We start from the raw sequence: 57,671 nt of genomic DNA, 5'->3' as shown, positions 1-57,671 counted from the left end.
TGCAAATATTAAATGATTAAAGAAAATAACTTGAAAAAGAATCAAATATTAGTATGTTTGCGCTATTCCACACGCGGAGTCTGGGTGTTTGCAAATGATCTGTGAGAAACTTCTAGCAAGCATCCGCCGGTAGCAGGTCTTCCTGCTTTTTCCGCGGAGGTTGAACCGGAAAGGATAAGATTTATGGCACTACCCGATTTTACTATGCACCAGCTTTTAGAAGCCGGTGTGCATTTTGGTCACCAGACTCATCGCTGGAATCCCAAAATGACTCCCTATATTTATGGTCAGCGTAATAATATCCATATTATTGACCTTGCTCAGACTGTTCCACTTTTACACCAAGCACTTAAACTTGTTTCAGATACTGTAGCGCGTGGTGGTCGTATTCTCTTTGTTGGTACGAAACGACAAGCATCTGACATTATCGCAGATGCGGCGAATCGTTCCGCTCAGTATTACGTTAATGCACGTTGGCTTGGCGGCATGCTCACAAACTGGAAAACGATTTCCAATTCGATCCATCGTTTGCGGAAGCTTGATAAAATTCTTGCTGCTGAAGCGCAAGGCTTTACTAAAAAGGAACGTTTAAATCTTGAACGTGATCGTGAAAAGCTTAATCGTGCGCTTGGTGGTATTAAAGATATGGGTTCTGTTCCAGATCTTATCTTTGTTATCGATACGAATAAAGAAAATATTGCACTCCAAGAAGCAAAGCGTTTAGGTATTCCAGTGATTGCTATTATTGATACCAATTGTGATCCCGATGACGTAACACATCCAATACCAGGTAATGACGATGCTTCACGTGCAATTTCTCTTTATTGCGATCTTTTTGCCCGTGCTGCTCTTGATGGTATTGCACGCCAGCAAGGAGCAATGGGTATCGATTTAGGAGCTCAAGTTGATGCACCTGTGGAGCCTATTTTGGAAGAAAATGCAGTTTCAGAAGTTTCTGAATAATATAAAATGCCTAATTAAGGTACTTTTATTGTCTAAAGAAGAAGTTATAGGCGTGCAGAGGGATTTTGCACGCTTTCACTGTTATAAAATAAAGAGGCAAATATGAGCATTACTGCTGCACAAGTAAAAGAACTTCGAGAACTATCTGGCGCTGGTATGATGGACTGTAAAGCCGCCCTAGCAGAGACCAATGGTGATATGGAAGCTGCTGTTGATTGGCTTCGTAAAAAAGGAATAGCTAAAGCAGATAAAAAGGCTGGTCGTACAGCAGCTGAGGGATTAATCGGAGTCGTATCAAAAGATTCACATGCAGTTTTGGTTGAGATTAATTCTGAAACAGATTTTGTTGCGCGCAATGATGGATTCCAAGACATCGTGCGTAAAGTAGCAACTGCTGCCTTAGATACGCCAGGGGATGTTGAATCTGTTTCTGTTTCTCTTTATCCAGGTTCTGAGAAGACTGTAGAGCTTACGATTAAAGATGCAATTGGTACAATTGGCGAAAATATGACATTTCGTCGTTCCGCTAAATTGTCTGTTGAGAATGGTGTTGTTGCGACTTATATACACAATAGTGTGGCTGATGGGCTTGGAAAACTTGGTGTTTTGGTTGCAATTGAAACAACAGGAAATAAGGAAGCTGCTCTTGCTTTTGGTCGGCAGGTCGCGATGCATATTGCGGCAACCAATCCATTAGCACTTACAGCACAAGATGTTGATGCTGCTGCTGTTGAGCGAGAAAAAGCAATTTTTTCAGATCAAGCGCGTCAGTCTGGAAAACCTGAAAATATCATTGAAAAAATGGTAGAAGGACGTATGCGTAAGTTTTTTGAAGAGGTTGTTTTGCTTTCTCAAGCTTTTGTTATGAATCCTGATATAACTGTTGAGGCCGCTCTAAAGGATGCTGAGAAATCAATTGGTGCCCCAGCAAAAATTACAGGCTTTATTCGTTTTGCATTAGGTGAAGGTGTGGAAAAAGAGGAGTCTGATTTTGCTGCAGAGGTTGCTGCTGCTGTAAAAGGCTAGTTATTGCAAACTCTTGATCAGAGATTTAAAGTCATATCATTGGTTGTAGAATCTCTGAGGGGAACAATGTAATTGTTGAGAGGGCGTCACGTGAAAAAAGTGGTGCCCTTCGTGATGTCAAAAGCAAAAAGTAAATGGGCTTTTGGGGAGATTATTAATGGCATTAGCACTTCCGTATAAACGTATTCTTTTAAAGGCTTCTGGTGAAGCTCTTATGGGAGGGCAGAATTTTGGCATTGATGTTTCTGTTGTAGACCGTATTGCCGCTGATATTGCAGAAGTGCGCACAATGGGGATAGAAGTTGCGGTTGTTATCGGTGGGGGAAATATTTTTCGTGGCGTTGCTGTTGCTTCGCATGGTGGGGACCGAGTGACAGGTGATCATATGGGAATGCTTGCAACTGCTATTAACTCTTTAGCATTGCGAACATCTTTGACAAAATTAGGGGTTGAAACTGTTGTACTCTCTGCGATTGCTATGCCACAAATTTGTGAAAGCTTCTCGCAACGTAAAGCAATAGCTTATATGAATCAGGGAAAAGTTGTTATTTTTGCAGGTGGTACAGGAAATCCATTTTTTACCACTGATTCTGCTGCTACTTTACGTGCAGCAGAAATTGGTGCGGATGTCCTTCTTAAAGGAACACAAGTTGATGGTATTTATTCAGCAGATCCAAAAATAGACCCTACGGCTAAGCGTTTTGACCAATTAACACATGTTGAAGTTTTGCAATGGGGATTATCTGTTATGGATTCAACGGCGGTCACTTTAGCACGTGAGAACAATGTACCGATTATTGTGTATTCCATTCATGAAAAAGGCGGTTTGGCTAAGGTCTTGAATGGAACAGGACGCTTTACAATAGTATCGGAATAAGGGTAAGCTTCAAAGGACAATTGAAGGAGACAGAAATATGAATGTTACATCAATTATGGATGATCTGAAACGTCGCATGGATGGTGCCATTACGGCTTTTAAACATGAATTAGGTGGTTTGCGGACTGGACGTGCATCGGCCAGTTTATTAGAGCCGTTGACCGTTGAATCTTATGGTTCTGTTGTGCATATCAATCAGGTTGCTAATATTTCTGTTCCCGAACCTCGGATGCTTTCTGTTTCTGTATGGGATAAAACGATGGTCGGAGCTGTAGAGCGCGCTATTCGCGATTCTGGTCTTGGTTTAAATCCCATAACTGATGGTACGAATCTACGTATTCCTTTGCCTGAGTTGAATGAAGAGCGCCGTAAAGAACTTGTAAAAATTGCGCATCACTATGCAGAGCAAGCGCGTGTTGCTACACGTCATGTTCGTCGGGATGGTCTGGACAATTTGAAAAAGTTAGAAAAAGATGGTGAAATTGGACAAGATGAAGCCCATAGTTTGTCTGAAAAAGTTCAAAAACTCACGGATGAAACTATTGCTGATATTGATAAAATTTTAGCCGTAAAAGAATCTGAAATTATGCACGTTTAAGACGATTTTGTCACTAGAAAAAGGATATTTACTCCCAGCCTGTAAATTGTTTCTAGGGATAATTGTGGGGAGTGGTGTGCTCTGTGGTAGCAAGGTGTGATGCAGGAAGGTGTTCTATCATTTTGATATGGGAGAGACTGATTTGAAAGGGCAGATGTTTTTATTTTTTAGTCTGCGTGATAAATCATGCCCTTTGCTGGGAGACACTATTTAACAGCATGGTGCGGGTTTTTAGTTGAGCACGTCTTTGTTAAAATGCATAATGAAAGCATTATTAGAAATTATTCAAATATTCTAAGATGAAGGTTGAGGAAAGAATATAATGCAAAAAAACAAGTCTAACCTTTCTCTTATTTCTCATTATAAAACATGTGAGTATAATTGATCAAGCAGATGTTATGTGGCGTAATTCATTTTTTAATGACGAATAGTTGATAGAAAAGTGTTTTTATACGAAACCTATATTAGTTAATTTGTATGGGGCAGAGGTAACTGCTTTTTCATTTTATATTTGAGAAAATATTAAAAAAATATTTATAATTTTGACGGAGATTTTTGAAGCTGTTTTCATTGATTATTAGTTTCATAAGCGCTATCTTAGTAGACTGAATTATTTATGATAAATTATAAGAGAAATTATACAGGTATGAGATAAAAATACTGCGTAGGGGAGTTTTTCTTGCGTTAATTTTAGAGCTTGTATTTTCTATTTTTATTGTTTGGATGTTGTTTTGTCTAATTTGGTTTATCGTATTCTGACAGCTTTTGTTTTTGGCATTATTGCGTTGTATCTAACATGGTTGGGAGGAAACTTCTTTTTTTTATTTGTATGGTGTATTGGCGGTTTTGTTCTTTATGAGTGGATGAGTATTACTAAAGAGAAATGGTGTATTTTACAAAAAATATTAGCAAGTATCTTTTATTTAATCTTTGGCTTTTTTTTAGTATTGAGTGTATCTGCTTCATTGATTTTTTGTGTTTTAATCGTTTTAGCTACAGTGTTAGCTATTATATCTATAAAAAAGAGTGGTTGGGTTTTTTGTGGTTTTTTATATGCATCTTTTCCTGTTGTTGCTTTATGCTTTCTACGGGATCATGAAATGTTGGGGTTCCAAGTTGTTATTTTCTTATTTACGATAGTGTGGGGAACAGATATCGGTGGTTATTTTATCGGACGTGCATTAGGGGGCCCTAAATTAGCACCACAATTTTCTCCTAATAAAACATGGTCAGGAGCACTTGGTGGTACATTTGTCGGAGTTTTCGGTGGTATATGGGTTGCTTTTGGATTTTTTGATATAAATTTAGCCAGTTTTTTTGTGCCACTCCTTACACTTGTTTTGTCAATTGTTTCACAATTGAGTGATTTAGGGCAATCATGGCTCAAAAGACGGTTTTCTGTTAAAGATTCTAGTTCTTTATTGCCTGGACATGGTGGTTTTATGGATCGTATAGATGGATTGGTAGGGGCAGCTTTTCTTCTTTATTTAATTGGTTCATTTATGTCTGATATGGATGCGCCTTTTAATCTTTTTAGTATGATCTAATTGGGAGAAGATAGTTTGGAACTTTTAAATCATATCGTCACTATGGGTGATTTTCTTTTAAGAAGTTTGAGTATTCTTTTCATCATTATGATTATCATTTTTGTGCACGAATTTGGGCACTATCTCATTGGTCGGTGGTGTGGTATTAAGGCGTTAATTTTTTCGCTTGGATTTGGACCAGAAATAGCGAGTTATACAGATAAGCATGGCACGAAGTGGCGTTTAGCACTTATCCCCTTAGGAGGTTATGTAAAATTTGTTGGGGATGAGGAAAAAATCGATACGGAATCATCCCAATCATCTCTGATTGTTGATGGTTCATTTGCTAGTGCGCATGCTTGGAAAAAAGCAGCAACTGTTTTTGCCGGTCCTTTCTTCAATGCCCTTTTTACTGTTGTTATTCTAACATTTTTTTTCTTTATCTATGGTCGTGTAGCCATTGAGCCCGTTGTTGGTTCTTTGGTAAAAGATAGCCCTGCTCTTCAATCTGGTTTGGAATTAGGTGATCGTTTTGTTGAAATGGATGGACGACGGGTTGAAAGCTTTGAAGATTTGATGAATTATGTAGCTTTTCACGGAAGAGAACCCATAGAGTTTAAAATAGAACGCATGGGGCGAGTCTTTACAACGATGATTACCCCGAAAGTCGTTGAGCGAGATGATGGATTTGGTAATCGAACACGAAGTGCTATGATAGGTGTAGGTGTTCCTGTTGATTTAAATAATCCTGCACGTTTAGATCCAACTTATATAAAACATATTCGCTATGGTTTTGTAACAGCTGTAAGAAAAGCGTCAGACCGTACTGTGTTTATCGCCACTCAAACCGTTCTTTTTATGAGTCGTTTAATAGGAGGCAAAGAGGATCGTTGTCGGCTAAGTGGACCTTCTAAAACCGTTAAAATTGCTTGGAAAGTGAGCGAGACAGGTTTTATCTCTTTGTTGAATTTGGCAGCTTTTCTTTCAATAAGTGTTGGGCTTATTAACCTTTTTCCGATTCTACCGCTTGACGGTGGGCATCTTTTATTGCATGTCATTGAGGTCATTACTGGGAGGAAAATATCTGCTAAAATTCAGGGAATCGTTTTTCGTTTAGGTTTTTCCATTCTTCTCCTTTTTATGATCTTTGTCTTTTTTAATGATTATTTTTGTTGGTTTAGCTAATTAAATTATGGAAAACGCTTTATAAATTAAGTAATAATAGCAAAAACAAATTGAAGGTTGTTTACCATGTCTACAAAATGTTGTGGCGTTGTACATTATAATGAGTAATTAAGGAATGAAAAGTCTCGCTGTAAAAAGGTTGTTATGGCAGTTAGCTTTTAAGGCATCATGTCCAAGGAACGAGAGTAAGGTAAAAAAGCCAATGACTACGAATTCAAAGTTTTTAAATGCAGCATCTGTATTGGTGTTAAAGATGGGGATGATTGCCCCAACAACGGTTTTTATGTCAATTGCTGCGGTCGGAGAAATACAAGCGTCTGTAGTCCGCTCTATTGAGGTTCGTGGGAATAAGTTTGTAAGTTCTCAGGCGATTCGAGACAATATGGGGATTAAGGTTGGGCAAGGTGTTTCCAGTGGTGATGTTGATAGTGCTGTGAAGAACCTTTTCGAATTGGGTTTATTTTATGATGTTAAAATAAATCCGGTGGGTGATAAATTGGTTGTATTCGTAAAAGAATATGAGGTTGTCAATCAAATATTGTTTCAAGGAAATAAATCTTTTAAAGACCCAGATCTTAAGCGGTTTATTTCTTTAAAACCGAATGAGCCTTTTAATTCTGCTAAGCTTTCTGCTGATATAAATACAATTCGTGAGGCTTATAAAACTCTTGGTCGTAATAATATCACTGTTAACGTTCAAACGATTAACCTTGGAAAAGGGCGGGTTAATGTGGTATTTAATGTCGTTGAAGGGAAAAAAACAAAGATTGGTGATATCACTTTTAAGGGAAATAATGTCTTTGGAAGTCGCCGTTTGCGTGATGTGATTTCAACAAAAACTTCAGGAATTTTTTCGAAGTTGTTGGGAGGTGATGTTTACAGTGAAGAGCGCCTCGCTGTTGATGAAGAAGCTTTACGTCGCTTTTATTATAACCGTGGTTATGCAGATTTTCGTGTAGTCTCTTCTAAAGCAACTTTTGATGCAGCAAGCAATACGTATAAAATTTCTTTCGTTCTTGATGAGGGTGCGCTCTATAAAATTAGCGATATTCAGGTTGAAAGTGATGTTGATGGAATTGACGTTCAATCTGTGAAAAGGATACTTAAAACCCAGCCAGGTAATGTTTATAGTGCAGAAGATATTGAACAGTCTGTTGCAACTATTAATAACAAAGTTGCTGATTCTGGCTATGCTTTTGCTAAAGTTGAACCGCGGGGAAATCGTAATTTAGCAAATCATACAATTTCAATTTTATATAATATTGAACAGGGAACACGTGCTTATATTCAACGTATTGATATACGTGGCAATGAGAAAACGCGTGATTACGTCATTCGCCGTGAGATTGATTTAAACGAAGGAGATGCTTACAATCAAACTTTATTACAGCGGGCAAAACGTCGTCTAGAAAGTTTAGGTTTCTTCAAAGCCGTTAATATTTCAATGGTTCCTACAGATCAATCTGACCAAGTTGTTTTGGTAATAGATGTCGTTGAAGCTTCAACAGGAGATCTCTCTCTTTCTGGAGGGTATACAACAGGGGGAACAAGTCCTGGTATGTCACTTGAAGTTTCTGTTACTGAACGTAATCTTGGGGGACGTGGTCAATATGTTCGTTTAGGATTAGGTGCGGGGCAAGAAAAATCTCGTAATTATAATTTATCATTTGTTGATCCTTATTTCTTAGGGTATCGTTTATCTGCTGGTGTTGATGTTTTTCGTAGTACTTATCGTGCTGATAAAGCCTATGATGTACGGCAGACAGGTGGATCGCTGCGGTTTTCGTTACCTATTAATAATCAATTATCTGCTAATGTAGCTTATTCTTATGTGCAGGAAGAATATGATTTTGGCGGAGAGTATGATTTTGACAAAGAGAGTGACATAATAGAATTATATGGGAAATATTCTGGTGCGATTGTTCAAGCTGCAAAACACAGCCCTTGGAAACGTTCATCAATTAGTTATGGTTTCACCTATAATACGATTGATGATATGAGATCCCCCCATGATGGGTGGTACGTGCATCTGCTTCAGGAATATGCAGGGCTTGGTGGGAGTGCAAAGTTCTTGAAGACCACGGGTAAGGCGATGATGTACAAGACTCTTTCTGACCAGAAGGATATCGTTGGTTTGCTTTCCTTTGGGGGTGGTTATATCCACGGAATGGGCCGAGATGGTGTTCGTATTTTCGATATGTTTAAAGTAAATTCTGATATGATTCGAGGGTTCAAATATAATGGAATAGGTCCGCGTCAGGTTTCCAGTAAGGGTGAGGTTTATTTCTTGGGGGGAACGACATATATGAATGCGACTGCTGAAGTACAGTTCCCTATCCCTGTCGTGCCTGAAGGATTTGGGTTGCGCGGTGCTTTATTTGCGGATATTGCCACGCTTTATGGCAATAATTATAAAGCCGTTTTTAAGGGTGAACCGTCTGTTACCAATACCAAAAGTGCTTGGCGTTCATCTGCAGGTGTGAGTTTGATGTGGGATTCTCCGTTTGGTCCTTTGCGTTTTGATTATGCTTGGCCAATAACGAAGCAGGAAGGTGATCGTTTGCAAAAATTGAACTTTGGTATTTCTACGAAGTTCTGATTTGAGCGATTTTAAGAAGGAAAAACTTGAAGAGAATAGCTTAAGCTGGGAGAGAAAGTGTTTTGATGGCGGATACATTTTTTTTTACGCCGTCCCGACGATTGACAGTTGCAAATGCTGCTGAGTTGACGGGTGCAAAGCTTCTTAATCCAGAGTTTTCTCATAAAGTTATCAATACTCTTTCTTCACTTGAGAGTGCTGTGGAAGGTTCGCTTGTTTTTGTAGAGCATCGGAAGTTTTCTGATGCTTTACTGGACAGTTCTGCTGTTGCTGTTTTGTGTACGAATGAGATTGTTTTTAAAGTTCCCGAAACTATGGCAATTTTGGTGACATCCACACCACAGCGTGACTTTGCTCAGATTGGTCGTATTTTGTTTCCAGATTCTGTCAAGCCAATGCCTTGGTTGGGGCAGAAGGGGATTTCATCGCATGCGCATATTCATCCAACGGCTAAGTTGGCAGATGATGTGTGTATTGAAGCGGGAGCTGTTATTGGTAAAAATGTTGAGATTGGTGCAGGAACTCTCATTTCATCCACAGCTGTTATCGGTGAAAATTGCCGTATTGGATGTGACTGCTATATTGCTCCTAAGGTAACAGTTCAGTGTTCTATAATAGGTGATAAGGTTCAGCTTTATTCTGGTGTTTGCATTGGGCAAGATGGTTTTGGTTATGTTGGGGGCGTTTCTGGAATCGAGAAAATTCCACAGCTTGGTCGCGTTATTATTGAGGATGGTGTAGAAGTTGGTGCGAACACGACAATTGATCGTGGAACATTTCAAGATACTGTTATTGGTGAAGGAAGCAAGATTGATAATCTTGTACAAATTGCCCACAATGTAAAAATTGGCCGCTATTGTCTTATTGCCGCTCAATGTGGCATTGCGGGAAGTACATCTATAGGGGATATGTCTCAGCTTGGCGGAAGTGTGGGAGTAGCTGATCACATCATAATAGGTAAATCTGTTCAGATTGCTGCTCGTAGTGGTGTTATGAATGACATTCCGGATGGCGAAAAATGGGGAGGTAGTCCAGCGCGACCATTTAAACAATGGTTTCGTGAAGTAGCGGCGTTGCGCAGTATGGGAAAAGTTAAAAAGGAGAAACGCTGATATGATCAGCAATGAAAAAACTAAAAACTTAGAGGCTGTCGATATTGAAAAGCTATTATCAATATTACCGCACCGTTATCCATTTTTATTAATTGATCGTATCGTTGATATTGATGGTGAACAAGAAGCGATTGGTATTAAAAATATAACGATTAACGAGCCACATTTTACGGGACATTTTCCCTCAAAGCCTGTTATGCCTGGAGTTTTGATTTTAGAAGCTATGGCACAAACGGCAGGAGCAATAGCACTTTTAAATTTAGGCAATAAGCAAACAAATTTAGTTTACCTTATGACGGTTGATAATGCGAAATTTCGTAAGCCGGTTATGCCTGGTGATCAGCTCAAGATTCATGTTCAGCTTTTGAAAAAAAGATCTGGTATGAGACGTTTTTCATGTGTTGCAAAAGTAGAAGATGTCCGCGTCGCTGAAGCAGAAATTGCAGCAATGATTGTCGAAGAAGAATAAACGATATTTGATGGGAATTTAAAAATGTCCGGTACAAAAATCCATCCAACTGCTCTTGTGGAGAAGGGAGCGCAGCTTGGTGAGAATGTACGCGTTGGACCATTTTGCCATATTAGTTCAGAGGCTGTTATTGGTGATGAATGTAGTTTGACAAGTCATGTTGTAATAATGGGAAAGACAACGTTAGGAGCCAAGAGTAAAGTATTTTCTCATGCCGTTTTGGGGGCAGATCCGCAAAATAATAAACATAAAGGAGGGGCTACAACTCTTTTTATTGGTAAGAATTGTACGATTCGTGAAGGTGTAACAATGCATAGGGGGTCCGATTCGAGTGTAGGAATGACAGTTGTTGGTGATAATTGCCAATTTTTTTGTTATGCGCATATCGCTCACGATTGTTATGTAGGCAATCATGTAACATTTGCCAATAACGCAATGATTGCTGGTCATGTTACTATTGGTGATTATGTGATTATTGGTGGTGGTGCTGCTGTTCATCAATTTGTTCGTGTTGGACATCATGCATTTATCGGCGGCGTATCTGCACTGGTTGGTGATCTGATACCTTATGGAACAGCTGTTGGTGTGCAGGCAAAACTTGCTGGACTCAATATTATTGGCATGAAGCGTGCAGGACTTGAGCGTCAAGATATTCATGCACTCCGTCATGCGGTTGCTATGCTTTTTGATCATAGCAAACCATTTAAAGAGCGTGTCAGTGATGTTGCTTCTTTCTATTCTTCTTCTCAGTCTGTTTCTGAAGTTGTTAATTTTATTAAAGAAGAAGGAAAGCGTTTTTATTGTACACCAAAATTTGAAGGTGTTAGAATAAAAGAACATAAGGATTAAAAATGCCTATTTGGGGAGCCAGAAGTTTTCTTTCCGGCCGTACTGCTATTATAGCAGGAAATGGTGTTCTACCGATTACTGTTGCGCAGACTCTTGAGAAGAATGGAGAAAATCCTTTTCTTGTGCTTTTGCATGGTGAGGCAGATTCTGTTCTTTATCGCTATGAGCATTGCGAGCTATCAATTGTAGAGTTAGCACGACTCGTTAAAATTTTAAAAGAGGCTGGTGTATATAATGTTGTTTTGGCAGGTGGTGTAAAAAAGCGTCCACTTCTTAAACAATTGCGACTGGACTGGACAACATTTTTAGCTCTTCCTAAGTTAATCGGAGCTTTGAAGAGGGGAGACGATGCGTTATTAAAAGCTTTTATACGAGTTATTGAAGCACATGGTTTTTGTGTTATCGGTGCTCACGAAATAGTCCCAGATCTTTTAGCTCCCATAGAATTTAATTTAACAGTACGGCGCGCTACTCCAAAAGAGAAAAAAGATATTTTTTTAGCAGTAGAAGCAGCAAAGCTTTTAGGTCAATTAGATATCGGGCAAGCCGTTGTCGTTGTCCAAGGAAGGGTGGTTGCTCTAGAGGGCGCTGAGGGAACTGATAATATGTTGTGGCGTGTTTGTGAAATGCGAGAAAGAGGGCAAATTCCCCTTAAAGGTGGCATTCTTGTAAAATGCGCAAAACCACAACAGGATAATCGCGTTGATTTGCCATCAATTGGGCCCGCGACAATAATGAATATTGCAAAGAGTGGTTTATCTGGTGTTGCGGTGGAGGCAAATAGAAGTCTAATATTATCAGTGAAAACAACAATAGAAAAAGCCAACAAATATTCTTTATTTATAGAGACATTTGAAAAGTTTGGTCATGAATAATTGTTTCTTAAAGATTGCAGTGGTTTCAGGTGAGGAATCTGGTGATTTACTTGGGGCCGATCTAATTTCTTGTTTATCACAACAGATAGGATGCAATATTCATTTGATTGGTGTTGGGGGGAGCCATTTAAAGGCATTAGGCTTAAAAAGCTTTTTTGATTCCCATGATATTGCTTTAATAGGTTTAAAGGAGGTGTTGAAAAAACTACCATTGTTGTTGCTACATATTCGCAATTTATCCAAATTTATTGCACAAGAACAACCTGATTGTTTAATTATTATTGATAGTCCTGATTTCACGCATCGTATTGCAAAAAAGGTACGTGCTTTAGCGCCTTCTATTCCTATCATTAAATATATTGCACCGACCGTTTGGGCATGGAGGCCAGAGCGTGCGAAAGCTATGTGTGGATTTGTTGATCATGTTTTAGCGGTTTTTCCTTTTGAAGAAAAGATTATGCAAGATTTGGGAGGCCCTGCCACGACTTATGTTGGACATCGTCTTTTGACATATCCTCCCCTTTTGAGAGTTCAGTCAGAAAAAAAAAGCCAATTAGAACACAGAAATTTGATCGATACACAAACATTATCGCCTACATTAGTTATTTTGCCAGGATCACGCAATTCAGAAATTCGTTCCTTAATGCCTATTTTTCGAGAAACAGTAGAGATTCTTGTACAACGTATTCCTCATTTACGTATTATTTTACCAACCTTACCTCATTTGGTAGATAGAATCTGGGACTTTGTGCAGGGCTGGAAAAGCAAGATAGAAATTGTAGTTGGTGAAGATGAAAAATGGCGTGCTTTTGCACAAGCAGATGTTGCTCTTGCTGCACATGGAACTGTTTCACTTGAATTAGCCTTAGCAAAAGTTCCTATGGTTCTTTGCTATAAACTTGATTTCTTTTCTAAAATATTTATTTTTCCTAAAATGATGTTATGGAGTGCTGCTCTTCCAAATATTATTTCTGATAAGCCTATTGTTTCGGAATATTTGAATGAATTAATCCGTCCTGGCATGTTAGCAAGACAGGTAGAACAACTTTTGGCTAATCCTTTATTGCGACAGGCACAACTTGATTCCTTTGAGATGGTAGAACAGAAAATGAAAACTGAAGTACCATCGGGGGTTGTTGGCGCACAAACAATTATCACTCTTTTAAAAAGCAGGAATAAAATTGTATAAATAAAGCAATATTTTAATGATTAATATTTAATTTTAGCAAGAAAATTACAAGCACGTTGGCTTTTAGGATTGGTAAAAAATTCTTCAGAGGCTGTATCTTCAACAATTTTTCCATTTTCTAGAAAGAGTATTCTTTCTGAGACTTTACGTGCGAAGCCCATTTCATGGGTAACACAAAGCATTGTGATCCCTGTATCGGCCAATCGAGCCATCACTTCCAAAACTTCTCCCACACTTTCTGGATCAAGAGCAGAGGTTGGTTCATCAAAAAGCATGACTTCGGGTTCCATACAAAGTGCACGGGCAATCGCAACACGTTGTTGTTGCCCACCAGAAAGTTGTAAAGGATATTTTTCACAGTGTTTTTCAATACCAACATGCGTTAAGTAACGAATTGCCCGTTCTTTTGCTTGTTGTTTGGAAAGGCCCTGAACTGTCATAGGTGCTAAAATACAATTTTGTATAACGCTCATGTGGGGAAATAAATTAAAGTTCTGAAAGACCATTCCTATCTTACGAAGAACATTTTTTTGCTGTTGTATAGGTGCAGTATGGATATCAACGTTATGGATACAGATTGAACCTTTTTGTGCTTGTTCTAATTGATTAATACAACGAATTAACGTTGATTTTCCTGATCCGGATGGTCCACAAATAACGATATGTTCACCAGCTTGAACATTAAAGTTGATATCATGTAGGACCTGAAAGTTTCCATACCATTTATTTAGATTTCGAATAGAGATCACTGGTTTTTTACTGGGAGAGATCGATTTATTATTTTTCAAATTCATCTTATTTTATTCTTTCATTGATGAAGAACTTGATTAATTCAACATTTTGGTTTGGTAAAGTTTTTTATGATCATTTTATTTACCGTAAATGTCGAGTGAGGCGCTGCTCGATAAAAACAATAAAACGATGAATGAGTTCAACGATAAAGAGATAGATAAGAGCAGCCCAAACGTAAACTTGAAAATCGAAAGTCCGTGAATAAGCGAGTTTAGCAACCCCCATTAAATCATAAACAGTAATAAGTGAGGCAACAGCACTGGATTTAATCATTAAAATCAACTCATTTCCTAGGGGGCGTAATGCTACAATCATTGCTTGTGGAAGAATAACTCTAAAAAATGTGACAGAGTTGCTTAAACCTAAAGCTTTTGATGCTTCGCGTTGTCCAGTTGTTACGGATAGAAAACTTCCTTTAAAGATCTCAGATTGGTAGGCAGCAGAATTGAGTGTAAAAATAAAAAGACAACAATACCACGCGTTTTGAAAAAACCACCATAGCCCCACCTGTTGCCAAAAACTGTTCATTGAACCAAGCCCATAATAAAAAAGAAAGAGTTGAGCTAATAAAGGAGAGCCGCGGAAAAAATAGACATAAGCATTTGCAAAATATTGTAAAAATGTATTCTTTGATAGACGTGCAAAAGCGATAATCATACCCAAAAAAAGACCTAGAGAACAAGAAATAGAAACAAGCTCAACAGTAATAATAAAGCCATTAATAAATTTTGGTCCATAATGGCTTAAAAGATCAGGATTAAAAAGGAAATAAAGCCACTCAGGAATCATTGACCTAGCACCTTTTTATAGCCTATTTGAGTGTATGTTTCCAAATGGCGTAAGATTGCAGTAAAAAACGCTGAAAATAACAAATAGAGTAAGCATGCTATAAAATAAAATAGCATGGGTTTATTGGTAGCAGCGACAGCTAAATTCGTTTGTCGCATGAGGTCAACAAGCGCGATTGTAGAAACAAGGGATGTATCTTTCAGTAAAGTAAGCCAATTATTAGAAAGTCCTGGTAAGGCATTTCGGATGAGCTGAGGAAAGACAATACGAAAAAATGTGGTTGTTCGCGAAAGACCTAAAGCTTTAGCCGCTTCATATTGACCTTTATCAAAAATATTAAATGCTCCAAGCCAAACTTCACAAGAAAAAGCTGCAAGAACCATACTAAGAGCAAGAACACCAGCAACAAAAGCATTGATACTGAACATGATTTCAAAATTAAAATAGTCAAATAAATTTTGAATAAGGCTTTGTAATCCGTAGTAAACTAAAAACAGAGTTAAAAGCTCTGGTAATCCACGAAACACCGTTGAAAAGAGACGTGCTAGAGCTTTAGCTATCTTAATATTGGATCGAATCATTACTGCATTGAGAAGTCCTAGAGGAAATCCTAGAAGGCCACAACATAACGCCAATGACAATGTCATTCCTGCACTGGAAAGTATAACCGCTCCCCATCCCCCATTGCTAAATGATAGCAATGCTAAATTTTCAATCATTCTTGTGTTCCTCATGAAAGAGTTAGATAATATTTTTTAGCAATAACCAACGGGTTTCATTTAAATATCATATTGATATTTAATAAACATCACTTGTAAAATATTTTCTCATAATTTTCTCATAAGTTCCATCCAAACGAATTTCTTTTAGCGCCTCATTGAGCTTATTTTTAAGATCATTATTATTTTGACGGACTGCAATTGCAACAGGAAATCTTGTTTCTTCTAGAGTTCCTAGGAGGGAACAGCAATCTTTTCCTTCATTTTTAAGCCAATTTAATGCTTGTAATTTATCAACAATAATCACATCAAGTCGATGATTTAAAAGATCACGATTCACTTCGATTGTGGAAGGATAGAGTTTTATTTTCACCTCTTCAGAGGCATAATGATCTTCTGCATAGAAAGCTTGTGTTGTATTGGATTGCACACCAAGATTTTTACCTCTAAAATCTTTTGTCGAGATTTCTTTAATTCCCGAAGCTTTGGTAACAATAACAGCCAGTGCTGTATCGTAGTAAGGATCTGTGAAGTCAATTTTTTGTAAGCGATCTTGTGTGAGAGAGAGGGAAGCAATGATAGCATCATATTTTTTTGCAATAAGTCCAGGGATCATTCCCTCGAAGTCTTGTGTGACAATAGTACATTCAATATTCATTTTTTTACAAAGTGCGTAAGATATATCAATATCAAATCCTTGCAGTTTGTTATTTGAGTCAATATAACTAAAGGGAGGATAGGTGCCTTCACTCGCAATTTTTAATGTTTTCGCATCAGCCAATTGGGTGAATAGTGCAGCGCTTATTATAAGAGCTCCAGCTAATAGTTTCATGATGTTCTCCTATTGGATAAGCGGGCAATATGAAATCATTATGTTTTTATAATCTGTAAGCTTTTTGGGAGCAATTCAAAAATTTATTGATGTTTATTTTAGATCATTATGTTGGACATTATTGATAAAAAAAGAATAAATATCTTATTGCTTGTATGATAGCTTAATTTTCACGAAATATTTGATTTGAATCATTTCATGAGTCAAAACTGCGGATTTTTTTTGAAAATAAGGCTATTAAATTTGAACATAAAGAAAAAATTAGATTTTGATACGATAAAAATACAACCTTATTGTTGTCATTAGATTCTACAAAATGTTTAGCTCTCAAGGAGCAATTAAAAGTTATTTTGATAAATGTAAATTTTCTTATAAAAAAGCCGAATTTCTAATTATATCTGCATGTCCAATAAAGATTTAAAAAATACTCCTTAAATATACAGATTGAGTTTTAATTCATAGTGCTATCTAATTGATATCGAAAGTAAAATATTTTCTCATAATTTTCTCATAGGTTCCATCGGCGCGGATTTCTTCTATTGCTTTATTAAAACTATTTTTAAGATCATTATTATTTTGACGGAGTGCAATTGCAATAGGAAAATTTGTTTCTTCTAGAGTTCCCAAGAGGTGACAGCAGTCTTTTCCTTCATTTTCAAGCCAATTTAATGCTTTTAATTTATCAAAGATGATGATATCAAGCCGATGGCTTAAAAGATCACGATTAACTTCTGTTGCTGTAGGATAAAGTTTGATATTAACTCCTTCAGAGGCATAATGATCTTCCGCATATGCAGCTTGTGTTGTATTTGATTGTACACCAAGGTTTTTACCTCTAAAGGCTTGTGTTGAGATTTCTTTAATTTCCGAACTTTTGGTAACGATAACAGCGAGTGCTGTGTTGTAGTAAGGATCTGTAAAATCAATTTTTTGTAAGCGCTCTTTTGTAGGAGAAAGGGAAGAAACGATAGCATCATATTTTTTGGCAAGAAGACCGGGAATCATCCCCTCAAAGTCTTGTGTGACAATAGTACATTCAACATTCATTTTTTTACAAAGCGCATAAGATATATCAATATCAAACCCTTGCAGTTTGTTATTTGAGTCCATATAACTAAATGGCGGATAAGAAGCATCGCTTGCAATTTTCAGCGTTTGAGAATTGGCCGATAGGGTAAACAGTGTCGCGCTTATTATAAGAGCTCCTACTAATAATTTCATTATGTTCTCCTATTAGATAAGCTGGCAAATATGAAACCATCATGAATTTTTATAATCTGTAAGCTCTTTTGGAGCAATGTAAAAAATTTATCTGTGTTCATTTTGCTATCATTATGCTGAATATCATTATCAAAAAAATAAATTCTTTTTATCAAGTATAGGAATAAAAAATATAGGAAAGAAGGTCACCTCTTATTGATTATAGGGTGATTTTTAATAATTTTATTTAAAAATCAATAATTTATCTTTAAAAGAAAAACTATCAACTTAAATACAAAGAAAATTTCAGCTTTTAACAGAACAAAATGTAAAAGTGTTTTTATTCTAATTAGAGAAGCACTTAATGTAAGCTTTTTGCAATTTTATCTGAAGAAGATAGAAAGAAAAATTCTGACATTGCTAGATTTTAATATGTAATAAGGCTTTTAAACATGGGGGAATGATAGGGAATACATTTTCATTAAAGATAATGAGGATTATAAGGTAAACTTTTCAATTTCTTTTTGCTAAATGTTTGGCTAATTCGCAGAAGAGTATTCTCAATTTCTTTACAGAGCTAAAACTTAGAATTTTTTAGTAAATTTTTATGATGATGTTATCTCTGTAGAAAGAGTTTTAAAATCACGTTTTATAAAAATTCTTAAAGGATGTTTTTTGATTACTCTCAATAAAGCTTCAGTAAATTGAAGCTTTATTGATTTCTTTTTTTAATTTGCACGTTCATCTATAGGAACATAGTCACGCATAGCATAGCCAGTGTAGAGTTGTCGAGGACGACCAATTTTTTGTGCAGGGTCTTCAATCATTTCTTTCCATTGTGCCACCCACCCGACACTGCGCGCCAATGCAAAAAGGACAGTAAACATTTCAGTTGGAAAACCTAGAGCTTTTAATGTAATGCCGGAATAGAAATCAACATTGGGATAAAGCTTTTTCTCAATAAAATATTCATCACTTAAGGCAATTTTTTCAAGCTCTATTGCAATATCAAGAAGAGGGTCATCTTGAATGTTGAGTTCTTTTAAAACTTCATGACAGGTTTTTTGCATGATTTTTGCACGTGGATCATAATTTTTATAGACACGGTGCCCAAAGCCCATAAGGCGGAAAGGATCATTTTTATCTTTTGCACGTGCAATAAATTCAGGAATTCTTTTAATAGAACCTATTTCTTGTAGCATTTTTAGGCATGCTTCATTGGCACCACCATGTGCTGGTCCCCAAAGGCATGCAACACCTGCTGCAATACAGGCAAACGGATTAGCACCTGAGGATCCAGCAAGACGTACCGTAGATGTAGAAGCATTTTGTTCATGATCTGCATGAAGGGTAAATATTTGATCCATCGCCCGAGCAAGCACAGGGTTTGTTTTATATTCTTCACAAGGAACAGCAAAACACATATGGAGGAAATTTGCAGCATAACTAAGATCATTACGTGGATAAACAAATGCTTGTCCAATACTGTATTTATAGGCCATAGCAGCAAGCGTTGGAACTTTTGAGATAAGACGAACAGAAGCAATCATTCTCTGGTGAGGATCTGTAATATCAATAGAGTCGTGATAGAACGCAGACATAGCGCCAAGGCAGGCAACCATGACGGCCATAGGATGAGAATCACGACGGAAGCCATGGAAGAAGCGTGCAAATTGTTCGTGGACCATGGTATGCTGCATAATACATCGATCAAATTCATTTTTTTCTTGCTGTGTTGGGAGTTCACCATAAAGTAAAAGATAACAACTTTCGAGAAAGTCTCCTTTTTCAGCCAATTGATCAATAGGATAACCACGATAAAGCAATATGCCTTTATCACCATCGATATAAGTAATTTTTGATTCACAAGAAGCTGTTGAAGTAAAACCAGGATCATAAGTAAAAATATCGGTTTTTTTATAGAGAGAAGCAATTTCAATGACTTCAGGTCCACTCGTGCCTTTACGCAAGGGAAGCTCTACTTTTTTATCATTCACAATAATATATGCGTTATTCTCAGACATTCGGTATTCCTTTCAGATCCTTCACTTCTAAAAATTAAGACTCTGCTTCATCAGAGTGGGGGATGTATAACTGAAGCTTTTCTTACTTATTTAAGGGTAGATTGCCTCTAAAAGTGAGTACATGCAATCTAAAAATATTTCCTTATTGATCATTATTACTCAATAAGAAATGTATTTCAATGATATAACATAAAAAACTCTTTTAGGGCACGTTGAGATATCTGTATAGACCCTTATTTGAGGAAATATACTCAGTGTCCATCATGGGTATATTGTTGTGATAAGTTGGTCCTTGATGCGATGAAGGGATTCATTGCGTCCTAATAAAATAAGAACATCCAAAACACCTGGTGATGTTGCACATCCTGTAAGAGCTGCGCGAAGTGGTTGGGCGATAGATCCAAATTTGAGATTCTGTGTTTGGACAAAAGAGCGAAGTGTTTCATCTAGAGTTTTTGTATCCCAAGAGGGGCACGCTTTCAGAGCAAGATAAAGATCGTTTAAAATGGTTCGTCCATTTTTATCTAAGAGCATTTGAGCTTTTTCATCAAGTTGTAAAGGTCGTTGCGTAAAAATGAAGGAGGCATTGTCAATCAGTTCGCACAGTGTTTTTGAACGTTCTTTCAAATGCGGGATTGCTTTTAAAAATTGAACACGGCGTTTTTCATCAAGTCTTTCAATAATTTGTGCTCCCCTATCGGTTTCTGGTAGAATATTAAGAGCGGCATCAAAAAGTTCTTGATCATTACTCATACGCATATAGTGTCCGTTGATGGAATCGAGCTTTTTGAGATCAAAACGAGCAGCACCTTTGTTAATATCCTCAATATCAAACCAAGAAATCATATCTTTAAGGGACATCAGTTCGTCATCACCATGACTCCAACCTAAACGGACAAGGTAATTGCGCAAAGCAGCAGGAAGATATCCCATTGTTCGGTAGGCATCAACACCGAGCGCACCATGTCGCTTTGATAATTTTGCACCGTTTTCACCATGGATAAGAGGAATATGGGCCATAACAGGAATGTCCCATCCCATTGCTTTAAAGATAATCGTTTGTCGGGCTGCGTTGGTAAGATGATCGTCACCACGTATAATATGTGTGATGCCCATATCATGATCATCAACGACAACAGCATGCATATAGGTAGGCGAACCATCAGAACGCAAAATAATGAAGTCATCGAGATCTTTATTAGGAAAACGGACATCACCTTGAACAAGATCATGTACAATCGTTTCTCCATCTTGAGGGGCTTTGATGCGAATAACAGGCTTAACATCTTTAGGAGCTTCAGAACTATCACGGTCACGCCAACGTCCATCATAACGTGGTGGGCGCCCTTCTGAACGGGCTTTTTCACGCATTTCAGCTAACTCCTCAGGTGAAGCATAACAATAATATGCTTTGCCATTCTTGACCAACTGTTCAGCGATTTGGCGGTGACGTTCTGCACGTTCGAATTGCGAAATAGGGGCGCCATCATAACTAAGACCCATCCAGTGCAAGCCATCTATAATGGCTTTTACAGCTGCTTCTGTTGAACGCTCTCGGTCTGTATCTTCAATTCGTAAAAGCATTTTTCCACCGGTATGTTTTGCATAAAGCCAATTAAAAAGAGCAGTACGAGCACCACCAATGTGAAGGAAGCCAGTGGGTGAAGGGGCAAAACGAGTAATAACAGACACGAATATTTTCCTTTAAACTAAGATATTACTTATGGAATTTTATAGAAAAGTCATGTTAGCATAAGTGATGGGGCGTGCAATAGCCGTATTGCGAGTTAAAGTGGGGGACTGATGTTTTATAAAAGTAAAGAGGGTTTATCCGAAAAATCTGTTACAGAAAGAAAAAAGCCATGTCAGATAGGGCAGAGTGTTTTTTCTAGGTATGATGATGCAAAGAACAGTAGCTATAATCAACAAAAACTTTTTTTATTGACACTCTTAAAAGAAGTAATCATTTTTTTTCGCAAATGGTTAGAAGATTGTATTAATAAAGAAGTTTCTTTTGGTATCCTTTTTTCGCTGATTTTAGTCTTTTTTGCCCTAGGAATCATTTTCTATTTTCATTTAGAGTGGGAACCGAGTTGGGGACAATTGGGGGCGTTGGTCAGTATTTTTCTGGGAATATTCTATGTAGCACGTTTTTATCGAAAAATATCGATTCCCGTGGGGTTTCTGTTTTGTATTATATTGGGTGCTTTAGCGGCAAAAATAGAAACGTGGCGTATTGCAACACCCATGCTAAGCAGTGACATTGTCACTACATTGACGGGAAGAATTGTTTCTATTGAGTCAGGTGCCAAAGGAGGATTTCGTTTAGTTTTGGATATTTTGAATACAGAAAATCCCGTATTACGCCATAGTCTTCATCGTGTTCGTTTATCGGCAAGATATTTGCCATCTGGCTTAGCGATTGGTGATGGATTGCATGGAAAAGTTAAGATTCGTGCATTCTCTGGGCCGGTGCGTCCAGGAGGCTACGATTTTAGTTTTCATAATTATTTTAAAAGAATTGGAGCACAAGGCGTTTATTTAGGAAAACCAAGAAAAATATCCGTTTCGCAGCCTGATGGAATATTCGCTATCATTCTACAGAAAATTGAAAATTTACGCACGAAGATGACACAAAGAATCCGTATAGCCCTTGAAGGAGAAAAGGGGAGTGTTGCAGCTGCCCTCATAACAGGGCAGCGTGCTGGTATTTCAAATGAGACAAATGAAGCATTACGTACAGCTGGATTAGCTCATATTTTATCAATATCAGGTTTACATATGGCGTTGTTAAGCGGCATAGTTCTTTTGAGTATCCGTAGTTTTTTAGCATTTTTTCCAGTTTTTTCTTCCTATTATTCCAGTAAAAAATTTGCTGCTATCGTTGCTTTTATGATAACAGCTTTTTATTTGTTATTGTCGGGCTTAGCAATATCAGCGCAAAGAAGTTTTGTGATGATTGCTGTTATGTTGGTTGCTATATTGTGTAATCGCTCTGCTATAACAATGCGTAATTTTTCCATTGCAGGGTTGATAACTCTAGCGATGACACCCCATGAAATATTAGGTCCTAGCTTTCAAATGTCTTTTTCTGCGACTGCTGCTTTGATCGCTTTTTTTGATTGGTGGAGTGGAAGGTCATTTTTTCTTAAAAGAAAAACAACTCCCTCTTATGTTGGAGGAGGAGTGATAAATTTTGTTTTCTTATCGATGCTTTCAACATGTGCTTCTTCCTTTGTTGCAGGGAGTGCAAGTGGAATTTATGCTGCTTATCATTTTTCTAATATGGCATCGTTGAGCATTATCAGTAATGCTTTTGCTTTGCCTGTCATCTCAATTTTTGTCATTCCCTTTGGATTAATCGCAGTTCTTGCAATGTTAGGAGGATTCGAATGGCTTCCTCTTCAAATTATGGGTTTTGGAGTTGATCTTGTAATAAAGATTGCACATGCTATCAAGGCTATTTCTCCTGATTTGAATCCTGGTTTTATGCCGTTATCAGCGTTAGTTTTATTGAGTATAGGCTTGGTTGGACTGACTTTTTGCAAAACACCCATCCGGCTCTTTTTTAGTTTGTTTATTTTGGCAGGTATTTCTATTTGTGTATTGCATTCACCTGTACAACTGATTATAGCAGATAATATGCGCCTCGTGGGCGTTATTCATGATAAAAAATTATATATTGATCATTACCATATTTCTAAGTTCACGACATCCATATGGAAAAAGTCATTTCGTGTGAATGAAACGATTAAACCAACAAAATATGGTCCTTCGTTGCACGGACAATTTATTTGTGATTATCATGTATGTACATCTTTATTGGATAATGGATTAAAAGTGATCGTTTTACAGAGAGAAACAGATCAATGTGTAGAGGCAGATATTCTCATTCAGACATTTGTGATGCATAATCCAACTTGTTACAAGAAGGCAAAAATAGTATTTATACCTCAACAATTGTTATCACGAGGAAGCGTTATGATGACCAAAGGTGGAGATATTATTTGGTCTTCGCTAGGGTTTCATAGACCATGGAATATGCACAGACAGCATTCATAAAAACATATAATCAGTCATATTTTGCTTCACATTTGGATAATGACAAAACAAAAAATAACAGAAGACTTTTCTCATAATATTTTACGGTATTTAAATTGGTAAGTTTATCAACGTTATTGAAATGAGATAATAATCTACAGTTTTCTAGAAATGGATGATTTTTTATATCTGATCATTTTAATTTTTTCAAAAAAATTGATATGTGCATCTTTGTGCATCCTATTGATAGCACAAAATAAATCAAAAATTCTTATTGAATGAGAAAAATGCTAACAAATATTCTCAAAGAAATAAAAAAGATAATTGTTGATTATTCTATTTTATTCTTATCATATATTTCTATAACGAGTAACATCTCTTCAAGCAAGAGATGATGGTCAATTTAAATAGATTGCGTCAAGAGGTTATCTTTTATTATCATTATTATCGGTGGTAATAGGGGTGATAAATGCTGCTTATACGGATAGAAGGCAAAGTCATTCATGAATGTTCAGCAGTTAAAAAAAATGGCAGCTATTAAAGCGCTTGAGTTTGTTGAAGATGGTATGCGGCTTGGTATCGGATCTGGTTCGACAGTCAATGAATTTATTCGTCTTCTAGGTGAGCGTGTTGCGGATGGTTTGCGGGTGACTGGTGTTGCTACTTCAAAATATTCTGAACAACTCTGTCATAAGTTTGGAGTGCCTGTTAGCACTTTAGAACAAATACCTGAGCTGGATCTTGATATTGACGGAGCAGATGAAATTGGTCCTGAGATGATGCTCATTAAAGGGGGAGGGGGAGCATTGTTGTATGAAAAAATTGTAGCGTCGGCATCTCGTGCAATGCTTGTCATTGCGGATGAAACAAAGGTGGTAAAAAGACTTGGTGCTTTTGCACTACCAATTGAAGTTAATCCATTTGGTATCCACACAACATGCAGAGCCATTGAAAAAGTCGCTGATGATTTAGGGCTTTCTGGAAAAATTGCATTGCGAATGAATGGAAAAAATCCTTTTGAAACAGATGGTGGCCATTTTATTCTTGATGCATTTTGGGGCTGCATTTTGCAACCAAAACCATTATCAGATGCACTTCTTGCTATTCCTGGTGTTGTTGAGCATGGCCTTTTTTTGGGGTTGGCTTCACGTGCAATTGTCGCTATGGCTGATGGTCAAATAAAAGTTTTAGAACCGTTTGATTTTTAGAAAAGGCATTTACATGATGATATGTTAGCACAGTAAAAAAGGGTCTTAAAGATTTTAGGTAGAATAACGAATTAAAATTATAATTAGCGATCGGGGTAATCATTAAATGAAAATAATATTTTCTTTTCAGCGTTTTGTCGTATATTTTAGTGCAATTGCTATTTTTGTTGTGAATGTTGGCATGGCTTATGCACAAGGTGTGAGTGATCAACATTTAGATTCAGCGCGAAAGGCAATCAGAGCTATTCATGCAACGGATCAATTTGATAGCTTTTTACCAAATGCGGTCCATGATTTCAAAAATGAACTGATTAGCGATGATCCGAATTTGGCAACAGCTATTTCTGATATTGTTGATAAGCAGGCGCTTGCTTTAATTAAAAGGCGCTCTGATCTAGAAAAAGAGATTGCTCATGTATATGCAAAATATTTTACTCAAAAAGAGCTTGATGCGATAACAACATTTTATAATTCTGATACCGGTAAAAAGTTTTTGACAGAAGTCCCCAATATTGCACGTGATTCTTATTCAGCATTTGATATATGGCGTACTGCTCTTATGCGGGATCTTGTAGAAAATGTGAAAAAAGAGATGTCTGAAACACTTAATTTGAATAATTCTACTATGCCTACAAATATGCCTATAAAATCAGAATCTTCAGAAAATAAAAAATAGCTTGATCGATATCATGACAACAATGGGCAATTTCTAATTTTTTTAATAGCGGCGGTTTTCCCGCCGTTTTAAATATTTTAATGAGAATAAGTCTTTTTAGAATACTGCTTTATAAAAAAGGCTTCTTCAAAAGAAAAAAAGACTTTCATTTGATAATAAAAGATCTTAGCCTACTCTTGCAGATGTATAAGAAGGAATAATTCGTGGGCTCTTTTGACTTTGATTTATTTGTTATTGGAAGTGGTTCTGGTGGAGTGCGTGCAGCACGGCTTGCTGGAGGTCTTGGCAAGCGGGTCGCTATAGCAGAGGAATATCGTATAGGGGGCACTTGTGTTATTCGTGGTTGCGTTCCCAAAAAACTTTATGTTTATGCATCACAATATGTAAAAGAATTTAAGAAAAGTGTTGGTTTTGGGTGGGAATATGCGGATCCAATTTTTAGCTGGGAAAAGTTGGTTGCAGCTAAAAATAAAGAAATATCAAGGTTAGAAGGGTTGTATCGTAAGGGATTAGAAAATAACAATGTGCATATTTATGAAAGTCGTGCTACTTTTATAGATGATCACACATTAGAGCTTTCTGCCACGGGTGAGCGGGTAAGTGCAGAAAAAATTTTGATTGCAACAGGGGCAAAACTTGCACCAAATACGTCCATAGAAGGCGGTGAATTTTGCCTTACTTCTAATGAGATTTTTGACCTTAATCAACTCCCAAAATCAATAGTGATTGTTGGTGGAGGGTATATTGGTGTTGAATTTGCTAATATTTTTCATGAATTAGGTGTAAAAACAACACTCCTTCATCGTGGTGATTTAATCCTTCGTAATTTTGATCATGATTTGCGGCAATTGCTCAGCGATGCAATGATTGAAAAAGGGATTTCTATTCTCTATGGCATAACAATTTCTAAAGTGCAGGCTGCAGAAAATTGTTATGAAGTTGTTTTATCAAATGGGAAAATAATCAGAGCCGATCAGATTATGTTGGCTACGGGGCGTGTACCAAATACAACGGGTTTAAGACTTGAGCGGGCAGGTGTTAAGGTGAATGAATTTGGTGCAGTTGTTGTTGATGAGAAAATGACAACAAATATCCCCCATATTTGGGCTGTTGGTGATGTAACAGGTCATATTCAATTAACACCCGTTGCGATTCATGATGCAATGTGTTTTGTTAAGACAGCATTTGAAAATATTCCAACAACACCTGATTATGATTTAATTACAACAGCAGTTTTTTCACAGCCAGAGATTGGAACGGTTGGTCTTTCAGAAGAGGAGGCGGTAAAGCGTTATAAGCGTCTTGAAATTTATCGTACAGTTTTTCGTCCTATGCGTAATATTCTTTCTGGTAGTTCAGAGAAAATGCTTATGAAACTCATTGTTGATGGTGAAAGCCGTATTGTTGTGGGCGCTCATATTTTAGGGGAAAATGCTGGTGAGATGGCTCAGCTTATAGGGATATCTCTCAAGGGTAAGCTGACGAAGGATATCTTTGATGAGACGATGGCAGTGCATCCAACGATGGCAGAAGAATTGGTAACGATGTATAAACCAAGTTATATATATGAAAATGGGAAGAAAATAGAAAGTTAAACAGCATATATTGCGGTAAAAAGCTTTTGGTATGCTAATCTGTAAGATTAATCTTTAGAGAGAGTGTAATGATAAAAGAATGGGCGCCTGACACTTGGAGAACAAGGCCAATTAAACAAGTTCCGACTTATCCGGATAAGTCTATGTTAGAAGATGTTGAGCGAAAACTGAGACGGTATCCTCCTTTAGTTTTTGCCGGTGAAGCACGTGATTTAAAAAATGAATTAGCAGCCGTTGCGAAAGGCCAAGCTTTTTTATTGCAAGGTGGTGATTGTGCCGAAAGCTTTGCAGAACATGAAGCTGATAATATTCGTGATTTTTTTCGTGTATTTTTGCAAATGGCGATTGTTTTGACCTTTGGTAGTTCTAAACCGGTTGTTAAAATTGGTCGTATTGCTGGTCAATTTGCAAAGCCTCGCTCTTCTGATATTGAAAGAAAAGAGGGAGTTGAATTTCCTGCTTATCGTGGGGATATTATTAATGGCATTGAATTTGAAGCCGGTTCTCGTATTCCAGATCCGCAACGGATGTCTATGGCTTATCGCCAATCTGCGGCAACACTTAATCTATTGCGAGCTTTTTCACAAGGCGGCTATGCTAATTTAGAAAATGTTCACACATGGATGTTGAGTTTTGTTTCTAACAGTCCGCAGGGAGAACGTTATGAATTATTGGCAGAGCGTATTTCTGAAGCAATTGATTTTATGCGTTCTATAGGGATTACATCCAAAACACATTCTTCATTGCGTGAAACATCTTTTTATACCAGTCATGAAGCACTGTTACTTGGTTATGAAGAGGCTTTGACTCGGATTGATTCAACTTCAGGAAATTGGTATGCAACATCTGGTCATATGTTATGGATTGGTGACCGTACGCGTCAGATTGACCATGCTCACGTTGAATATTGTCGCGGCATTAAGAATCCTATAGGATTAAAATGTGGTCCTTCCATTGAGCCTGATGAGCTTTTGAAATTAATTGATATTTTAAATCCTGAAAACGAGCTGGGGCGGCTTACTCTCATTACGCGCTTTGGTTATGATAAAGTTGAAAGTTATCTACCTAAACTCATCCGTGCTGTTGAACGCGAGAAGCGTGCGGTTATATGGTCATGTGATCCAATGCATGGCAATACAATTACTGCCAATGGTTATAAGACGCGTCCTTTTGATTATGTTTTAAAAGAAGTAGAGAATTTTTTTGCAGTGCATCGTGGAGAGGGAACTTATCCAGGAGGCATTCATATTGAGATGACAGGTCGTGATGTTACTGAATGTACAGGAGGGGCGCACGCCATTTCTGTGGACGATTTATCTGATCGTTATCATACGCAATGTGATCCACGGTTAAATGCAGATCAAGCGTTAGAATTGGCTTTTCTTGTTGCTGAACTCCTTAAAAAAAATCGCGTGACTGACTCGTTAGCAATTGCTGCTGGGGGGTAGGCAAAAATTTGCCTAATATTTTTAGGTCATTATGGCAGAAAAGAATTTTAAAAAATGATGTTTCCGATGATGAAGAATAAAGTTGTGGTTGCTAAACTGATGAAATGATACAAAGGCTTATGAAAAATGATATTCGGGTATCAATTGCCCAATTAAATCCTATTGTCGGTGATATTGAGGGGAATTTTTCTTTAGCTGTCATGGCGCATCAAAAGGCCAAAGAAGAGGGGGCTGATCTTGTTTTATTCACGGAACTTTTTATAAGTGCTTATCCGCCGGAAGATCTTGTTCTAAAACCTGCTTTTACAAAAACATGTGAAGAGACTGTTGAGAAATTAGCAAAGATAACCGTAGGCGGACCAGGAATTGTCATTGGTCTTCCATTAAGGCGCAATGGTAATATTTACAACGCTGTCATGGTTCTTGATGAAGGGAGAGTCATTGCCGAATGTTTGAAGTTTGATTTACCTAATTATGCTGAATTTGATGAAAAGCGTTTATTTTCTTCAGGTCCACGTCCTCAGCCTATTGTCTATCATGGAATTAAATTAGGAATAGTCATTTGTGAGGATCTTTGGAATGATTCCTCTCTTAGTACAGAGCTTAAAGATAAAGGAGCGGAAATTATTCTTGTCCTTAACGGATCTCCTTATTATCGTAATAAAACATTAAAACGTATAGACGTTGTTCATACACAGGCTCTACAATCTGGAGTGCCAATTATCTACGCTAATCAAGTAGGTGGTCAAGATGAGCTCGTTTTTGATGGTGGGTCTTTTGCCTTGAATGGACAAGGCAAAAAGATATTTCAAATGAAACACTTTGATAGCCATATTGCTTTAAGCCATTGGCAAAAAACAACGACGGGATGGCACTGTATTTCAGGTCCTAATGAAAGTCTTCTCAATGGATTAGCGGCTGATTATCAAGCTTGTGTTTTGGGGTTGAAAGATTACGTTAATAAAAACGGCTTTAAGGATGTTATTCTTGGTCTTTCAGGAGGAATTGATTCAGCCCTGTGTACGGCAATGGCGGTGGATGCTCTTGGTGCTGAGAGGGTTCGCACCATTATGATGCCCTATCATTATACTTCGCAAGAATCATTAAAAGATGCCAAAGAATGTGCTGATCTTTTGGGATGTCGTTATGAAATCATACCGATTGCACAATCTGTTGAGGCTTTTTTAAAGACAATGGCACCTGTTTTTTCAGGGTTACCCTCTGACGTCACAGAGGAAAATCTTCAAAGTCGTATACGCGGTACACTTTTAATGGCGCTTTCAAATAAATTCGGCTCAATGGTGGTAACGACAGGCAATAAGTCAGAAATGGCTGTGGGATATGCAACACTGTATGGGGATATGAATGGCGGGTTTAATCCTCTTAAAGATATTTATAAAATGCAGGTTTATGCATTAGCGGAGTGGCGCAATAAAAATCACTTGCACAATTTGAGAGGACCAGAAGGAATGATCATTCCGTCCAATATTATAGAAAAAGCACCCTCTGCAGAGCTGCGGGAAAATCAAAAAGATGAAGATTCTCTTCCGCCTTATCCTATTTTAGATGATATATTACAATCTCTTGTAGAAAATGACATGAGTATTTGTGATATTGTTAAACGTGGACATTCACGAGAAACTGTTGCGAAAGTTGAACAGCTTCTTTATGGTGCCGAATATAAAAGGCGTCAATCTGCGCCTGGTGTAAAAATCAGTTACAAAAATTTCGGACGCGATCGTCGCTATCCTATAGTCAATCATTTTCGCGATAAAAATTGAGTATTATTTTATGGTTAAAGTTCGTTTTGCTCCCTCTCCAACAGGTTATATTCATATTGGCAATATCCGTAGTGCGCTTTTCAACTGGCTTTATGCGCAAGCGTATAAGGGAGAATTTATTTTACGCTATGATGATACAGATATTGAACGTTCTAAACAAGAATATATCGATGCTATTGCTGTTGACCTTGAATGGCTTGGTATTCAACCAGATGCAATTTATTACCAATCCAAGCGATTTAATCGATATGATGAAGTGGCAGAAATTCTCAAACAACGTGGCCTTCTTTATCCTTGTTATGAGACAACAGAGGAATTAGAGCGGCGTCGTAAAATCCAGCTTTCACGCAAATTGCCTCCTGTTTATGACCGTGCAGCATTGAAGTTGACAACAGAAGAGAGAAAAAACTTTGAATCACAAGGTCGTAAACCCCATTGGCGTTTTCTTCTTCCTAATTTTGAAAGTGATCCTTTACACACAAAGCGAACAGAAGTTTGCTGGAATGATGCAATAAAGGGAAAGCAGACGATTGATTTAGCTTCTCTTTCAGATCCTGTTCTTATTCGTGAAGATGGAACCTATCTTTATACATTGCCGTCTATTGTTGATGATGTAGATATGGCTATTACGCATATTATTCGTGGGGATGATCATATTACAAATACAGGCGCTCAAATTGCTCTTTTTAAAGCTCTTAATGCAGAATTACCGGTTTTTGCTCATACCAATTTATTGGCGACAGTTTTAGGAAAAGGATTTTCAAAACGTAATAATGATCTTTCTATTCGTTCTCTACGGGAAGAAGGATTTGAATCTATAGCTGTTCAATGCCTTGCCGTTTTGATTGGGACATCGCAAAATGTGCATCCCTATCCCAATCAAGCTGCGCTTTTAGAGCATTTTAATCTCCAAGATACGTCAAGATCCGTTGCAAAATTTGATATTGCTGATCTTCTTGCTTTGAATAGTCATCTTGTCCATGAGTTAACCTATGAGGAAGTAAAAATGCGCCTTAAAAAACTTTCTATTGAGGGAGATAAGGCGGAATATTTCTGGAACGCGATAAGAAGCAATATTAATAAAGTCAATGAGGCTGTTTTTTGGTGGAAAATCATTCATGATGAACAGAATTTTGATACAGTAGCACTAGAGGATCGTGCTTTTGTGCACCAATCACTCGATTTCTTACCTGAAGGTGCTTTGAATGAGGAAAGTTGGAAAATTTGGACAACAGCATTAAAAGAAAAAACAGGTCGAAAAGGAAAAGCTTTATTTATGCCATTACGTCAGGCACTTACGGGCATGGATCATGGACCTGAAATGGGAAAAATTTTGCAGCTTTTAGGGCGTGAAAAGGTAACGGAAAGGCTCTCTAGAAAATAAGAGCGGATTTTTTAAAAGTATTTTGTTCATTTCACTCTAAAAGAGAGTAGAGAACGGGTTTATTTGCACGTTTTTATAAGCATGAAAGCAGGAATATCATCACCAAATCCAATAGGTGTGTAATTCTTATTTTTTCGTGAGCGTCGTTGCTCAGATGGCTTCTCCTTATTATTTGCATTTTTGATATATTCTGTTTTATTCTCTTCTACAGATTTTTTAGTGTGAGCAACAGTCTCTTTTGGAGCAGTTTTCTTTGATGGTTTTGAAGATTTTTTCTTTACAACAATATCTTCTGTTTGATCATCGGCTATTAAAGTTGAGAGATCTCCATTGAGCCATTCAATTTTTTCATTACTCATTTCCTCGATGGCATTGATATATTTTTGATCAGCTTTTGTAACGATTGTAAAGGCTTTTCCGCTACGATTTGCACGCCCTGTACGACCAATTCGATGGATATAGTCTTCAGCATGTGTAGGAACATCATAGTTAAATACATGACTTACAGCTGGAATATCGAGTCCACGGGCAGCAACATCAGAAGCAACAAGAAGTGTAAGTTTATTATTTTTAAAATCAGCTAGGGTGTTCATGCGCGAATATTGGTCCATATCTCCATGAAGTGCCCCTACATTAAAGTTATGTTTGATGAGCGATCTAAAAAGTTCAGAAATATCTCTCTTTCGATTACAGAAAATGATTGCATTTTGAAGCTCTGCACCTTCATTTTGGATAAGCTCTCGTAAAACCGCTCTTTTATCCCATGATTTATTTCCAGATTTGACAAGCCGTTGTGTAATTGTGGTAGCTGTTGAGGAAGCTTTTGTAACTTCAACAGATACGGGAGAATGTAAAAATTGTTTCGTTAGTTTTGTAATTTCTGGCGCCATTGTTGCAGAAAAGAACAAAGTTTGACGCGTAAAAGGGGTTAGCTTACAGATGCGTTCAATATCAGGAATAAAGCCCATATCCAACATGCGATCAGCTTCATCAATCACAAGGATTTCAACGCCCATCAGGAGTAGTTTACCGCGCTCGCAATGATCAAGAAGGCGCCCTGGTGTTGCTATAAGAACATCAGCTCCCCGTTCAAGTTTGCGATCTTGGAGTTCAAAAGAAACTCCACCAATCAAAAGAGCAACATTTAAACGATGATTTATTCCGTATTTATCGAAATTTTCTTCAACTTGAGCTGCAATTTCTCTTGTTGGTTCTAAGATGAGTGTACGGGGCATTCGTGCTCTTGCACGACCTTTTTCAAGGAGAGTGAGCATAGGCAATACGAAAGAGGCAGTTTTACCTGTTCCCGTTTGGGCGATTCCTAAAACGTCTTTTCTTTGAAGGACATGCGGAATTGTTTCACTTTGAATAGGTGTCGGAGCTGTATACCCCGCTGATTTCACCGCATTAATAACCTTTGCGGAAAGACCTAAATCATCAAAACTGTTTAAAGATGGTATCATTTTTTTATCAACTGCTCTGTGATTTTAACTGCGCTATCTAATGATGATTATAACCAATATTCTACACTCTTTAAAAGTATTAAGATGGTTTCACAAAAAAAAATAACTATAACAATCATATACATATAAAACGCATAATACAATCATTAATAGCGAAATTGTTCTGATAAAATGCGCTCATCCCATGAATGATTTGAGTCAAAAAGGATTGAAGCTGTTACTTCTGTTGCCATTGAAATAGTAACTGAATGAACAGATTTAACTTCAATATTATCTGCAGCAGCGTTTACAGGGCGTTTGTCAGGTTCAAGCATATCAAAGCGCACTGTTACTGTATCGGGAAGCAAAGCTCCATGCCAACGCCGAGGGCGAAAAGGGCTAACGGGAGTGAGGGCCATAAGGGGAGCCATAAGAGGTAAGATAGGTCCTTGTGCTGATAAATTATAGGCGGTTGATCCAGCTGGTGTAGCGACGAGGACACCATCACAACTTAATTGTTCCATGCGTACGTTGTTATCAATGGTGATGCGAATTTTTGCCGCTTGATAAGATTGCCGAAAGAGGGATACTTCATTAATTGCAAGCGCCTCGATAGAATCTTGACATTCAGATTTTGCAATCATGCGCAGGGGATGGATTTCTTTTTTATGTGCGGCAGCAATACGATTGGGCAATTTTTTTTCATGAAATTCATTCATAAGAAATCCTACAGAACCTTGATTCATACCATAAATAGGTTTGCCTGTGTTCATGACATCTCGTACGGTTTGTAACATTGTCCCATCACCACCGATTGCAACAACAATATCAGTTTCTTCCAGAGAAGAATGACCATAAACGGAAATTAATTTATGGGTAGCTTTGATAGCCTCCTCAGTTTCTGCGGAAATAAAATGAAAGCGACTTGGTAATGTAGCCATTTAAAAATTATCCTGATACTTATAATTTATGTTGTAACTTATTTTTGAGAGTTTTGAAGTTGTAATAAAAGCTCTTTTTATAATAAAAAGAGCATTGAATAAAGAGAAGTTATTTCAAGGTAAAGTATCATTAAAAAGTAAAAGGAATGCGTCGTTAGATAAATTACAAACGAGTAATTTTTTTATTAGAATGATAATTTAGCATTGAAGCTAAGAGTATGATTAGTTAAAAGACCATAACTGATTTTAATAATCAGTGCGAAGCACCCGTAGCTCAGCTGGATAGAGCGCTGCCCTCCGAAGGCAGAGGTCACAGATTCGAATTCTGTCGGGTGCACCAAATTTTTCAACTTTATATCATACTAAATAACAATATTATCTAAAAGAAACCAATTTCCTCTTTTATGAAAATGGTTATTTGAGTTGTTTATTAAGTTTTGCAGCGAATAAGCAAATGATTTTAAGAGAAGTAAAATTTACGGCTGCGTATATAATTTTTCGGTTAGTCATTTTGAATATCGAGATAAAAAAGCAAGGTTATCTAAATATGCTTTCAATTTAACTATAAACATTTATAACATAAAAATACATATTAATTCAATATGTTATTGTAAAACTGATCTGGCGATGTTGATAGTAGACCGCTAAATATATTGTTTTGAGCATTAAAATAGATAGCTAAATTTGCTTTTATTCTATTTTTGGAGTTAAAGGCTGTTATGGTGATATGGAACGCGGATGAGGAATATCATCAGTTAAAGGAATAATAAGGGGGAAAAAACAACCGTTAAGATTTGAATTGTTTCAAAATGCTGTATTCGATATGGTTTTGATATGGGTATCTGGTGATTTCTCTATACACCAATATTGCCAGTTATGTTGGATGAGGGATTGTTTACTTTTAATCAACTTTTTTATATACTGAACGCTAATTATGGTGGTTATTTAGTTGGGAGTATATTCTTTACGTTTGGCAGAATTGGGATTATATTTCTTGCTCCTCGCATACTATCTTGTGCAGCTATAGTGATGAGTGCACTTAATTATTTTCATGGCGTTAACACTTAGTCCTTTTGATCCGTTTTGCTGCTGGTGTTGCGAGTGTAGCAATGATGGTTTTGGGTTCTATTATGGTCATGCAGCATAGCCATATGGGCGGATTATTGCTTCGCTTTATGCAGGTGTAGGAGTTGGTATTCTACTACTAGGTAATGAATATGTTATTATTAGTTTGAACAGAGCGCTTGATGCAACAAACATTTGGTTTGGAGCTGGCTTAATGTCTGTTCAAAACTTTTAAAAACATACAGGTTTAATTATGATAACTATATCAAAAAACACCTCCGTTATTTCTTTCATTGCAACTGAAACCGCTCCTGTTAATCAGAAAAAACCATCCAAAATATGAATAGATCAATCAAATGGATTTCGTGACTGGTCATGTATACATATATTATCGCATTCGTGCTTTAAACGATTTTGGTGATGTAAAAAAAGCGATCTGGATGCTTTTATTGAAAATGAAAGCAATCTCTCTCATGATGGTAATTGCTGGGTTGCTGATAATGTCTGTGTTGTAAAATCTGGTTGTGTTTATGAAAATATAAGGGGCTATGGCAATGCTGCCATTGGTGGCTATGTGTATGGCAATACCCTTATATGTGATAAAACCCATGTGTATTTTGGTGTTCATGTTTATGACAATGCTCATCTTTCTTATAACGTTTGAGTTTATCATTAAGCGCGGGTTTATGGGAATGCAAAATTATCCGGTAGTGCACGTATTCATAGCAATGCCGCGGTTTATGATCATGCGGTTGTTAGGCAAGGTTTACGGCAATGCTAGCGTGGGGTGTCATACTAAGGTCTACGGCTCTGTTTATGGCTATGCCAAGATCTCCTGATTATATCGTGATTAGAAGTAATGTATATGGCAATGCAAGAATAAAAAGACATAGCGATTTATATTCGGTTCCCATAAATTGAGAGGTTTATGAAAGTGATGATGTTATCAAGATTGATAAACAGAATAAATGACAGACGTGGAGGGTGCTTCTTTGATGGTTATAAACGCATCATAAAAGAAAGCTGTGCCAATTGATATGACGCTGCTTTTAAATAGAGGTACTACAGATCATACAAAAGAAGTAAATAATGAATGCATGTATACAAAACGTATCATATTGCAAACGCTCTATTCTATTGATTAAAACTGATCAAAAGGAACGTAAATGACAGATATGATCTTTAATCACTCATTTGAATTACAGAACCTATAAACACTTTATGTATGGCTATAAAGCGTATTAAGAATAACGCTCGCATTTTTGAAGTGGTCATTTGACACAAAGTACATTATCAAAATGTCTCAATGCTTGGTAGGTTCATATCAAGACTCTCAAGAGAAAATGCGTATTAAGTGAATATTTGTAACAAAACCCGTTGTTTACATTTACGAACATTGGTTTTTAAAAGCAGCTTTTCATAAGATAATAAACAACCGCTTTTTATAAAATCTAAGGCTTTTAAACTGTTATAAATCTAGGTTTCAAACGTATTTATAGAGATATCATTTTATGTCTCTAAACGTTTAAACGTTCATGTAGTGAGGTTCTCATAAGCGTATTTTCACTTTGCATTTAAACTTAATTTCTCTGCAAATAAGCCGGTCCATATTTGGGCTGGCAAAATTAATCAGCCCAAATTTGAGCTCGTTAACTTTAGAGTAGAGCAGTCTTTAATATTGTCGCTTTTGACTCAAAATTGAGTAAAACACCATGCCTTTGTAATATGATTGCAATCCTTTTGAAATTTATCTACTTATCTTTGTCTTAATAAGTATACTCAAATTTGAGGGGACTTCATTTGGTTTCGTATTTTTAAACTGTAACTTTTAAAACGTTTTTTGCTTGTTTGCCTGCGTTATATCATTAAAAATCTTTTGATTTCTACGACATAACATTATCAATTTCATTACCTGTTGTGATGATAGTATCTATATAATGTCTGCTTATTATTGACTAACTTTTTAGTAAGCGGCGCTTTAAAATCGACTTGTCTTTAAATCCTTTTATGTGCCCTTAATGAATTAAAACCTATTCTATGATAGTTTCAAATGATTATTTCTTTTAAGGTTTAGCTCAAAAAAAGAGTAAACCCCATACCATTTTTTAAACGCATGCAATTTATGTTATCGATAATTTCAAACGATTACGTTTTTAATAATGCGATTTGTGTGTGATAAAAACGTATCATAAAATTTATGAACTGTTATGAATGATAGCTGCGTTCACTTCATTTGAATGTTTACATGCGTTTTATGGTCTATCCATACATGGTAATTGTTTATGAAAAATGGTTAATTAAATCACGTATAAAAGTGTAGATTTTAAATGGGATTCATATAGAATAATTGCACACAAACTATTGACTTTATTATATTTTTTTATGAATAAGATTCCATCTCGTTTAGACGTTGCAAAAGAAATCACCAAAGACCTTATTGATAAGATTCTTCTCTTACACGGCGTTATCACTTTTGTTTGCAAAAATCTGCTTCGCTTTTGACTTTTGATATGGATACAACCTCTTTTGAGGTAGAGCAAAGAATTTTTTAATCATGGAGAGTGCAACAGTGTTCTTCAAAAATCTTGATTGGTCTGTTGAAAAAATTAAAGAGTTAGATAATTATTCAGCATGTTATCAACTCCCAGATTGTGAAGTACAAATTCTTTATAATGACGCAATTATCAAAGATTATTCGCAATTTGATGTTGGAGTTTCGATTAGTACTGGTATTTTAGCTGCTGCCTGTATGGTAATTGATCCCTATCAATTCTCAGCACTTACAAGATCTACAACTTGATTTTTATAAAAAGGGGTTGAGAGTTTGTGAAGAAGGAATATATGCAGATTGGTTGGAATTAAGCTTGATTATGTCTTGAAATAGGCGATAGAAAAAATTGATCTTCATAAATGCTTTTATTCCAGATATGGAGCACCACCTTGGCGATAGAGTGAAGTTGGAGGCACATAAAGGTTATCAAGGTAGATGATGCAGATTATAGCTTACTTCATATTGGTGCACTGGCTTTATTGGGTGATGTTGCAACCTTACAATCTTATTATCAAAGTTTCAGTGCATAGGATCATTTAGGCTTTGATGAAAATACCCAACAGATTCATTTTGAACGTGCATTGGCTGTAGTCAAAGAAGTAGTCAAATCTAAGCAACACAGCTACGCTTTCATTGCAAAAGTAGTAAAAAATATGAACCATCTGGAAGAAAAACAAAGTTCTTAATAAGAGCTTTCCAGAGAGGTGGAGTTTCATTCTTGGAAGGAAAAAAATAGCTAAATTTATCGAAACAAAAGCTAAGGAATAGCTCCTTAAGAAATATCAAGAAGATCTAAAAAGATTATAGGAGCCAGAGTCTGGTTTAAAGATGCCATCATCAGTTGAGTGAACTCAACAATGGTGGAGTTTTATCCATTGGCGGAAATCTGATGTTTGAAAGAGGCTTTCTTGATGTGAAGGTAATATTGTAATAAATAATTATTATAAATCAATATGTTGTATATATTCATTGTTTTGAGATTAATGACCATTGACAAATAATTTTGCACCATTTTCTCTCTTCCAGCTTTTCGTCAATCATCAATGAAAATTTTTTATAATGGAAAGTTCATTAATAATATAACTTTTGTATGTCATTATTTTACGCTTAAAAAAAATATAAAAATAATGAAATGCAATTGAGTTATCAGCTGCTTATTCTTTTCAATTTTTAATCATAAAAAAATCTTTTTATTCATTTTGCTTATAAAAAGAATTAGCTTTTTTCTGGTGATACAAGTGGAGAAATAAGGATTTTAGATATGTTTCTGCGTTCCATTTCAATCACTTTAAAGTGTAAACCATCAGTTTCAAAACTTTCTCCCTCATTTGGTAAATGACCAAACTGCCAAAGCATAAAGCCTGCCAGAGTCGTATAACGATCTGCTTCATCCACAAGGTTACGTCCAAGATAACCACTTAAACGGCGGATATCAGCATATCCCTCAACAAGAAGACTGCCATTTTCAAGTTGTTCTGCGATCATGAGTTCTTCATCGTCATCAGGAAAGTCTCCTGCAATAGCTTCAAGAATATCGGTTGGTGTTGCAATTCCTTCAAAAGATCCATGCTCATCAACAATAATTGCAAGCTGAATCGAAGAATGACGTAATTGCTCCATCAATCGTAAAACACTTGTGTTTTCATGAACAACGAGGGGTTCTCGCATAGCTTTTTTCCAATTAATCTTTTTCCCCTCAGCCAAATTCAAAAGAAGATCTTTTGTCAATGCAACGCCAACAAATTCATCCACTTTTTCACGCGCAAGAATTAAGCGGCTATGTTTAACCTTTTGTAATTCTTCACGCATTTCATTTTCATCAGCATTTAAATCTAACCACTCAATCTCATTACGCGGCGACATGATAGAGCGAACAGGGCGATCAGCTAAATCGAGAACACCACGAATCATCTCCTTTTCTTCTGGTCTAAACAATTCAGAAGCTGCGGCCTGTTCAGCAATAACATCTACAGTCTCAGCAAGGTGACTATCTTTGCTTCCTCCTCCTAAGAGCCTCAAAACAGCATCAGCTGTTCTACTGCGTAGATCATTCGTTTTAATCATTTTTTCACGGTTACGACGTCCAATTTGATTAAAAGCTTCGATGAGAACAGAAAAACCAATAGCAGCATACAAATACCCTTTTGGAATATGAAAACCAAATCCTTCAACAATGAGAGTAAAACCAATCATCATCAAAAAACCAAGACAAAGGATTACAATAGTGGGATGACGATTAATAAAACGCATAAGAGCACCAGATCCGCACATCATTACTCCCATAGCAGCTATGACTGCGATATACATAACTGCTGCCTGCTCTTTTGCAATCATACCTGTTGCGGTAATAATACTGTCTAGTGAAAAAACAGCATCCAGCACCACGACTTGGACGATTACTTGCCAAAAAACAGCATAACCAACGCCTGTTTTTCTTTCATGTGATACTCCTTCTAACCTTTCATGTAATTCTAGCGTTCCCTTTGCGAGCAAAAAGGCTCCACCACCGATTAAAATAAAGCTATGCCAACTAAATACAAAAGATGAAAGTGAAAGAATTACCCTATCGAGTCTCATAACCCATCCAATAACGGTAAGAAGGAAAAGCCGCATAATTAATGCTAAAGTAAGACCTATAAAGCGTGCGCGGTCACGCAAATGCAGTGGCAATTTTTCAGCTAAAATTGCAATAAAGATAAGGTTATCTATTCCTAAAACAATTTCGAGAAAAACCAGCGTGATCAAACCAAACCACGCATGGGGATCAGTGATCCATTCCATCATTCATTACCTTTTAGAAGCTTAAATGCGCGCGATTGACAAAAAAAATTCATAGGCTTTTATTCGTATATTGGATCATGAACATTGAATGTAAAAAACTTATATTCAAAGAAAAAAACAGCACAATATTGCTTGAATGCATGTGATTGTTGATAAAACAAAATGATGCCCCATCCCGCTTACAACCACAAGAAGGTTCTTCTAATTTTCGCTCGGGCATTATGCTCGATAATCCTCTAACTATAGGTTCTGTATAACAATCAGAACATTTATTTATAAAGCTTCTTATAATGAGTTTATTTTTATATAAGATCAAGTGGTGAATATCATATTTTTAACCTTACAGACAATGAGTTCATATAACAAACAACAAAATATCTAGACATCCACTCTTAGGAGCGTTATAGAAACGCTCATTCTCATTTTTTGAGAAACTTATGGGTGATTAGCTCAGTCGGTAGAGCAGCTGACTCTTAATCAGCGGGTCGTGGGTTCGATCCCCTCATCACCCACCATTTGGTTTTATACCGTAAATAACTTATTGATTGCGTAATTTTTTTAAGGTACGATTTTCTAAATAAAATTGGGCAGTAGGATTTCCCCATATCTGTTTGTTTAAAAGTGAAGATTGTTGATATGGCTTAGTCATCGGTTTTTGTACTTTTTAGGGGACTCAAAGAACTTCCAAAGGACATTTAAAGATCTTTTAATGCGTATTGTTTCTTTTTTTAAGTTGCAATTGGTAAGGAGAAGCTTCTTACCGACAATTGTGTTATTTAAAAAGGGGTATAAAAATCAACAGTTTTCACTTCTTTTAATATAAATTGATTAAATTTTTTTTGGATTTTTAGCATATTGTTTAAAGACAGAAGAAACTTTACACTTTAGTTGTGTCAGCAGCGTGGATATTTTTTGATAACTCTCCCGCTTAAACAAAAAACTTCTGTAATAATCATCAGTATTCCAAGAGGGTAAATCAAGATAAAATGAAGTAGTTAGCTGGACATACAAGGAATAAAATTATATCAATTTAATTGTTTAAAGTTAATACCTGTTAAACGAAAGACAATAAACTTTAATGAGGCTTAAAGTTTTAAAATATTAAGCTATGTGGTTACGCTATGCTGTCTTTCCGTTAGCTAAACCTCTAAAAATATAAATATTAAGAAAGCTACTTAGATTCATTATAATATATTGATTTATAAAGAATTGATTATTCTTTGTTTGAAAAAACTTTACTATCATAAACTTCTTTTGTTTCAATCCTTCTTATAATAAATTAATTAAAATCATTCATTTGTGCATCATAAATGGGATTAACGTGTGGATAAAGACTATTGAAGAAAGGCATGAAAATAATTCTTATTAATGTTCTTAAGTGCTAAAAGTTATCATAACATTGGAAAAATAGTATAATGGCGCAGGCTTGATCTTTTATTAAGTATAAAGTTGATGGTGCAACAATAGCTTTACTATTATACCATTTATGGGTACTGCTGTGTAATGGAGAAGAGCGTTGAGAGAGGTTTCTTAAAAAAGATATGTAAATTGGCAACACGATGGTGTTTTGTTCTTTTATAGGTACACAAAAAAGAAGTCATTGATAGCCTTTTATTTATTCCGGTGGTGTTTTGGGGACTCTTTTCCAATATTGTCGCGCCTCAAAAATGACGACCACAAATAATGAAAGGATGAGCGGTATAATCAAATAAAACATTCTAAAGACAATAAGCGCTGCAATAACATCGGTTGGATTTATATTGGGCATGCCTGTTATGAAGAGAGCTTCAAGAACTCCTACTCCTCCTGCTGGAGCATTAGAGAGAAGAGTTATCGTAAAAGACGCTAGGAAAACACCAAGAACAGATATAAAATGAATATCTGCGTTATGTGGGAGAACAGCATATATAATTCCTGCTGCTCCTAAAAGCTCTAGAGGGCTAATGAGAAGCTGTTGAATAACAATTTTCAGCCGTGGATAGGAGAGTTGAATTTTTTTACCTAAGCGTAAGGGTTTTAACTGAAGCCAGCTGCCAAACGTATAAAGTGCTATACAGCTGAGTAAAATTGCTCCAGCCGTTGTTCCGAGCCATTCAGGAAGTTCTTTATGAATGAGGGTGATAATTTCGGGTTGCAGCACCAAAACGATTCCCAAAAGTAAGATTGTGCCGATTACAAAAGTAAAAGAGCAAAAACCTACTAATATTGCGATTTCTGTTCCGTTTAATCCTTTCATTTTATAGGCGCGATAGCGTACAACGGCACCAGAAAAAACTGAAGCACCGATATTGTGTGAAAGAGCGTAGGTTGTAAATGAACATATAGCGATAAAAATCCAAGAAATTTTATGGCCTAGATGTTGCAAGGCAATTCGATCATATCCAGCAAGAGCAGCATAAGCTAGGAGAGAACATAAACAGGCTAATAACCAGTGCTGTGCATTTAAATTGCTCAAGCGCTCCAATACATCCCCAAATGAAATGGCAGAGAGCTTCATGTAAAGAATTCGAATAGATACCAGCATTGCTAAGATACCAATCAATGGCCATATAAATTGCTTTATTTTCACGATTCTGTATCCATTTTATGTTTTCTGTAAATTTTCATGATTGAGCATATTCCTTACAGATCTTCGTTCTGTTATATACTCTATAATGCCATTGGCAATTTCTTCATCATCTGTTACTACAACATCAGCACCTAAATCAATGAGATATGTTGTTTCTGTGTCGGATAATGCATGTGTGATTATCTGGATATCTTTCTTCATATCACGGATATTCACGATACATTCTCCTACTTCAATGGTACTTCGCATTGTAATAACAACTTTATGTGCATTATTTATATTTGCTGCGTTCATTATTTCTTGTTGAATGATATTGCCGCAAATAGCCTCAAAGCCATCTGCAATCGCTTTATCAGAGAGGCGTTTTGATTCTTCTACGATCACTATAGGTTCATCTCTATTTATTAAAGATAATGCAACACACTTACCGATACGACCATAGCCAATAATTACGATATGGTTGTTTTTTAAGGTCATCGGTAAAAAATCTTGGTCAGGATCTTGTGGATCAATATCAATAATTGTTTGGGTATTTTGTGAAGATGCAGAATTTTTTTCTAGACGTTTTTTAATTTTATTACAGGCAAGGAAAACAAGAGGATTGAGCAAAATAGAAAAAATTGCTCCTCCAAGAATTAAATCATGAGCGTCATTGTTTAAAAGTCCTAAGCTTAAACTTAAACCAGCAAGGATAAAGGAAAATTCTCCGATTTGGGCAAGGCTTGCAGAAATAGTCAAAGCTGTTGCATTAGAATAGCGAAAAGCTTTAACGATGAAAAAGGCAACAGCAGATTTTCCGATTACGATAATGAATAAGGTTGCTAAGAGAGGGAAAAAATGAGTTAAGAGTTTCTCGGGGTCAAATAACATGCCTACAGAAACAAAAAAGAGAACAGAAAAAGCATCGCGCAGTGGTAAAGATTCTTCCGCGGCACGGTGGCTTAATTCTGATTCGCTCATGACCATACCAGCAAAAAAAGCACCAAGAGAAAGAGAAACTCCAAATAAATGAGCGGCTCCGAAAGCTACTCCTAATGCAATAGCAAAGACGCTAAGACGAAATAATTCACGTGATCCCGATTGTGCGCTCATTTTTAAAAGCCATGGGATAACGCGTCGCCCAATGACGAGCATAAGTGCAATAAATACAATTACTTTTAGGATAGTGAGACCAAAAATACCCCAAATACTTAAATCCAACCATTGAACAAGAGGATCCAACGCTTCTTTTTTGGTATTGCTGAGGGCACTTGCCAAGGAAGGGATGAGGACAAGTATAAGGACCATTGCTAAATCCTCAATAATCAACCATCCAACGGCAATGCGTCCTTTTTCTGTTTCAATAAGATGACGCTCTTGCAAAGCACGTAGCAGGATAACGGTACTTGCTATGGATAAAGCAAGACCGAAGATCAAACTTCCACTAAAGCCCCATCCCATAATCAGACCAAGGCACAAACCTAGAAAAGTAGAAAATGCCATTTGTGCAATAGCAGCGGGGACAGCAATAGCTTTGACAGATAAAAGGTCTTTTAAGGAAAAGTGGAGCCCAACACCAAACATCAGCAAAATAATACCAATTTCAGCAAGTTGATTAATGATGACAGAATCTATTTTAAATCCGCCTGTATTGGGTCCCACAATAACACCAGCTAACAAATAGCCTACAAGGGGTGAAATACGTAAACGGCTAGCAATCATTCCAAAGAGAAATGCTAAACATAAGCCTGCAACAATAGTTGTGATAAGTGGTGTGTCGTGGAGCATGGATTATTTACTATTCTTGATCAAAAAGCGAATGAATGAAAACGACTATATTTCTATGAGAAGAGAGGCGAGATGTACCATACGCATTAAAGGGCATTTTTATTTCACTTTGATATTTGCACGATTATTTCGTTCACGCCACCAATTTCCTAGCAGGAGTAAAATAGGAGCAGCAATAAAGATAGAGGATGATGTTGCAATAATAATCCCAAAGACCATGGGTAATGCAAAATTATGAACAGCACTTCCACCCCATATCGCCATGGGGAGCATCGCAAGAATTGTTGTGGCTGATGTAAAAAAACAACGTACAAGAACCTGATTAATTGACAGATCAATCAGCTCGCGCAACGGCATTTTTTTATAAAGACGCATATTTTCGCGCATCCTATCATAGACGACAACTTTATCATTTATAGAATATCCAACAATTGTTAAGAGTGCGGCGATAGCCGTTAAATTAAAATCAAATTGAAACAAAGCAAAAAAGCCAATCATTTTTGTGGTGTCTAGAATGAGAGTGATAATTGCTCCAATGGCAAAGAACCACTCGAAGCGTAACCATATATAAAGAGACATGGCAATAGCCGCAAGAATAACAGCAGTAAAAGCAGCTGTGGCAAGCTCACCTGAAATTTTGGGACCAACAACTTCTATTTGATCGAATGTGGTATCGGGATAGATATTTTGTACAGCTGTTTTGACCTTATCAATGGCGGTGGTTTGTTGTGCTTCGCCACCGCTTTGTTTCTGCATGCGAATTAATACGGTATTTTCGTTATCAATATTTTGCAAGGTAACTTCACCAATATTAAGAGTAGAAAGCTTGGAACGCAGAGTTGCTAGATCTGCTGGTCCTTTCGTGGTAATACTCATTTGGCTTCCGCCAATGAAATCAATACCAAAATTCAATCCAGGCTTAAAAAAGAGAAAAACTGAAGCCATTGATAAAACAATTGAGACGCCAATACCAATGAAACGTGCTTTCATAAAGTGGAAAGTTGTGTTTTGTGGCATGATGTTGAAAGCAGAGTGAATATGCAATTTTTTAATTTTCCATTTACGAACGATCCAAATCATGATGATGCGTACAATGGTGATATTTGTAAACATGGAGATGATAATACCAAGCAACATTGTTACGGCAAAACCACGAACTGGGCCTGTGCCAAACCAAAATAGTAAGACGGTCGCTATAATTGCTGTAACATTTGCATCAACAATGGTTGCAAAAGCGTGTTTAAATCCACGATCTAGGGCTGCAAAAGCACCCACACCTTTTCGACTTTCTTCACGGATACGTTCATTGATAAGGATATTAGCATCAACGGCAATACCGATGCCTAAAATAATACCAGCAATACCAGGCAGCGTAAGCGTAGCACCCAAAAGACTCAGTGCAGCAAATGTTAAAATTGTGTGCAGAGCTAGTGCTATATTGGCAATTAATCCCCAAATACGATAGAGAAGAAAAATAAAAATTGCAACAAGAATAAAGCCAATTATGCCGGTGTAAAGTCCCATTTGGATAGCATCAGCACCAAGATTTGGACCTACGGTTCTCTCTTCAATGACCGTGAGTGGTGCGGGGAGGGAACCAGCACGAAGCAGAGCAGCCAGAGTTGAGGCTTCTTTGGGGTCAAAGTTTCCTGTAATTTGACCTTGTCCATTGGGAATGACACTATTGATGGTCGGAGCGGTTAAAACTTTATTATCCAGAACAATGGCAAAAGGACGGTTAATATTTTGTCGTGTTATATCGGCAAATATTTTTGCGCCAGCGGAATCTAGCGTAAATGAAATAATGGAACGTCCTGGTATTTGGGGGTCAAAACCTGCACGGGCATCTTTCAGGACATTTCCATCTAAAGCAATTTGATCATAAATTGCATAATGTTGTGTTGCATCAGTGTATCCAGGGAGAATAGAAACACCTATAGGGGGATTATTGGGGTCCACATTAGAAGGAACAAGATGAAAACTCATCTTAGCGGTTGTTCCTAAAAGATCACGCAGTTGTTTTGGATCTTGTAGTCCAGGCAATTGGACCATAATACGATCATTTCCGACCTTTTGGATGGCTGGTTCTGAAACACCAACTTGATCTATACGACGACGGATGATTTCTAAGCTTTGTTCAATAGCATTGCTGATACGGTCTTTTATACCAGCTTCTGTTAATGTGACGCGGAGAGTTTCATTTTGAGCACTGATCGTGATGTTATGTTCTGTTGTGCCAAAGCTACTGTGTATGGGGGTTATTAATGTTTTCAAAGCAGAGAGTGCTTTTTCAGTTTGCGATGGGTCAGAAATAAGGGCAATAACGCTATCTTCAACGATACGCACACTTGAGGTGCGGATTTGTTTTTCACGCAATACATTGCGCACATTGCTTAAAACTATATGTAACTGATCGCGTTTTAACGTTTTGCTATCAACCTCGAGCAGGAGAGAAGAGCCTCCTTGAAGGTCAAGACCAAGTGCTACACGGGTGTCGGGTAAGAATTTCGAGTTTTTAACTTGTTCGTGTGAAAATAAATTGGGTAAGGCAACATAAATGCTGCTTAAAAGAATAAAACAATAAAGGGTAGTTAACCAACCAGGTGTACGCATGATATATTCCGTAAATAGGCAATCTAACAGTTATTCAAAGTTAAAAGCACAAGTAAAATAAGATGATCGTTTTTATATTCAAGGAAGAGAATTAAGTGTGTTCATTGGGAGGAGCGCGTTTATTTGAGAAATATTGTGTTTTAACGTTACGAAATCGTGTGTCAACAGCTGGAATCTTTATTAAAAAGAAATCCAATGTTAGGATTTTTTGAAAGGTCCTGATAAAAATAGATTCTGTATGGAGTGTTACAAGTTTTTTGTTTTCAGTTGTGGTAACATTCACATGGTCACACTTATGATGTAAATCAAGTCTATTCGTTTTAATGACATTATTGGTGTGTGATTGTTTGATTAAATAAGCACGTGTTTCTAGGTTGCTCGTCAAGAATACACCTAAACTGGATAGAAAAATCCAGGTTGTCAAAGGAAGAAAATCTTCTTTTTTGCAATAAAGGTGCAAAAAAAACATGCTAGAGTGCCTTCTTTAATCTTATTGAGTTCAGCTTATTTATCATTCTTTTATCTTATTACCAGTATTATAGGATAAGGGAAAGCTTTTATAAGATTATTCTATAAAAGTTGAAAATATCTACTTTATACCATATTTAAAAGAGAAAAATAAAATCCCTTTTGTGCTCATAAGGTAGATATGTATTCATTTTGTAGAAAAAACATCCACATACTTTTCCTTCTTTTGGGGATTATCTTTGTATTTAATTCTGGTGCATGGGGTAATAGGGGGGCACAAAATACAATTGTCGAACAAACGATAGCTTCTTATTCAGTTGATGAAATTATTCTGCAACAACAGTTGATTATTAAGACTCTTGAAGAAAATACTGAAACTTTAAAAAGAGATTTTGATAGAAAGCCAGAAGATGAGCGTGCTTTAGAAGAATTACGGTTACGTGCACAAGATATCAGTGAACGTGCTATTGAGGCAGCATTTGTTTTGCGTCCTCCTCTTAATGAGATTAATACACTTCTTGATCAATTAATGGAGCTCCATCGTGACGTGAAAAAACTGAAAAGCTCTGTGAAGGAATATTCCTATTTGATAGAGCAAAAAGCTAAAATTAACAGTATCATGCTTCGTTTTGAAGCAATTTTCTTAGCGGCAAATAGAATAGCTGAACTTTCTATTTCTCAATCTCGGGAGCTTTTTAAACGCACGCTTACGTATAGGCTTGAGTTTTCGATTCCGATGGTTAAACATCTCGTCCAAAAAACAAAAGAGGCTTCATCAGATTTTCTTGTGTTGTTAAATTCTTGGTGGAATTTTATATTTTACTTCAAGTTTTTACAACTATTTCTTTGCTTTTTAATTCCACTTTTTATTACTTTGGGACTTTCGTATTTTTCTCAAAAAGTTCTTGTTCATGTGTATTGCCACTTTACGAAGTCTAATGAGGAAATATCTTATTTACAACGCTTATTGATCGCCTTTATTTCAGTTCTCTTACCTTCACTTGTATGTATTCTTTGCGTTTATCTTGTGTTGTTTTTGTTTCGTAGTTTTAACTTAGATCCAGGTAAGCTTACAACAGTTTTTTATATGATAGGTTGTCAAATTATTTTATTATTTTTAATCAATCGATTAGCTGTTGTTCTTCTATCATCGAATAGGCCCCATGTGCGTCTTCTCAGTATTGCACCATCGTCTGCTTATCAATTAGTGATTTTACTCACTTCTTTAGGGGGTATTTTGGCATTTGACGCTGTTCTTGATAGTATTTATCAAATCATTTCAGCGCCTCTATCTTTAACAATTGCTAAAAGTTTTATTGCTGTTTTTCTTGTAGCGATATTGCTATTTATAATATCATTTGTACCTTTGCGGTTTAGACGTAGGCGTGTTCAAGAAGAAAAAAAAGAGCCATACTTTTGGCCATTTTATATACGCATTCCTCTTATTGGCTTGGGGTTACTGCTCTTTGTATTGAATTTTTTAGGTTACGTTGGACTTGCGCGTTTTATTACGCAGCAAATTATGATTGATGGAGCATTTTTAGTTCTCATGTATTTAGGAATACAAAGCGCTCAAGCACTTGGAACTAAAGACCAATTTATGAAAACAACGGTTGGTCATCTTTTGATGCAGAGGTTTCATTTAGAAGAAAAAACGATGAATCAATTGGGAGTTTTTGTGAGCGTTTTTCTCAATTTATTTGTTGTTATATTTTGTGCAATGCCAATTGCTGTACAGTTTGGATTTTCCTATTCTGATTTAAAAGCAGTTTTGTGGCAATCGGTGACCGGTTTTCAGATTGGAAATATTAGTCTTTCTTTGATTTCTCTTGTAACAGGAATTATTTCTTTTTGTGTTTGCTGGTTTCTTATTCGCCGATTTATTGGTTGGTTAGATAATGTGGTGTTGGTTCATGGAGAGTTCGATTCTGGTATACGTAATTCTATCAAAACAGTGATAAGTTATGGAGGCGTTGTTGTATCTGCTTTGACCGGATTATCAATGGCAGGTTTGGATCTTAGAAATTTCGCTCTTATTGCTGGAGGACTTTCACTTGGTATAGGTTTTGGTTTACAGAATATTGTCCAAAACTTTGTCTCTGGACTTATTATTTTAGTTGGAAGACCATTTAAAATAGGGGACTATATAGAATCTGGATCAGTAGGGGGTGTTGTTAAGCGTATTAGTGTGCGTGCAACGGAACTTGAGACAATTCAGCGTAAGACGATTATTATTCCCAATTCAAGCCTTATTAATAACAACGTTAGTAATTGGACACGACGTAATAAAGTAGGACGAATTGATATACCAGTTACTGTATCATCTAAGGTTGCTCCAGAGCATGTTGCTGAAATTTTGTTAGAGATTGCTTCTGCGACAGAAGGCGTTTTAAAAAATCCTATCCCACAGGTGAGTTTTACAGCATTTGATCGTAAGAGTTTTTCCTTTAATTTGGCTATTTATGTGCCTAATATTACCTCATCTTCTCATGTAACCAATGCTCTTCGATTTAGCCTATATAAGCGTTTTGCTGAGGAAGGAATCTTAGAATGCTGAAATATACTTATATTTTGATTACAGTTATTCTATTAAGTATTTTTACCATAACAGCTTTTGCTGCAACAGTGAAGAATACTGATTTAAAGATACAATCTCTTATTGTTGTTGAAGGAAGTATACCTTCAAAAATTTCTTTAAATACTCATCAAACAATTACAATTTGTATGAAGGGATGTTTTATAACTTTTCCTAATAAAGACCGTTTTGCAATAAAGGCAGATGATAATATAGAAATCAGTAGGGGAAGAGCAATTTTTAAATAAAATGATTGAGAATTTTTGTTTGGGGACAAGATTTAGAAGGATAATGATATTGTGTGTAATTAATAATCTCATCCTTTAGAAAATGGTAAAAAAAAGTATGATTTTAGTATAAAATGGGTGTTTTTTTATACTATGTAGAATCTACAGTATGCATTTTGGATGTACGAATATTGAGATATTTATAATATTGTTAATGAACGTCGATTCTCTAAAAATAATTACATCATTTTTAGAATTTTTTCATTAAAAAATGCATAAAATATACTATTTTGTGATTTTTTTGCGGTATTTTTAATACAAAATGTTTTATATTTCCTCCTTTTGAAAAGATAAAAGGTATTTTTATTAAATCTTTATTATTTTAAGTAATCATTATTATAATATTTTAAAATTTATTTGATAATATTAAATTTTGATGTAATGATATATTATTATAGTAGTAGATTGAAATGTAAATATAAAGGAGTACATGCGATTTTGCGGCATAAGATTTTATAAAACTTTGTTTTTCTAAATGTGATTTTTGATTATATTTAAATTTAGCAATGGGGTATAATTTTATGAATACAAAATTTATAACAGCATCTGTTTTTTCTTTGATTTCACCTTCTATAGTACAGGCTGCAGATGTGGTGGCTCACGAAGAGCCATTACATGTTGCCTCAGAAGTTGTTGCTTCTTCACCTTTTTCTTGGGCAGGTTTTTATTTCGGGGGGCAAGTTGGTGGCTTTTCAAGTAAGACTTCTGCAATAACGCGTGATGTTGATATTCCTCTCTATCCCGATGAGGAGAGTAAAAGTAAACCATGGGTGCCTGTCGAGAAGCAGTATATGCCTGAGCTTTCTGGATTTATAGGTGGTTTTTATGCGGGTGTTAATTTTGATCTCGGTAATAATTTTATTGTGGGGATTGATACGGATATGCTTTTAACGGAAAAAAAGGATACAAAAACAAGATTTCATGCAGATGAATCAAGTGCTGGTGGAACTGAAGGATCCGGCACTGAAGGATCGGGTACTGAAGGAACGGGTACTGATACTGAGGAATTAGGTACAGAAGAAAAAAGTCGAAAAAAGGCAAAAATTGTCAGGAGAAAAGGTAGAGGCTTTTCTCGCTCTTCTGCAGAGGATAAAGAAGAGAAAGGCAGTTTAACGTTTAATCATACGTTAAAACAAAAATGGACAGGTGCTACACGGGTGCGTGTTGGGTTTTCTACGGGGCGTGTGATGCCTTATATTGCTGGTGGTGTTGCTTATGGACAGTTTCAGGATATTTTGTCGACAGTAATTACGGGAGGTGAGCCATTTAATAGGACATCGGATGTAACAAAAACGATGATTGGTTATACTCTCGGTGGTGGTGTTGATTTTGCAATGACAGATCATCTTGTTGTGCGTGCGGAATATCGTTACTCAGATTTTGGTAAAAGGAAATTCAAAGACGAGATTGAAGTTAAGTATAAGACGAATGATTTTCGCGCAGGAATAGCTTACAAATTCTAATTTTGTAGGATAAAGGAGCTTAAATTTAAGAGGTCCTATTTCTTTGATAGGGCCTTTATTTTTTAATTTTATGCATTGTAAACACTATTTTATGGTGAAAAAAGGGGGGCTTTGACTTTGAGTGAGAATGAGGAGGTAAGGAAGAGTTACTCAGATTCTTAATTGTTAAGAATAAAAAATTTTTAGTTCACGAGGTGTGGTTGAAACATTTGTTGGCAAAGAAGGATTGCTTCGTCTTTCATATTATTACAGTTATCACTTTATAATACCGTTATAGAGTTGCAAACAGTAAACTTAAAGAGAGTTTTTACTATCTAAGTAATGAGAAAATAAAGAAAATTCATATAGAGTGGTGCGGACGGCGTGCACGTTTGTGCAACAATTTTTTCTTCCCTTAGAACTCTCTACAATATCACCTGATAGCACAGTTTATCTTTTTTCTGTTTAATAACTAATTGTTTTTATTTTATTTTATTTATTAAATTGCCTTTTATATATAATCTTGGTACCAGATGAAAGTGCTCCAAGTGCAATTCAAAAGGTGGTTTTTAAAAGGTGGTTCGGAAGAACGTGATAGACCGTCTATCTTATCTGTAAAAAATCTATCTAAAGGAAAATATGCTGACAGAGCTGGTTTATGGCTTATCAAAACTACACCAGATCAAGGATGATGGGTTTTTAGGTTTGACCTCAATAAAAGACGACGAGAAATGGGATTAGGCTCTTGTCGCAATGTATCTTTAAAAGAAGCACTGTTCAAAGCTTTAGCTTATCGTGATCTTTTAGATCAAAGAATAGACCCGATTCGCCGAAAACAAAAAGAAAATTTGCGTCGGGCAGGGGAGATTTCTTTACGAGAAATTGCCTCTAGTGCTTTTGAAACCAAAAAAACGAATTGAAAAATGAAGGAAAAGCAGCAAGCTGGTTAACACCTCTTGAGTTACATGTTTTTCCTAAACTTGATGATACGCCAATCATTGAACTGACGCAGATTGATATAAAAGGATGCATTTTTCCTATTTGGAAAACAAAAAACGAAACAGCAAGTAAAGCTCTATCCCGCTTGAATATAGCTATAAAACATGCGGTGGCACTTGGTATAGATGTGGATATGCAATTAAAAGCAAAAGCTTTATTAGAAAAGTTTATTCAAAATACCCAAAATATTCCAGCTATGCCATGGAAAGAAATGCCTAAGTTTTTTCAATCTTAAAATGATGAGCTTGTATCACATCTAGCTTTAAAACTTCTTATTTTGACGTTTTTTTTATACCAATCAGGTATATTCAGAGATTTATGGATCAATATGGATTATCCCAAAAGAAAATATGAAGAGAATTGTTGGAAAGGTTTCTGATTTTCATGTGCCGCTCACAGCTGAAGCGCTTGCTGTTATTGAAAAAGCAACAAAATGGTTTTTTATTTGTTGAGAGTTTTGGAAAGCCTATATCTGATGTAGCACTTTCTAAATTCATGAAAAACAAAGGTTTTAATTATAGACTTCATGGTTTCAGATCGATTCTGCGGGACTGTATAGCAGAGACAACGTCAACACCATTTGAAATTGCAGAATCTGTTCTTGCGTATTCAGTTGGGAATTCAGTGACAAAGGCTTACATGCGGACGGATTTTTTAGAATAGCGCCGTGTTCTCTCAGAACAATGGGCGTCTTTTATATCTGGAGAGGCTTGATAATTGTTATGTCTATTGTCGCGTCAGGTGTCTAAGAAACATTTAAGCGATTAGCGGATAGATTACGATATAATCTCTCTTTCCTCGCTTTAAAAGCGGGAAGGGGGTAAAGCTTTCAGTTTTTGGTTAGCCACTGTTTTATAATGTGCAAAGATATTGTCTATCGCATCCATAAGGCGTGCAAAATCAAGGATAAGCAAAAAAAAGAAAAAATGCTATCCACTTCATCAAACGAGACATCATTTTCACACTTTGATAGGTGATGATCATTTCTTGAAGTATTTCTTTTTCTGATTCTGTAAGCTCTGTGTGTTTTTTGGATTTTTTTCTAACCATGTTTCCACCCACACAAGCGTTCACCTAGATTATTGTGCTTTAAGATCTCTCTTGCTAAGTTTGAACTGATGGTGTTCAGATCTTGCCTCTCTAAATAAATTGGCAACCAACCAACACAAGAAGAAGCGTATTTATTTGTCGCGCAACCAGTCAGAGAGAGCAGTACGCACATCAGCATCACTTTTTTGATTAACTTCACTTTCCACCTCCAGACGTGTTGTGGCTGCTTTTAAAGCTTTTTCTGTTTGCTTTTGTTGCTCTGCTTTTTTCCCAAGAGTAAAAGCTCTTGCTAAAATCATAAAAAAAGCAGCTAAAGCCGCGCCTATTAACAGCAGATTTCTTTTCATCCATAAGATCATAGGCGGTGTTCCTGAAAACGTTTGGCAACAAAGAAAATACCAACACATGCGGCTAAAACCATAATGGTTGCCAAAGCCCATTGGATTGGTCCATTTCCTGCTAACAAACCACCAAGCCCAGAAAAAGAACCAATAATCGGTGCAAGGGCTTCGGCTTTGAAAACCCCCGTTGGTGCTTGCGTTTCTACTGTTTGATAATTGGAGGAAACATAAGCCCCTTTTGCCCATAAGCCTGTTTCTGCCGCACGCCGGTGTGCTAAACCTTCAAGACGCTTTCCGCCTGCTTTGGTCCATTTCTGTAGCTCGGCAGGGACAGCTTCATATTCACCTTGATTGAGCTTTTTTAACAGTGTCGAGTTACAAAAGGCTCTTGTTAGTTGACGCTATTTCTAAAAATGATTGATTAGGATTAATAATGATACTATTATTGGTTATAAACAATAAAGTTGAAAAAATAATCAGCTTGATGAAAGCATCACCAAAGAACATCAAGTTTTCAGATTTGTTGGCTGTGTGTGTGTACATTTTTTTTGGAAAACCGCGGAACAATGGTAAAAGCCGCTTTGTTTTTAAAACCCCGTGGCTTGGTGACCCCCGTATGAATATTCAAAAAGATTCTGGTAACAAAGCAAAAGCTTATCAAGTCAGACAAGTCTTACAAGCGATAGAAAGGATGAAACATGAACAATAATCATTATACATATCGTGTTTTGTGGTCGCAAGAAGATGAGGAATATGTTGGATTGTGTGCAGAATTCCCATCCCTTTCATGGTTAGATGCTCAAGCAGAGAAAGCTTTAAAAGGTATTATGGACCTTGTTTCAGAAGTTGTTGAGGACATGCAACATAATGGAGAAGAAGTTCCTCTGCCTTTGTCTCATGGTAAATATAGTGGCAAGTTTCAATTAAGAATACCACCAGAACTCCATAGAAAACTTTCAATACAAGCCGCTGAAAATGGTGTTAGTTTAAACAGATACATTTCTTCTAAGCTTTGAATCTTTTAAAAATCTATACGTACTAAAAGAAAATTAATTCTTATGAAAACCTCTAAATTAAACAAATACCCGTTTTCAAGACGGATGAAGAAGCAGAAAACTTTGTTGATACTGCAACCTTACTGATTATGACTTAACTGATTTTAAATCTGTTCATTTTGAATTCTTACCTAAAGAAGCCTCTTGATCTTCTCCCCACCTTTAAAGATGGGGAAGGGAGGTACTTAAGCAACCTTTTTAATGGGGTTTTCTAGATCTGGTTCGTAAGCTCGCAATAAAGGCAACATAACTGTAGGAAACTCTGAATCGCCAAAATCTGTAAGAGCTGCCAAAATCTTTGTAATATTAGGCACTTCATCTTGAAGTTTAAAAACTAAAGCTTTTTCCACCATGCTCATAATCTCAATTATGGCAGTGCAATCCTCATCTCCAATGCTGTGATGATTGGAAAACTGAAACAATGCTATTCATAAATCGCACAAAAAATCGATACTGGTATTCATTGCACACCCCCAAAGATTTTCTTTGCCATACTGCACGCCATCTCGCTTGCCCCTTAATGCCCCCAGATACGCCGCTCCTCACGGGGGCGCACGTAATTATAAACCGCCTGTGTATGTCTACCACCGGTATCAATACAAGCAGCTGTTATCCTAATCCCCTCTTTATAGCTTGGATGTGGCCAGCGTTTTGCAAGATATTCATCCAATTGGTCCCATACTTCAAAAGAAGAGGGATCACCAAGGATCACTTGATAATCAATATGCCAACTTTCTTCACTACGCCCCCATCCCACCACTTCAAGTTCCAAGCGGTCATTTTGCACATCAATACCAGCTGTCAACACGACGGATTGTTCTGGTGCAAGGGGATAATCTTCGCGTTTTGCATAGAGGCTATCAGGATCAATAACTTCGCCTGTTCTGTCCTCCCATGGCTCTCCAAGAACTGTATTGACAAAAGGCTGTAGAAGAGCTGGATCATCCTTGGCATTTAAAAACTCTCTTGCACATTCCCCCCATGTAAGCCAAGGAGAATAGAGTGCCGAAATATGATAAGAACGCAAATTGGGTCTGCTTGACTCACTGGTTGGGACCCAGCATGCGCCTCTTTCTTCACACATGAGATCTGTTTTTCGGTGCTCGGCATGCTCATGACCACAATGCGCACAAACAAACACAGCTTTTTCAGGAGCCCCCTTCGGCCATTTGATTTGTGACCAAACAATCGGCTGTAGTGTACCACATGCATCACAAGGCACGTTGTAATATCGCTGGTCTCCTAGTACAAAATCCTTGGCAATACGGCTTGTGTCACGGTGGGTGGGTGTGGACAATTTAAAAATCTTTCTCTGCACAAAGGTTGAGGTCCGCTTTTCCGCAATCATCACCGGATCACCTTCGTTATCCACACTGAGAGGATAGGCATCCACCTCATCTAAAATCAGATAACGAATAGGCATGGAACGCAAACCAGCTGCACTGTTTGCTCCTGTAAGCATCAATGCCCCACCATCAAACTCTTTCGAAAACATAGTATTACCGCTGTCGCGTGCCCGCGCTGGGGCAATGCGTTCGCTTAAAGCGGGGCTTGCCATAATCATTGGATCAAGACGGGTTTTGGACAATTTCTTCGCTGTCTCAACCGTTGGCATCACATAAAGAGCAGGTCCCGGACTATAATGAATGGCATAACCGCAGAAATTTAATCCTGCTTCTGACATGCCGATCTGCGCCCCTTTCATGACAATGGTTGTTTCAATTGGCACGTAGGAGGAAAGATTATCCATGATTTCACGCAAATAGGGGGTACGCTTTGTTCTCCAAAGCCCAGGCTCAGCACTTGCTACCGTGCTAAGGTATCTATTCTTATCCGCCCATTGCGAAACCGTGTAGGGTGGGTCCGGTTGTCTTGCATTATTGGCATGGGAGAAAAATTCTTCGACTGCATTGTCATCCATTATTCGTTTCTTGCAAGTTCTCTAACTCTGGAGAATGAGGATCATGA

Annotated in this window: 47 protein-coding genes, 2 tRNA genes and 4 pseudogenes (1 of these 53 running past the window's edge); 33 read left to right on the top strand and 20 right to left on the bottom strand. The window is 36.8% G+C overall.

Features of this window, described 5'->3' with window-relative positions; genetic code table 11:
- From ACFINM_RS06385 to lpxB, 13 genes are all read left to right on the top strand, one after another.
- A protein-coding gene (locus tag ACFINM_RS06385; protein WP_375620783.1) for a cell envelope integrity EipB family protein crosses the window boundary here: on the top strand, positions 1-16 show its 3' portion. It extends 821 nt beyond the left edge of the window; 16 of the gene's 837 nt are visible here — the last part of the coding sequence; its start codon lies beyond the left edge, outside the window; the stop codon is at positions 14-16.
- Between the two features lie 167 nt (positions 17-183).
- Positions 184-963, top strand: coding sequence for a 30S ribosomal protein S2 (rpsB, locus tag ACFINM_RS06380; RefSeq protein ID WP_273788135.1), 780 nt, complete (start codon positions 184-186; stop codon positions 961-963).
- Positions 964-1,065: 102 nt separating this feature from the next.
- On the top strand, positions 1,066-1,989 hold the full coding sequence (gene tsf / locus ACFINM_RS06375; protein ID WP_375630041.1) for a translation elongation factor Ts: 924 nt from the start codon (positions 1,066-1,068) through the stop codon (positions 1,987-1,989).
- A gap of 157 nt (positions 1,990-2,146) precedes the next feature.
- On the top strand, positions 2,147-2,866 hold the full coding sequence (pyrH, locus tag ACFINM_RS06370; protein ID WP_273790666.1) for a UMP kinase: 720 nt from the start codon (positions 2,147-2,149) through the stop codon (positions 2,864-2,866).
- Between the two features lie 37 nt (positions 2,867-2,903).
- On the top strand, positions 2,904-3,464 hold the full coding sequence (gene frr, locus ACFINM_RS06365; protein ID WP_273790667.1) for a ribosome recycling factor: 561 nt from the start codon (positions 2,904-2,906) through the stop codon (positions 3,462-3,464).
- 731 nt (positions 3,465-4,195) lie between these two features.
- Positions 4,196-5,011, top strand: coding sequence for a phosphatidate cytidylyltransferase (locus ACFINM_RS06360; RefSeq protein ID WP_375613469.1), 816 nt, complete (start codon positions 4,196-4,198; stop codon positions 5,009-5,011).
- A 15-nt stretch (positions 5,012-5,026) separates the two neighbouring features.
- On the top strand, positions 5,027-6,175 hold the full coding sequence (locus ACFINM_RS06355; RefSeq protein WP_375613470.1) for an RIP metalloprotease: 1,149 nt from the start codon (positions 5,027-5,029) through the stop codon (positions 6,173-6,175).
- A gap of 202 nt (positions 6,176-6,377) precedes the next feature.
- The gene (bamA, locus tag ACFINM_RS06350; RefSeq protein ID WP_375630040.1) at positions 6,378-8,774 is read left to right on the top strand and encodes an outer membrane protein assembly factor BamA; all 2,397 of its coding nucleotides are present in this window, start codon (positions 6,378-6,380) and stop codon (positions 8,772-8,774) included.
- 65 nt (positions 8,775-8,839) lie between these two features.
- Positions 8,840-9,886, top strand: a complete 1,047-nt coding sequence (gene lpxD, locus ACFINM_RS06345) for a UDP-3-O-(3-hydroxymyristoyl)glucosamine N-acyltransferase (RefSeq protein ID WP_375630039.1) — start codon at positions 8,840-8,842, stop codon at positions 9,884-9,886.
- A 1-nt stretch (position 9,887) separates the two neighbouring features.
- Positions 9,888-10,355 carry a 3-hydroxyacyl-ACP dehydratase FabZ gene (gene fabZ / locus ACFINM_RS06340; RefSeq protein ID WP_375620785.1) on the top strand — a complete coding sequence of 156 codons (468 nt, stop codon included), beginning with the start codon at positions 9,888-9,890 and terminating at the stop codon, positions 10,353-10,355.
- 24 nt (positions 10,356-10,379) lie between these two features.
- Entirely contained in the window at positions 10,380-11,204 is an 825-nt protein-coding gene (gene lpxA / locus ACFINM_RS06335; RefSeq protein WP_375609506.1) for an acyl-ACP--UDP-N-acetylglucosamine O-acyltransferase, read from the top strand.
- 2 nt (positions 11,205-11,206) lie between these two features.
- Positions 11,207-12,079 carry an LpxI family protein gene (locus ACFINM_RS06330; protein WP_375629630.1) on the top strand — a complete coding sequence of 291 codons (873 nt, stop codon included), beginning with the start codon at positions 11,207-11,209 and terminating at the stop codon, positions 12,077-12,079.
- A complete protein-coding gene (gene lpxB, locus ACFINM_RS06325) occupies positions 12,072-13,268 on the top strand; it encodes a lipid-A-disaccharide synthase (RefSeq protein ID WP_375640927.1) in 1,197 nt (398 codons plus the stop codon). The genes ACFINM_RS06330 and lpxB overlap by 8 nt, the downstream gene beginning before the upstream one ends.
- A 20-nt stretch (positions 13,269-13,288) precedes the next feature.
- On the opposite strand, the gene ACFINM_RS06320 is transcribed toward lpxB, so the two are convergent.
- From ACFINM_RS06320 to gltX (ACFINM_RS06290), 7 genes are all read right to left on the bottom strand, one after another.
- Positions 13,289-14,062 carry an amino acid ABC transporter ATP-binding protein gene (locus ACFINM_RS06320; protein WP_375620787.1) on the bottom strand — a complete coding sequence of 258 codons (774 nt, stop codon included), beginning with the start codon at positions 14,060-14,062 and terminating at the stop codon, positions 13,289-13,291.
- 79 nt (positions 14,063-14,141) lie between these two features.
- A complete protein-coding gene (locus ACFINM_RS06315; RefSeq protein WP_375620788.1) occupies positions 14,142-14,849 on the bottom strand; it encodes an ABC transporter permease in 708 nt (235 codons plus the stop codon).
- Positions 14,846-15,568 carry an ABC transporter permease gene (locus ACFINM_RS06310; RefSeq protein ID WP_375620789.1) on the bottom strand — a complete coding sequence of 241 codons (723 nt, stop codon included), beginning with the start codon at positions 15,566-15,568 and terminating at the stop codon, positions 14,846-14,848. The genes ACFINM_RS06315 and ACFINM_RS06310 overlap by 4 nt, the downstream gene beginning before the upstream one ends.
- A gap of 79 nt (positions 15,569-15,647) precedes the next feature.
- Positions 15,648-16,400, bottom strand: a complete 753-nt coding sequence (locus ACFINM_RS06305; RefSeq protein WP_375630036.1) for a transporter substrate-binding domain-containing protein — start codon at positions 16,398-16,400, stop codon at positions 15,648-15,650.
- Between the two features lie 468 nt (positions 16,401-16,868).
- Positions 16,869-17,621: a transporter substrate-binding domain-containing protein gene (locus tag ACFINM_RS06300; RefSeq protein ID WP_375640926.1), complete on the bottom strand. Its 753-nt coding sequence runs from the start codon at positions 17,619-17,621 to the stop codon at positions 16,869-16,871.
- Between the two features lie 707 nt (positions 17,622-18,328).
- Positions 18,329-19,624, bottom strand: a complete 1,296-nt coding sequence (gene gltA / locus ACFINM_RS06295) for a citrate synthase (RefSeq protein WP_375618359.1) — start codon at positions 19,622-19,624, stop codon at positions 18,329-18,331.
- 261 nt (positions 19,625-19,885) lie between these two features.
- Positions 19,886-21,316, bottom strand: a complete 1,431-nt coding sequence (gltX, locus tag ACFINM_RS06290; protein ID WP_375640925.1) for a glutamate--tRNA ligase — start codon at positions 21,314-21,316, stop codon at positions 19,886-19,888.
- Positions 21,317-21,427: 111 nt separating this feature from the next.
- Between gltX (ACFINM_RS06290) and ACFINM_RS06285 the strand changes: the two genes are divergently transcribed.
- From ACFINM_RS06285 to gltX (ACFINM_RS06255), 7 genes are all read left to right on the top strand, one after another.
- Positions 21,428-23,686: a ComEC/Rec2 family competence protein gene (locus ACFINM_RS06285; protein ID WP_375640924.1), complete on the top strand. Its 2,259-nt coding sequence runs from the start codon at positions 21,428-21,430 to the stop codon at positions 23,684-23,686.
- A gap of 482 nt (positions 23,687-24,168) precedes the next feature.
- Positions 24,169-24,873 (top strand): ribose-5-phosphate isomerase RpiA, encoded by a 705-nt coding sequence (gene rpiA / locus ACFINM_RS06280; RefSeq protein ID WP_375612139.1) that lies wholly within the window; start codon positions 24,169-24,171, stop codon positions 24,871-24,873.
- Between the two features lie 106 nt (positions 24,874-24,979).
- A complete protein-coding gene (locus tag ACFINM_RS06275) occupies positions 24,980-25,549 on the top strand; it encodes a DUF2059 domain-containing protein (protein WP_375612140.1) in 570 nt (189 codons plus the stop codon).
- Positions 25,550-25,752: 203 nt separating this feature from the next.
- Complete coding sequence (gene gor, locus ACFINM_RS06270; protein ID WP_375612141.1) at positions 25,753-27,144, top strand: glutathione-disulfide reductase; 1,392 nt, start codon at positions 25,753-25,755, stop codon at positions 27,142-27,144.
- 68 nt (positions 27,145-27,212) lie between these two features.
- Positions 27,213-28,592 (top strand): class II 3-deoxy-7-phosphoheptulonate synthase, encoded by a 1,380-nt coding sequence (locus ACFINM_RS06265; protein WP_375640923.1) that lies wholly within the window; start codon positions 27,213-27,215, stop codon positions 28,590-28,592.
- Positions 28,593-28,711: 119 nt separating this feature from the next.
- Positions 28,712-30,373 (top strand): NAD+ synthase, encoded by a 1,662-nt coding sequence (locus ACFINM_RS06260; RefSeq protein ID WP_375640922.1) that lies wholly within the window; start codon positions 28,712-28,714, stop codon positions 30,371-30,373.
- A 10-nt stretch (positions 30,374-30,383) separates the two neighbouring features.
- On the top strand, positions 30,384-31,757 hold the full coding sequence (gene gltX / locus ACFINM_RS06255) for a glutamate--tRNA ligase (protein ID WP_375640921.1): 1,374 nt from the start codon (positions 30,384-30,386) through the stop codon (positions 31,755-31,757).
- Positions 31,758-31,816: 59 nt separating this feature from the next.
- On the opposite strand, the gene ACFINM_RS06250 is transcribed toward gltX (ACFINM_RS06255), so the two are convergent.
- Together ACFINM_RS06250 and ACFINM_RS06245 are read right to left on the bottom strand one after the other, a co-directional pair.
- The gene (locus ACFINM_RS06250; protein WP_375640920.1) at positions 31,817-33,220 is read right to left on the bottom strand and encodes a DEAD/DEAH box helicase; all 1,404 of its coding nucleotides are present in this window, start codon (positions 33,218-33,220) and stop codon (positions 31,817-31,819) included.
- Between the two features lie 146 nt (positions 33,221-33,366).
- On the bottom strand, positions 33,367-34,140 hold the full coding sequence (locus ACFINM_RS06245; RefSeq protein WP_375612145.1) for an NAD kinase: 774 nt from the start codon (positions 34,138-34,140) through the stop codon (positions 33,367-33,369).
- A gap of 263 nt (positions 34,141-34,403) precedes the next feature.
- Here ACFINM_RS06245 and ACFINM_RS06240 point away from each other — a divergent pair.
- The 5 genes and pseudogenes from ACFINM_RS06240 to ACFINM_RS06220 all read left to right on the top strand — a co-directional run bounded on the left by ACFINM_RS06240 (position 34,404) and on the right by ACFINM_RS06220 (position 38,005).
- Positions 34,404-34,480: transfer RNA gene (locus tag ACFINM_RS06240), tRNA-Arg, on the top strand.
- A 536-nt stretch (positions 34,481-35,016) separates the two neighbouring features.
- Positions 35,017-35,208: a hypothetical protein gene (locus tag ACFINM_RS06235; RefSeq protein ID WP_375640919.1), complete on the top strand. Its 192-nt coding sequence runs from the start codon at positions 35,017-35,019 to the stop codon at positions 35,206-35,208.
- Positions 35,209-35,299: 91 nt separating this feature from the next.
- Positions 35,300-35,440, top strand: coding sequence for a YbfB/YjiJ family MFS transporter (locus tag ACFINM_RS06230; protein ID WP_375630051.1), 141 nt, complete (start codon positions 35,300-35,302; stop codon positions 35,438-35,440).
- Positions 35,441-35,561: 121 nt separating this feature from the next.
- A pseudogene (locus ACFINM_RS06225) lies at positions 35,562-36,126 on the top strand (hypothetical protein).
- 1,633 nt (positions 36,127-37,759) lie between these two features.
- Entirely contained in the window at positions 37,760-38,005 is a 246-nt protein-coding gene (locus ACFINM_RS06220; RefSeq protein WP_375612148.1) for a hypothetical protein, read from the top strand.
- Positions 38,006-38,971: 966 nt separating this feature from the next.
- Here the strand turns inward: ACFINM_RS06220 and ACFINM_RS06215 are convergent.
- Entirely contained in the window at positions 38,972-40,540 is a 1,569-nt protein-coding gene (locus ACFINM_RS06215; RefSeq protein WP_375612149.1) for a TerC family protein, read from the bottom strand.
- 436 nt (positions 40,541-40,976) lie between these two features.
- On the opposite strand from ACFINM_RS06215, the gene ACFINM_RS06210 reads away from it, so the two are divergent.
- A tRNA-Lys gene (locus ACFINM_RS06210) sits at positions 40,977-41,052 on the top strand.
- A gap of 1,100 nt (positions 41,053-42,152) precedes the next feature.
- On the opposite strand, the gene ACFINM_RS06205 is transcribed toward ACFINM_RS06210, so the two are convergent.
- From ACFINM_RS06205 to ACFINM_RS06190, 4 genes are all read right to left on the bottom strand, one after another.
- Entirely contained in the window at positions 42,153-43,106 is a 954-nt protein-coding gene (locus ACFINM_RS06205; RefSeq protein WP_375630027.1) for a YbhN family protein, read from the bottom strand.
- Between the two features lie 15 nt (positions 43,107-43,121).
- Positions 43,122-44,873, bottom strand: a complete 1,752-nt coding sequence (gene ybaL / locus ACFINM_RS06200) for a YbaL family putative K(+) efflux transporter (protein ID WP_375640918.1) — start codon at positions 44,871-44,873, stop codon at positions 43,122-43,124.
- A gap of 99 nt (positions 44,874-44,972) precedes the next feature.
- Entirely contained in the window at positions 44,973-47,486 is a 2,514-nt protein-coding gene (gene secD, locus ACFINM_RS06195) for a protein translocase subunit SecD (RefSeq protein WP_375640917.1), read from the bottom strand.
- Positions 47,487-47,577: 91 nt separating this feature from the next.
- Positions 47,578-47,955: a hypothetical protein gene (locus tag ACFINM_RS06190; RefSeq protein ID WP_375640916.1), complete on the bottom strand. Its 378-nt coding sequence runs from the start codon at positions 47,953-47,955 to the stop codon at positions 47,578-47,580.
- 180 nt (positions 47,956-48,135) lie between these two features.
- On the opposite strand from ACFINM_RS06190, the gene ACFINM_RS06185 reads away from it, so the two are divergent.
- From ACFINM_RS06185 to ACFINM_RS06165, 5 genes are all read left to right on the top strand, one after another.
- Positions 48,136-50,511 (top strand): mechanosensitive ion channel domain-containing protein, encoded by a 2,376-nt coding sequence (locus tag ACFINM_RS06185; protein ID WP_375640915.1) that lies wholly within the window; start codon positions 48,136-48,138, stop codon positions 50,509-50,511.
- Positions 50,505-50,777, top strand: a complete 273-nt coding sequence (locus tag ACFINM_RS06180; RefSeq protein ID WP_375612155.1) for a hypothetical protein — start codon at positions 50,505-50,507, stop codon at positions 50,775-50,777. Before ACFINM_RS06185 ends, ACFINM_RS06180 begins: the two co-directional genes overlap by 7 nt.
- 560 nt (positions 50,778-51,337) lie before the next feature.
- The gene (locus ACFINM_RS06175) at positions 51,338-52,279 is read left to right on the top strand and encodes an outer membrane protein (protein WP_375640914.1); all 942 of its coding nucleotides are present in this window, start codon (positions 51,338-51,340) and stop codon (positions 52,277-52,279) included.
- A gap of 710 nt (positions 52,280-52,989) precedes the next feature.
- A complete protein-coding gene (locus ACFINM_RS06170; RefSeq protein WP_375640913.1) occupies positions 52,990-53,178 on the top strand; it encodes a hypothetical protein in 189 nt (62 codons plus the stop codon).
- Positions 53,175-53,492, top strand: a complete 318-nt coding sequence (locus ACFINM_RS06165; protein ID WP_375640912.1) for a phage integrase central domain-containing protein — start codon at positions 53,175-53,177, stop codon at positions 53,490-53,492. Before ACFINM_RS06170 ends, ACFINM_RS06165 begins: the two co-directional genes overlap by 4 nt.
- 594 nt (positions 53,493-54,086) lie before the next feature.
- Here the strand turns inward: ACFINM_RS06165 and ACFINM_RS06160 are convergent.
- The 4 genes and pseudogenes from ACFINM_RS06160 to ACFINM_RS06145 form a co-directional block, all read right to left on the bottom strand.
- Positions 54,087-54,307: pseudogene (locus ACFINM_RS06160) on the bottom strand (hypothetical protein).
- On the bottom strand, positions 54,300-54,506 hold the full coding sequence (locus ACFINM_RS06155; protein ID WP_375640911.1) for a hypothetical protein: 207 nt from the start codon (positions 54,504-54,506) through the stop codon (positions 54,300-54,302). The pseudogene ACFINM_RS06160 and the gene ACFINM_RS06155 overlap by 8 nt, the downstream one beginning before the upstream one ends.
- On the bottom strand, positions 54,439-54,666 hold the full coding sequence (locus tag ACFINM_RS06150; protein ID WP_375627820.1) for a hypothetical protein: 228 nt from the start codon (positions 54,664-54,666) through the stop codon (positions 54,439-54,441). The genes ACFINM_RS06155 and ACFINM_RS06150 overlap by 68 nt, the downstream gene beginning before the upstream one ends.
- Positions 54,663-55,040, bottom strand: a pseudogene (locus ACFINM_RS06145) (lysozyme); the annotation flags it as partial. The pseudogene ACFINM_RS06145 and the gene ACFINM_RS06150, both read right to left, overlap by 4 nt.
- Before the next feature lie 41 nt (positions 55,041-55,081).
- Here ACFINM_RS06145 and ACFINM_RS06140 point away from each other — a divergent pair.
- Together ACFINM_RS06140 and ACFINM_RS06135 are read left to right on the top strand one after the other, a co-directional pair.
- Positions 55,082-55,357 (top strand): toxin HicA, encoded by a 276-nt coding sequence (locus tag ACFINM_RS06140; RefSeq protein WP_375640910.1) that lies wholly within the window; start codon positions 55,082-55,084, stop codon positions 55,355-55,357.
- Positions 55,347-55,664: a type II toxin-antitoxin system HicB family antitoxin gene (locus tag ACFINM_RS06135; protein ID WP_375633830.1), complete on the top strand. Its 318-nt coding sequence runs from the start codon at positions 55,347-55,349 to the stop codon at positions 55,662-55,664. The genes ACFINM_RS06140 and ACFINM_RS06135 overlap by 11 nt, the downstream gene beginning before the upstream one ends.
- 224 nt (positions 55,665-55,888) lie before the next feature.
- Here ACFINM_RS06135 and ACFINM_RS06130 read toward each other — a convergent pair whose 3' ends face one another.
- Together ACFINM_RS06130 and ACFINM_RS06125 are read right to left on the bottom strand one after the other, a co-directional pair.
- Complete coding sequence (locus tag ACFINM_RS06130; RefSeq protein WP_375640935.1) at positions 55,889-56,131, bottom strand: hypothetical protein; 243 nt, start codon at positions 56,129-56,131, stop codon at positions 55,889-55,891.
- A 52-nt stretch (positions 56,132-56,183) separates the two neighbouring features.
- A pseudogene (locus ACFINM_RS06125) lies at positions 56,184-57,624 on the bottom strand (phage terminase large subunit family protein); the annotation flags it as partial.
- Positions 57,625-57,671: the final 47 nt, after the last annotated feature.

Origin of the sequence: Bartonella sp. AA168HLJHH (genome assembly GCF_042197365.1) — a bacterium.
Lineage (GTDB): Bacteria > Pseudomonadota > Alphaproteobacteria > Rhizobiales > Rhizobiaceae > Bartonella.
The sequence above is the reverse complement of the archived record's forward strand: the minus strand, read 5'-3'. Positions and strand labels throughout refer to the sequence as shown.

Coding starts and splice junctions, on each gene's coding strand:
- ACFINM_RS06330 (WP_375629630.1), top strand. CDS start 11,207: ATGCCTATTTGGGGAGCCAGAAGTTTTCTTTCCGGCCGTACTGCTATT.
- ACFINM_RS06235 (WP_375640919.1), top strand. CDS start 35,017: ATGTTGGATGAGGGATTGTTTACTTTTAATCAACTTTTTTATATACTG.
- ACFINM_RS06135 (WP_375633830.1), top strand. CDS start 55,347: ATGAACAATAATCATTATACATATCGTGTTTTGTGGTCGCAAGAAGAT.
- ACFINM_RS06265 (WP_375640923.1), top strand. CDS start 27,213: ATGATAAAAGAATGGGCGCCTGACACTTGGAGAACAAGGCCAATTAAA.
- tsf (WP_375630041.1), top strand. CDS start 1,066: ATGAGCATTACTGCTGCACAAGTAAAAGAACTTCGAGAACTATCTGGC.
- ACFINM_RS06320 (WP_375620787.1), bottom strand. CDS start 14,062: ATGAATTTGAAAAATAATAAATCGATCTCTCCCAGTAAAAAACCAGTG.
- fabZ (WP_375620785.1), top strand. CDS start 9,888: ATGATCAGCAATGAAAAAACTAAAAACTTAGAGGCTGTCGATATTGAA.
- ACFINM_RS06190 (WP_375640916.1), bottom strand. CDS start 47,955: ATGTTTTTTTTGCACCTTTATTGCAAAAAAGAAGATTTTCTTCCTTTG.
- pyrH (WP_273790666.1), top strand. CDS start 2,147: ATGGCATTAGCACTTCCGTATAAACGTATTCTTTTAAAGGCTTCTGGT.
- ACFINM_RS06250 (WP_375640920.1), bottom strand. CDS start 33,220: ATGATACCATCTTTAAACAGTTTTGATGATTTAGGTCTTTCCGCAAAG.
- ACFINM_RS06180 (WP_375612155.1), top strand. CDS start 50,505: ATGCTGAAATATACTTATATTTTGATTACAGTTATTCTATTAAGTATT.
- ACFINM_RS06300 (WP_375640926.1), bottom strand. CDS start 17,621: ATGAAATTATTAGTAGGAGCTCTTATAATAAGCGCGACACTGTTTACC.
- ACFINM_RS06220 (WP_375612148.1), top strand. CDS start 37,760: ATGGAGAGTGCAACAGTGTTCTTCAAAAATCTTGATTGGTCTGTTGAA.
- rpsB (WP_273788135.1), top strand. CDS start 184: ATGGCACTACCCGATTTTACTATGCACCAGCTTTTAGAAGCCGGTGTG.
- rpiA (WP_375612139.1), top strand. CDS start 24,169: ATGAATGTTCAGCAGTTAAAAAAAATGGCAGCTATTAAAGCGCTTGAG.
- ACFINM_RS06170 (WP_375640913.1), top strand. CDS start 52,990: ATGGGATTAGGCTCTTGTCGCAATGTATCTTTAAAAGAAGCACTGTTC.
- ACFINM_RS06245 (WP_375612145.1), bottom strand. CDS start 34,140: ATGGCTACATTACCAAGTCGCTTTCATTTTATTTCCGCAGAAACTGAG.
- ACFINM_RS06310 (WP_375620789.1), bottom strand. CDS start 15,568: ATGATTGAAAATTTAGCATTGCTATCATTTAGCAATGGGGGATGGGGA.
- ACFINM_RS06175 (WP_375640914.1), top strand. CDS start 51,338: ATGAATACAAAATTTATAACAGCATCTGTTTTTTCTTTGATTTCACCT.
- lpxB (WP_375640927.1), top strand. CDS start 12,072: ATGAATAATTGTTTCTTAAAGATTGCAGTGGTTTCAGGTGAGGAATCT.
- bamA (WP_375630040.1), top strand. CDS start 6,378: ATGACTACGAATTCAAAGTTTTTAAATGCAGCATCTGTATTGGTGTTA.
- gltA (WP_375618359.1), bottom strand. CDS start 19,624: ATGTCTGAGAATAACGCATATATTATTGTGAATGATAAAAAAGTAGAG.
- ACFINM_RS06305 (WP_375630036.1), bottom strand. CDS start 16,400: ATGAAACTATTAGCTGGAGCTCTTATAATAAGCGCTGCACTATTCACC.
- ACFINM_RS06140 (WP_375640910.1), top strand. CDS start 55,082: ATGATACTATTATTGGTTATAAACAATAAAGTTGAAAAAATAATCAGC.
- ACFINM_RS06185 (WP_375640915.1), top strand. CDS start 48,136: ATGTATTCATTTTGTAGAAAAAACATCCACATACTTTTCCTTCTTTTG.
- ACFINM_RS06315 (WP_375620788.1), bottom strand. CDS start 14,849: ATGATTCCTGAGTGGCTTTATTTCCTTTTTAATCCTGATCTTTTAAGC.
- ACFINM_RS06260 (WP_375640922.1), top strand. CDS start 28,712: ATGAAAAATGATATTCGGGTATCAATTGCCCAATTAAATCCTATTGTC.
- ACFINM_RS06215 (WP_375612149.1), bottom strand. CDS start 40,540: ATGATGGAATGGATCACTGATCCCCATGCGTGGTTTGGTTTGATCACG.
- ACFINM_RS06285 (WP_375640924.1), top strand. CDS start 21,428: ATGTTTTATAAAAGTAAAGAGGGTTTATCCGAAAAATCTGTTACAGAA.
- lpxD (WP_375630039.1), top strand. CDS start 8,840: ATGGCGGATACATTTTTTTTTACGCCGTCCCGACGATTGACAGTTGCA.
- lpxA (WP_375609506.1), top strand. CDS start 10,380: ATGTCCGGTACAAAAATCCATCCAACTGCTCTTGTGGAGAAGGGAGCG.
- secD (WP_375640917.1), bottom strand. CDS start 47,486: ATGCGTACACCTGGTTGGTTAACTACCCTTTATTGTTTTATTCTTTTA.
- frr (WP_273790667.1), top strand. CDS start 2,904: ATGAATGTTACATCAATTATGGATGATCTGAAACGTCGCATGGATGGT.
- ybaL (WP_375640918.1), bottom strand. CDS start 44,873: ATGCTCCACGACACACCACTTATCACAACTATTGTTGCAGGCTTATGT.
- ACFINM_RS06150 (WP_375627820.1), bottom strand. CDS start 54,666: ATGATCTTATGGATGAAAAGAAATCTGCTGTTAATAGGCGCGGCTTTA.
- gltX (WP_375640921.1), top strand. CDS start 30,384: ATGGTTAAAGTTCGTTTTGCTCCCTCTCCAACAGGTTATATTCATATT.
- ACFINM_RS06275 (WP_375612140.1), top strand. CDS start 24,980: ATGAAAATAATATTTTCTTTTCAGCGTTTTGTCGTATATTTTAGTGCA.